The 57,671-nt window shown below is 71.8% G+C and carries 50 protein-coding genes and 1 pseudogene (2 of these 51 running past the window's edge); 11 read left to right on the top strand and 40 right to left on the bottom strand.

Annotated elements, in window-relative coordinates; translation table 11 throughout:
• The 5 genes from EPO13_01210 to hisI form a co-directional block, all read right to left on the bottom strand.
• Window positions 1-1,170: the 5' portion of a HAMP domain-containing histidine kinase gene (locus EPO13_01210; GenBank protein TAK71141.1), read on the bottom strand. The gene continues 183 nt to the left of window position 1, outside the view; only the first 1,170 of its 1,353 coding nucleotides appear in the window; it begins with the start codon at window positions 1,168-1,170; its stop codon lies beyond the left edge, outside the window.
• Between the two features lie 95 nt (window positions 1,171-1,265).
• Window positions 1,266-2,018, bottom strand: a complete 753-nt coding sequence (locus EPO13_01205) for a response regulator transcription factor (GenBank protein TAK71140.1) — start codon at window positions 2,016-2,018, stop codon at window positions 1,266-1,268.
• A 45-nt stretch (window positions 2,019-2,063) separates the two neighbouring features.
• The gene (locus tag EPO13_01200; protein TAK71139.1) at window positions 2,064-2,741 is read right to left on the bottom strand and encodes a hypothetical protein; all 678 of its coding nucleotides are present in this window, start codon (window positions 2,739-2,741) and stop codon (window positions 2,064-2,066) included.
• A complete protein-coding gene (locus EPO13_01195) occupies window positions 2,663-4,294 on the bottom strand; it encodes an anthranilate synthase component I (GenBank protein TAK71201.1) in 1,632 nt (543 codons plus the stop codon). The genes EPO13_01200 and EPO13_01195 overlap by 79 nt, the downstream gene beginning before the upstream one ends.
• A gap of 26 nt (window positions 4,295-4,320) precedes the next feature.
• Window positions 4,321-4,731 (bottom strand): phosphoribosyl-AMP cyclohydrolase, encoded by a 411-nt coding sequence (gene hisI / locus EPO13_01190; GenBank protein TAK71138.1) that lies wholly within the window; start codon window positions 4,729-4,731, stop codon window positions 4,321-4,323.
• Between the two features lie 138 nt (window positions 4,732-4,869).
• On the opposite strand from hisI, the gene EPO13_01185 reads away from it, so the two are divergent.
• The gene (locus EPO13_01185) at window positions 4,870-5,514 is read left to right on the top strand and encodes a TIGR03085 family protein (protein TAK71137.1); all 645 of its coding nucleotides are present in this window, start codon (window positions 4,870-4,872) and stop codon (window positions 5,512-5,514) included.
• Between the two features lie 25 nt (window positions 5,515-5,539).
• On the opposite strand, the gene hisF is transcribed toward EPO13_01185, so the two are convergent.
• From hisF to hisD, 6 genes are all read right to left on the bottom strand, one after another.
• A complete protein-coding gene (gene hisF / locus EPO13_01180; GenBank protein TAK71136.1) occupies window positions 5,540-6,310 on the bottom strand; it encodes an imidazole glycerol phosphate synthase subunit HisF in 771 nt (256 codons plus the stop codon).
• Entirely contained in the window at window positions 6,307-7,050 is a 744-nt protein-coding gene (priA, locus tag EPO13_01175) for a bifunctional 1-(5-phosphoribosyl)-5-((5-phosphoribosylamino)methylideneamino)imidazole-4-carboxamide isomerase/phosphoribosylanthranilate isomerase PriA (GenBank protein ID TAK71135.1), read from the bottom strand. Before priA ends, hisF begins: the two co-directional genes overlap by 4 nt.
• Before the next feature lie 11 nt (window positions 7,051-7,061).
• The gene (gene hisH / locus EPO13_01170) at window positions 7,062-7,715 is read right to left on the bottom strand and encodes an imidazole glycerol phosphate synthase subunit HisH (GenBank protein ID TAK71134.1); all 654 of its coding nucleotides are present in this window, start codon (window positions 7,713-7,715) and stop codon (window positions 7,062-7,064) included.
• Window positions 7,716-7,866: 151 nt separating this feature from the next.
• Window positions 7,867-8,454 (bottom strand): imidazoleglycerol-phosphate dehydratase HisB, encoded by a 588-nt coding sequence (gene hisB, locus EPO13_01165; GenBank protein TAK71133.1) that lies wholly within the window; start codon window positions 8,452-8,454, stop codon window positions 7,867-7,869.
• On the bottom strand, window positions 8,451-9,539 hold the full coding sequence (locus EPO13_01160) for a histidinol-phosphate transaminase (protein ID TAK71132.1): 1,089 nt from the start codon (window positions 9,537-9,539) through the stop codon (window positions 8,451-8,453). Before EPO13_01160 ends, hisB begins: the two co-directional genes overlap by 4 nt.
• Complete coding sequence (gene hisD / locus EPO13_01155; GenBank protein TAK71131.1) at window positions 9,536-10,861, bottom strand: histidinol dehydrogenase; 1,326 nt, start codon at window positions 10,859-10,861, stop codon at window positions 9,536-9,538. The genes EPO13_01160 and hisD overlap by 4 nt, the downstream gene beginning before the upstream one ends.
• An 84-nt stretch (window positions 10,862-10,945) precedes the next feature.
• Between hisD and EPO13_01150 the strand changes: the two genes are divergently transcribed.
• The 4 genes from EPO13_01150 (at window position 10,946) to EPO13_01135 (ending at window position 14,513) form a co-directional block, all read left to right on the top strand.
• Entirely contained in the window at window positions 10,946-11,629 is a 684-nt protein-coding gene (locus tag EPO13_01150; protein ID TAK71130.1) for a peptidase S16, read from the top strand.
• 396 nt (window positions 11,630-12,025) lie between these two features.
• Complete coding sequence (locus EPO13_01145) at window positions 12,026-12,661, top strand: hypothetical protein (protein ID TAK71129.1); 636 nt, start codon at window positions 12,026-12,028, stop codon at window positions 12,659-12,661.
• The gene (locus EPO13_01140) at window positions 12,658-13,758 is read left to right on the top strand and encodes an AAA family ATPase (protein ID TAK71128.1); all 1,101 of its coding nucleotides are present in this window, start codon (window positions 12,658-12,660) and stop codon (window positions 13,756-13,758) included. Before EPO13_01145 ends, EPO13_01140 begins: the two co-directional genes overlap by 4 nt.
• Complete coding sequence (locus EPO13_01135) at window positions 13,755-14,513, top strand: hypothetical protein (GenBank protein ID TAK71127.1); 759 nt, start codon at window positions 13,755-13,757, stop codon at window positions 14,511-14,513. Before EPO13_01140 ends, EPO13_01135 begins: the two co-directional genes overlap by 4 nt.
• 38 nt (window positions 14,514-14,551) lie before the next feature.
• Here EPO13_01135 and EPO13_01130 read toward each other — a convergent pair whose 3' ends face one another.
• The 6 genes from EPO13_01130 to EPO13_01105 form a co-directional block, all read right to left on the bottom strand.
• Entirely contained in the window at window positions 14,552-15,175 is a 624-nt protein-coding gene (locus EPO13_01130) for a hypothetical protein (protein TAK71126.1), read from the bottom strand.
• A gap of 9 nt (window positions 15,176-15,184) precedes the next feature.
• Window positions 15,185-18,679, bottom strand: coding sequence for a DNA polymerase III subunit alpha (locus EPO13_01125; GenBank protein ID TAK71200.1), 3,495 nt, complete (start codon window positions 18,677-18,679; stop codon window positions 15,185-15,187).
• A gap of 295 nt (window positions 18,680-18,974) precedes the next feature.
• Entirely contained in the window at window positions 18,975-19,847 is an 873-nt protein-coding gene (locus EPO13_01120) for an aldo/keto reductase (protein ID TAK71125.1), read from the bottom strand.
• 114 nt (window positions 19,848-19,961) lie between these two features.
• Window positions 19,962-20,885, bottom strand: a complete 924-nt coding sequence (locus EPO13_01115; GenBank protein TAK71124.1) for an RluA family pseudouridine synthase — start codon at window positions 20,883-20,885, stop codon at window positions 19,962-19,964.
• The gene (gene lspA, locus EPO13_01110; GenBank protein ID TAK71123.1) at window positions 20,878-21,468 is read right to left on the bottom strand and encodes a signal peptidase II; all 591 of its coding nucleotides are present in this window, start codon (window positions 21,466-21,468) and stop codon (window positions 20,878-20,880) included. Before lspA ends, EPO13_01115 begins: the two co-directional genes overlap by 8 nt.
• An 84-nt stretch (window positions 21,469-21,552) precedes the next feature.
• Window positions 21,553-22,548 carry a TraR/DksA family transcriptional regulator gene (locus EPO13_01105; GenBank protein TAK71122.1) on the bottom strand — a complete coding sequence of 332 codons (996 nt, stop codon included), beginning with the start codon at window positions 22,546-22,548 and terminating at the stop codon, window positions 21,553-21,555.
• Window positions 22,549-22,807: 259 nt separating this feature from the next.
• Between EPO13_01105 and EPO13_01100 the strand changes: the two genes are divergently transcribed.
• On the top strand, window positions 22,808-25,945 hold the full coding sequence (locus EPO13_01100; GenBank protein ID TAK71121.1) for an isoleucine--tRNA ligase: 3,138 nt from the start codon (window positions 22,808-22,810) through the stop codon (window positions 25,943-25,945).
• A gap of 110 nt (window positions 25,946-26,055) precedes the next feature.
• Here the strand turns inward: EPO13_01100 and EPO13_01095 are convergent, their stop codons facing one another.
• The 20 genes from EPO13_01095 to mraZ all read right to left on the bottom strand — a co-directional run bounded on the left by EPO13_01095 (window position 26,056) and on the right by mraZ (window position 48,456).
• Window positions 26,056-26,943 carry a DivIVA domain-containing protein gene (locus tag EPO13_01095; GenBank protein ID TAK71120.1) on the bottom strand — a complete coding sequence of 296 codons (888 nt, stop codon included), beginning with the start codon at window positions 26,941-26,943 and terminating at the stop codon, window positions 26,056-26,058.
• 85 nt (window positions 26,944-27,028) lie between these two features.
• Complete coding sequence (locus EPO13_01090; protein TAK71119.1) at window positions 27,029-27,394, bottom strand: YggT family protein; 366 nt, start codon at window positions 27,392-27,394, stop codon at window positions 27,029-27,031.
• 180 nt (window positions 27,395-27,574) lie between these two features.
• The gene (locus EPO13_01085; GenBank protein TAK71118.1) at window positions 27,575-28,618 is read right to left on the bottom strand and encodes an ABC transporter substrate-binding protein; all 1,044 of its coding nucleotides are present in this window, start codon (window positions 28,616-28,618) and stop codon (window positions 27,575-27,577) included.
• A gap of 295 nt (window positions 28,619-28,913) precedes the next feature.
• Entirely contained in the window at window positions 28,914-29,954 is a 1,041-nt protein-coding gene (locus EPO13_01080) for an ABC transporter substrate-binding protein (protein TAK71117.1), read from the bottom strand.
• 217 nt (window positions 29,955-30,171) lie between these two features.
• Window positions 30,172-30,711, bottom strand: a complete 540-nt coding sequence (locus EPO13_01075) for a cell division protein SepF (GenBank protein ID TAK71116.1) — start codon at window positions 30,709-30,711, stop codon at window positions 30,172-30,174.
• Window positions 30,712-30,771: 60 nt separating this feature from the next.
• Entirely contained in the window at window positions 30,772-31,497 is a 726-nt protein-coding gene (locus tag EPO13_01070; GenBank protein ID TAK71115.1) for a YggS family pyridoxal phosphate-dependent enzyme, read from the bottom strand.
• Window positions 31,498-31,563: 66 nt separating this feature from the next.
• The gene (locus tag EPO13_01065; GenBank protein TAK71199.1) at window positions 31,564-32,277 is read right to left on the bottom strand and encodes a laccase; all 714 of its coding nucleotides are present in this window, start codon (window positions 32,275-32,277) and stop codon (window positions 31,564-31,566) included.
• A 106-nt stretch (window positions 32,278-32,383) separates the two neighbouring features.
• Window positions 32,384-33,544, bottom strand: a complete 1,161-nt coding sequence (gene ftsZ / locus EPO13_01060; protein ID TAK71114.1) for a cell division protein FtsZ — start codon at window positions 33,542-33,544, stop codon at window positions 32,384-32,386.
• 331 nt (window positions 33,545-33,875) lie between these two features.
• Window positions 33,876-34,718, bottom strand: a complete 843-nt coding sequence (locus EPO13_01055; protein ID TAK71113.1) for an FtsQ-type POTRA domain-containing protein — start codon at window positions 34,716-34,718, stop codon at window positions 33,876-33,878.
• The gene (locus EPO13_01050) at window positions 34,715-36,151 is read right to left on the bottom strand and encodes a UDP-N-acetylmuramate--L-alanine ligase (GenBank protein ID TAK71112.1); all 1,437 of its coding nucleotides are present in this window, start codon (window positions 36,149-36,151) and stop codon (window positions 34,715-34,717) included. The genes EPO13_01055 and EPO13_01050 overlap by 4 nt, the downstream gene beginning before the upstream one ends.
• Entirely contained in the window at window positions 36,148-37,251 is a 1,104-nt protein-coding gene (gene murG / locus EPO13_01045) for an undecaprenyldiphospho-muramoylpentapeptide beta-N-acetylglucosaminyltransferase (protein ID TAK71198.1), read from the bottom strand. Before murG ends, EPO13_01050 begins: the two co-directional genes overlap by 4 nt.
• A gap of 8 nt (window positions 37,252-37,259) precedes the next feature.
• Window positions 37,260-38,483 carry a putative lipid II flippase FtsW gene (ftsW, locus tag EPO13_01040; GenBank protein ID TAK71111.1) on the bottom strand — a complete coding sequence of 408 codons (1,224 nt, stop codon included), beginning with the start codon at window positions 38,481-38,483 and terminating at the stop codon, window positions 37,260-37,262.
• Window positions 38,480-39,901 (bottom strand): UDP-N-acetylmuramoyl-L-alanine--D-glutamate ligase, encoded by a 1,422-nt coding sequence (locus EPO13_01035; GenBank protein TAK71197.1) that lies wholly within the window; start codon window positions 39,899-39,901, stop codon window positions 38,480-38,482. Before EPO13_01035 ends, ftsW begins: the two co-directional genes overlap by 4 nt.
• A 17-nt stretch (window positions 39,902-39,918) precedes the next feature.
• The gene (locus tag EPO13_01030) at window positions 39,919-40,983 is read right to left on the bottom strand and encodes a phospho-N-acetylmuramoyl-pentapeptide-transferase (protein TAK71110.1); all 1,065 of its coding nucleotides are present in this window, start codon (window positions 40,981-40,983) and stop codon (window positions 39,919-39,921) included.
• On the bottom strand, window positions 40,980-42,386 hold the full coding sequence (locus tag EPO13_01025) for a UDP-N-acetylmuramoyl-tripeptide--D-alanyl-D-alanine ligase (protein TAK71109.1): 1,407 nt from the start codon (window positions 42,384-42,386) through the stop codon (window positions 40,980-40,982). The genes EPO13_01030 and EPO13_01025 overlap by 4 nt, the downstream gene beginning before the upstream one ends.
• Window positions 42,383-43,894 (bottom strand): UDP-N-acetylmuramoyl-L-alanyl-D-glutamate--2,6-diaminopimelate ligase, encoded by a 1,512-nt coding sequence (locus EPO13_01020; GenBank protein TAK71108.1) that lies wholly within the window; start codon window positions 43,892-43,894, stop codon window positions 42,383-42,385. Before EPO13_01020 ends, EPO13_01025 begins: the two co-directional genes overlap by 4 nt.
• A 9-nt stretch (window positions 43,895-43,903) precedes the next feature.
• A complete protein-coding gene (locus EPO13_01015) occupies window positions 43,904-45,811 on the bottom strand; it encodes a penicillin-binding protein 2 (protein ID TAK71107.1) in 1,908 nt (635 codons plus the stop codon).
• Window positions 45,808-46,485 (bottom strand): hypothetical protein, encoded by a 678-nt coding sequence (locus tag EPO13_01010; GenBank protein TAK71106.1) that lies wholly within the window; start codon window positions 46,483-46,485, stop codon window positions 45,808-45,810. Before EPO13_01010 ends, EPO13_01015 begins: the two co-directional genes overlap by 4 nt.
• A 95-nt stretch (window positions 46,486-46,580) precedes the next feature.
• Window positions 46,581-47,528, bottom strand: a complete 948-nt coding sequence (gene rsmH, locus EPO13_01005) for a 16S rRNA (cytosine(1402)-N(4))-methyltransferase RsmH (GenBank protein TAK71105.1) — start codon at window positions 47,526-47,528, stop codon at window positions 46,581-46,583.
• Between the two features lie 496 nt (window positions 47,529-48,024).
• Complete coding sequence (mraZ, locus tag EPO13_01000) at window positions 48,025-48,456, bottom strand: transcriptional regulator MraZ (protein ID TAK71104.1); 432 nt, start codon at window positions 48,454-48,456, stop codon at window positions 48,025-48,027.
• 208 nt (window positions 48,457-48,664) lie between these two features.
• Between mraZ and EPO13_00995 the strand changes: the two genes are divergently transcribed.
• From EPO13_00995 to EPO13_00985, 3 genes are read left to right on the top strand one after another with little or no spacing between them, the layout of a single operon-like run.
• On the top strand, window positions 48,665-49,762 hold the full coding sequence (locus tag EPO13_00995; GenBank protein TAK71103.1) for a MoxR family ATPase: 1,098 nt from the start codon (window positions 48,665-48,667) through the stop codon (window positions 49,760-49,762).
• The gene (locus EPO13_00990) at window positions 49,762-51,108 is read left to right on the top strand and encodes a DUF58 domain-containing protein (GenBank protein ID TAK71102.1); all 1,347 of its coding nucleotides are present in this window, start codon (window positions 49,762-49,764) and stop codon (window positions 51,106-51,108) included. Before EPO13_00995 ends, EPO13_00990 begins: the two co-directional genes overlap by 1 nt.
• A 13-nt stretch (window positions 51,109-51,121) precedes the next feature.
• Window positions 51,122-53,479 (top strand): transglutaminase domain-containing protein, encoded by a 2,358-nt coding sequence (locus tag EPO13_00985; protein TAK71101.1) that lies wholly within the window; start codon window positions 51,122-51,124, stop codon window positions 53,477-53,479.
• Between the two features lie 163 nt (window positions 53,480-53,642).
• On the opposite strand, the gene EPO13_00980 is transcribed toward EPO13_00985, so the two are convergent.
• The 3 genes and pseudogenes from EPO13_00980 to EPO13_00970 form a co-directional block, all read right to left on the bottom strand.
• Window positions 53,643-54,056: a DUF3040 domain-containing protein gene (locus tag EPO13_00980; GenBank protein ID TAK71100.1), complete on the bottom strand. Its 414-nt coding sequence runs from the start codon at window positions 54,054-54,056 to the stop codon at window positions 53,643-53,645.
• Window positions 54,057-54,213: 157 nt separating this feature from the next.
• Window positions 54,214-55,485, bottom strand: a complete 1,272-nt coding sequence (locus EPO13_00975; protein TAK71196.1) for a DNA polymerase IV — start codon at window positions 55,483-55,485, stop codon at window positions 54,214-54,216.
• A gap of 283 nt (window positions 55,486-55,768) precedes the next feature.
• A pseudogene (locus EPO13_00970) lies at window positions 55,769-56,128 on the bottom strand (hypothetical protein).
• 294 nt (window positions 56,129-56,422) lie between these two features.
• On the opposite strand from EPO13_00970, the gene EPO13_00965 reads away from it, so the two are divergent.
• Together EPO13_00965 and EPO13_00960 are read left to right on the top strand one after the other, a co-directional pair.
• Window positions 56,423-57,169, top strand: a complete 747-nt coding sequence (locus EPO13_00965) for a monooxygenase (GenBank protein TAK71099.1) — start codon at window positions 56,423-56,425, stop codon at window positions 57,167-57,169.
• A gap of 114 nt (window positions 57,170-57,283) precedes the next feature.
• Window positions 57,284-57,671: the 5' portion of a carotenoid biosynthesis protein gene (locus EPO13_00960; protein TAK71195.1), read on the top strand. Its footprint extends 350 nt past the window's final position; 388 of the gene's 738 nt are visible here — the first part of the coding sequence; the start codon lies at window positions 57,284-57,286; its stop codon lies off the right edge, out of view.

The raw sequence follows: 57,671 nt of genomic DNA, 5'->3' as shown, positions 1-57,671 counted from the left end.
GTAGCGGGCGTACAACGCGGCGGGTTCGAAAGCGACGGCGAGGTCGTCCGCGGTGAGGCCCGGCCCGCCGTCACGCACCTCGACCACGAACCACCCGTCGCCGTCCGGGCGCAACGCCAGCACGACGGGCCGTCCGGCCGGGGTCACCCGCAGCGCGTTCTCGGCGAGGTTGTCCACGATCTGCCGCAACCGCACCGGATCGGTACGAACCAGCACGGGCGCAGGCAGTTCCGCGTGCCAGGTGATACCGGCCCGGGCGCACCGCACCCGCCAGACCTCCGCAGCGTCCGCACCGAAACTCGCCAGGTCCAGCTCGACCGGGTCGACCCGGAAGTCCGCGGCGCCCAGCCGCGCGAGGTCGAGCAGATCGGCCACCAGCCGGTCCAGCCGTTCGGCTTCGGCGCGCATGGTCGCCCCGGTCCGGGTGACGTCGTCCGGTGCGACGACCCCGTCCGACAGGGCCTCGGCGTAGCCGCGGACGGCGGTGAGCGGCGTCCGCAACTCGTGGGAGACGGACAGCAGGAACTCGCGCTGCCGCCCCTCGCTGGCCGCCAGGGCCGCCGACAGCCGGTTCAGTGACTCGGCGATCTCCGCGACCTCCGCGGGTCCCTCCGGAACCAGTTGGACGTCCCGCTCCCCTGCCGACATCCGGTTGGCCGCATCGGCCGCCGACCGCAGTGGCCGGGTGAGGCGGCGGGCCGCCAACACTCCGATCACCACGGCGATCGCCAGCCCGATCACCAGGGCCACGGCCAATCGTCGTACCGCGTCGTCGGCCGGTTGCGAGGCGATCGACGCCGGCTGCACCAACACGACGCTGAGGCCCGCCCCCAGCGGCCGGCCTTCGAGGAAGACCTCGCCCTGGTCGGTGGCGGCCGTCGTGGACACGTCCAGCCCTGCCGCGAGTTGGGCCGCCACCAGCGGGCTGACGACCTCCGGCCGGCCGAGCCCGGGCCCGACGACGTACGCCTCGCTGACGGACTGGGCGGCCAGCAGTTGCCGCAGCCGAGGATCCAACGTGTCCGGCGGCCGGGGGCCGTCCAAGGTCGCCGCGACGAGGTCGGCCAGGTCGCCCAGGGTGCTGCGCGCCTGGGCCACCGCAGCGTTGCGGACCAACGGGATCGACACCAGCCCGGCCACGACGACCGCGACAGCGGCGACGACGGCCATGGCCACGACGGTGCGCGACGTCAGGCTCGCCCGCCGGCGTCCCGGCCGCGAGCTGTCCGCCCCGGACGGTCGGCTGGCCGGATCCGGTCCCGACGTCAGGGCCACGGCTCGTCGTCCGGCGAGCCCGACGTCGACCCGGCCATCGACGCACCGTCGACGACGGCGTCCGCGGCGTACCCCACGCCGCGCACTGTGCGGATCGGGCTGGCCTCGCCGAGCTTCCCGCGTACCTGCGCGACGTGGACGTCGACGGTGCGCGTCCCGACGACCGAGGAGTAGCCCCATACCTCCGACAGCAGCTGCTCGCGGCTGAGCACCCGGCCGGGACGCGCCATCAGGTGGGCGAGGAGGTCGAATTCCGTTGCGGTCAGCGTGATTTCGCGGGTGTCGTCGACCACCACGCGATGCCGGCCACGGTCGAGGGTCACCCGGCCCACCGTCATGACCGCGCCGCCCTCCTCCGGCCGGGTCACCCGGCGGACCACGGCCTTGACCCGGGCGACCAGTTCGCGCGGGCTGAACGGCTTGGTGACGTAGTCGTCGCCGCCCAGCTCCAGACCCAGCACCCGGTCGACTTCGTCGTCGCGCGCGGTGCAGAAGATCACCGGCGTCCAGTCCCCGTCGGCCCGCAGTCGTCGGCAGACCTCGGTCCCGTCCAGCTCGGGGAGGCCGACGTCCAGGACGATCACCACGGGGTGCAGCGAACGGGCAGCGGCCAGGCCGCCGCGGCCGTCGTGCTCGACGTGCACCCCGAAACCCTCGCGGGTCAGGTACATGCGGATCAGGTCGGCGATGGGCCGCTCGTCTTCCACGACGAGGACCAGGCCGCGGACGTCAGTGGCTGGCACGCGGCTCAGCGTGTCAGACGCCGGCCACGCCGGTCGTCTCCGACATCACCGGGTCGGATCTTCGCCGCGGTCCAGCGCGTCCCACTGGCCCTGCGGCGTGGTGGTGTCGGCCGGAGCGGCGGCGCCGCGGCGCTCGTAGCGGCGGCTCATCACCGGCCACTGCGGACCGCACCAGCAGGTGACCGCCCCGGCGACCGCCAGCAGTCCCGCCGCCACGAGCAGCAGCACCCACCACGCACTTCCGCTCACCACGGCCGTGGCTCCCACCGCCGTCGCCGGGGCGCCGTCGGAAACCACTGTGACCGGGCCGTAGTCGCGGGTCAGCACCGCGACATCCGGACCGGACCGGCCGGTGGTGACGGCCAGGACCAGCAGCGGGATCGCCCCGGCCACCACGAGCAGGCCCAGCAGTCGCCGCGCGAAGCCGCGGGTGGCCACGACGGCCAGCGCCACCGCGAGGGCGGCCACCCCGAGCGCGGCGCCCCACGGGTGCAGCGCGCTGCCGGCGTACGTCGCCGTCGTCACCGGAGCCGACGGGCCCAGCCGCAACTGGACGAACAGCCAGGGCCGGCCGAGGGCCAGCAGGGTGAGTGCGCCACCGGCCAGCAGCCCTCCCAACGCGAGCAGGTAGCCGCGTCGACCGGTCACCCGCCACCGCCGGGCGAGCGAAGCGTCGCGGCGACCGCCACCGCGCGCAGCACGGCAGCGGCCTTGGCGCGGCACTCCTGGTCCTCGGTGGCCGGGTCGGAGTCCGCGACGATGCCGGCGCCTGCCTGCACGTAGGCGACGCCGTCGCGGATCACCGCGGTCCGGATCGCGATGGCGGTGTCGAGGTCGCCGGCGAAGTCGAGGTACCCGACGACCCCGCCGTACAGTCCGCGCCGCGCCGGTTCGAGCTCGTCGATGATCTGCATGGCGCGCACCTTGGGTGCGCCGGACAGCGTGCCGGCCGGGAAGGTTGCGGCCAGGGCGTCGTACGCCGTGCGGCCCGGCGCGAGCCGGCCGACCACCGTCGAGACGATGTGCATGATGTGGGAGTACCGCTCGATCTCCATGAACGCCGCGACCTCCACCGATCCGGCGGCACAGACCCGGCCCAAGTCGTTGCGGCCCAGGTCGACCAGCATCAGGTGCTCGGCGAGTTCCTTGGCGTCGGCGAGCAACTGGTCGGCCAGCGCCGCGTCCTCCGCCTCGGTCGCCCCGCGCGGCCGGCTCCCGGCGATCGGATGCATCACCGCCTGGCCGTCGGTGACCGTGACCAGCGCTTCGGGCGAGGACCCGACGACGTCGAAACCCACCTGCGCCGGCACGCCACCGTCGGCCGCGGTACCGGCGACCGGGATCCGCAACAGGTACATGTACGGACTCGGGTTGGTCACCCGCAGGATGCGGTACACGTCCAGGGCACTGGCCGGGCACGGGGCCTCGAACCGTTGGGACAGCACGATCTGGAAGGCGTCGCCGGCCCGGATGTACTCCCGGGACCGCTCGACGCCGGCCAGGTACGCCGCGCGCTCGGTCCGCGCGGTCACGTCGGCCGCGGCGTCCGGGTCGTAGGCCGCGACGGTGGACCCGGCGGGCTGAGCGAGATCCCGCTGCATCCGGTCCAGCCGGGCGACCGCGTCCCGCCACGCGGCGTCGACGGCCGCGGGGTCCGCCGTACCGCTGCCGTCGGAGTTGCGGTCGGCATTGCCGTCGGCGCCGCTGACGTTGGTATCGCTGACGTTGGCGTCGATGACGTTGGCGACCAGCAGGACCGAGCCGTCGGAGTGGTCGAGGACGGCCAGGTCGGCAGCCAGCAGCAGGGCCACCTCGGGGATGGCGAGTTCGTCCGGGTTGTTGTCCGGCAGACGTTCCCAACGCCGGACCGCGTCGTACGCCAGCAGCCCGACCATCCCCGACGTCAGCGGCGGCAGGCCCGCCAGGCGCTCGGTGTGCAGCAGCGAGACCGTGTCCCGCAACGCTTCCAGCGGATCGCCGCCGGTCGGGACGCCGGCCGGCGGGGTACCGATCCAGGTCGCCTGCCCGTCGACCGCAGTCAGCATCGCCGGGCACCGGACGCCGACGAAGGAGTAGCGCGACCAGGTGCGGCCGTTCTCGGCGGACTCCAGCAGGAACGTGCCGGCCCGCTCGCCGGCGAGCTTGCGGTACAGCCCCACCGGGGTTTCACCGTCGGCGAGGAGTCGCCGCACGACCGGGATCACCCGGCGGCGGCCGGCCAGCGCCCGGAAGGCCGGCAGGTCGGGCGTCGCGTCGCCGGTGAACGTGGCCGCGATGCTGTCCGCGGCGGCCCCGAGGACGCTCACGCGGGACCTCCGGCGGCGAGGTCGTGCTGGTCGATCGCCCCGCGCAGCAGCACGTCGGCGTCGAAACAGGTGCGGTCACCGGTGTGGCAGGCGGCGCCGGCCTGATCGACCTGGAGCAGCACGGTGTCGCCGTCGCAGTCCAGCCGGACCTCCTTCACCGACTGCACATGACCGGACGTCTCGCCCTTGACCCACAGCCGCTGCCGGCTCCGGCTGAAGTAGGTGGCCCGGCCGCTGGTGAGGGTGCGGTGCAGCGCCTCGTCGTTCATCCAGGCGACCATGAGTACCTCGCCGGTGTCCCACTGCTGGGCTACGGCGACCACCAGGCCGTTCGCGTCCCGCTTGAGCCGGGCCGCGACAGCGGGGTCGAGTGCGGGCTGCCCCGTCGTCGCGGCTACGTCGGTCACGCGGTCATTGTGCCGGTGCCGTCGCGGCCCACCGCCACCGACTTCTGGCCGTCCGGCCGGTGCGTCGCCACGTCCGGTTGGTCGGCGCGGCGCCCGGTCGTGCTGCGTGGATCGCGGGCGGCGCCCATGATCGTGACCATGGATGCACGCTGGGCTCGCTCGGAACGCCGTGGCTACGCGGACGCGCTGGCCGCGGCCGGTCCGCTGGCACCGACGCGATGCGCGGGCTGGAGCACCCGGGATCTGGCCGCGCACACCGTGATCCGCGATTCCCGGCCTGACGCGATGCCCGGAATCGTGGTGCCTGTCCTGGCCGGCTGGACGCAGCGCGTGCAACAGGACGTCGCGACGTGGCCGTGGCAGCAGCTGCTCGACCGGGTCCGGTCCGGGCCGCCCTGGTGGTCACCGGTCCGGCTGGCGCCGATCGACGCGGCAACCAACACCGTGGAGATGTTCGTCCATCACGAGGATGTGCGCCGGGCGCAGCCCGGCTGGACGCCCCGCAGCCTGCCCGCGGCCGAGGCAGACGCGTTGTGGCACACCGTCACGCGGTCGGCGCGGCTGGCGTTGCGCGGCTGTCCGGTCGGGGTGTGGCTGCAACGGGATCCGGGCCGGGCGCCCCGGCGCGGCCACGGCAGTGATCCGTCGGTCACGCTGTGGGGCCCCTCACCGGAGATCGTGCTGGCCGTCTACGGCCGCTCCCGCAACCAGGCCGAGGTGTTGGGCGAACCCGACGCGGTTGCGGCATTCCGGTCGTGGCGGTACGCCGACGCGCCGGACTGACGACGCTTCACCGGACCGGTCTGCCTCAGCGGACCTCGACGCCGCCCGACCGCAGCGCCGCCTTCACCTGCGCCAGCGTGAGTTCGCCGAAGTGGAAGACGCTCGCGGCCAGCACCGCGTCAGCGCCGGCTCGCACCGCGGGCAGGAAGTCGCCGACGGCGCCGGCACCCCCGCTGGCGATGACCGGGACGTCCACGACGGCCCGCACCGCCTCGATGAGGGGGAGGTCGAAACCGTCCCGGGTGCCGTCGGCGTCCATCGAGTTCAGCAGGATCTCGCCGGCACCGAGTTGGGCGGCGCGTCGCGCCCAGTCCACCGCGTCCACCCCGGTGCCGCGCCGCCCGCCGTGGGTGGTCACCTCGAAACCGCTGCCGGTCACGTGCTGCGGCCCGCAGCGGCGGGCGTCGATCGACAGCACCACGCACTGCGCGCCGAATCGCGCTGCCGCGTCGGTGAGCAACTGCGGCCGTTGCAACGCGGCCGTGTTGACTCCCACCTTGTCCGCGCCGGCCCGCAGCAGTCGGTCGAAATCGTCGACGGTGCGCACGCCGCCGCCCACGGTCAGCGGGATGAACACCTGCTCGGCGGTGCGGGACACCACGTCGTACGTGGTCTGCCGGCCACCGCTGGACGCGGTGATGTCGAGGAACACCAACTCGTCGGCACCGGCCGCGTCGTACGCCTTGGCCAGTTCCACCGGATCGCCGGCGTCCCGCAGCGCGACGAAGTTGACGCCCTTGACGACTCGACCGGCGTCGACGTCGAGACACGGGATGACCCGGACCGCGACGGTCACCGGACCGACGCCGCTCCGGCGACCTCGGCGAGCGCCTCCTGCAATGTGAAAGCCTTGGCATACAACGCCTTCCCGACGATGCACCCCTCCACCCCGAGGTCGACCAGCCCGGCCAGGGCCGACAGGTCGGCCAACGAGGAGACTCCCCCGCTGGCGACGACCGGTCGATCGGTGGCCGCGCACACCTGGCGGAGCAGGTCGAGGTTGGGGCCGGCCAGCGTGCCGTCCTTGGTCACGTCGGTCACGACGTACCGGGCGCAACCGTCGCGATCGAGGCGGGCCAGGGTGTCGAACAGCTCGCCGCCCTGCTGGGTCCAGCCACGCGCCGCCAGCGTCGTACCCCGCACGTCGAGGCCCACCGCGATCCGGTCGCCGAACTCGGCGATGGCCGCCGCGCACCACTGCGGGTTCTCCAGCGCCGCGGTGCCGATGTTGACCCGCCGGCATCCGGTGGCCAGCGCGGACCGAAGGGACTCGTCGTCGCGGATGCCGCCGGACAACTCCACGGCCACGTCCAGCCGGCCGACCACCGACGCCAGCAGCGCACGGTTGCTGCCGCGCCCGAACGCCGCGTCGAGGTCGACCAGGTGGATCCATTCGGCGCCGGCCTCCTGCCAGGCCAGGGCCGCCTGCCAGGGGTCGCCGTACGACGTCTCCGACCCGGCCTCGCCCTGCACCAGCCGGACGGCGGTGCCATCGGCAACATCGACAGCGGGCAACAACTGCAGGACGTCGGCCATGGTCGGCGACCCTATCGAGCCGGGCCCGACGGCACGGTTGCCAGCCAGTTGCGCAGGACGGCCGCTCCCGCGTCACCGCTCTTCTCGGGATGGAACTGGGTGGCCCACAGCGGCCCGTTCTCGACCGCGGCGACGAACGGCTCGTCGTGCCGCGACCAGCTCACCCGGGCCGGCGACAGGGCGGGAGCCGAATCGCCCAAGGTCCACCGCAGGACGCCGTAGGAGTGCACGAAATAGAACCGCTCGGCCGCGACGCCGGCGAACAGTTGCGAACCCTCGGCCACCTCCACGGTGTTCCACCCCATGTGGGGCAACACCTGGGCGTGCAGTCGTTCCACGACTCCGGGCCACTCCCCGAGTCCCTCGGTCCGGACGCCGTGCTCCACCCCGAGTTCGAACAACACCTGCATCCCGACGCAGATCCCGAGTACCGGCCGGCCGCCGGCGAGCCGGCGACCCACCACCTGGTCGCCTCGAACCGCCCGGATGCCGCGGATGCACGCCTCGTACGCCCCGACCCCCGGCACTACGAGGCCGTCCGCGGCCATCGCCGCGTCGAAGTCGGCGGTCACGCTGACCTGCGCACCGGCGCGTTCCAGCGCCCGCTGCGCGGACCGCAGGTTGCCCGAGCCGTAGTCGAGGACGACCACCTGGGGTCGGCTCACGGTTGCCACGCCCAGAGTCCGGCGCCGAGCAGGCTGAGGGCGGCCATGACGCCGACGACGGCGGCGCCGCCACGGTGACCCTGGCGAGCCAGGCTGTACACCCCACCGGCCAGGAAGGCCGTGAGGGCCAGCAGCAGGACCGCGGGCACCGCTACAGCGCGCCCTTGGTCGACGGCACGCCCACGACGCGCGCGTCCAGCGCGACCGCGTCACGCATCGCCCGGGCCACCGCCTTGAACTGGGACTCCACGATGTGGTGGGCGTTGCGGCCGGAGATCACTCGCACGTGCAGCGCGATCTGCGCCGACGCGCTGATGGACTCCCAGACATGGCGGGTGAGCGTGGTGTCGTAGGACCCGATGAGTTCCACCAGTTCCGGCTCGGTATGCACCACATACGGCCGGCCGGACAGGTCCACCGCGGCCTGCGTGAGAGCCTCGTCGAGCGGGACCAGGGCGTCACCGAACCGGCGGATACCGACCTTGTCCCCCAACGCTTCCCGCAGCGCGGCGCCGAAGGCGAGCGAGGTGTCCTCGACGGTGTGGTGAGCATCGATCTCGAGGTCGCCGGTGGTCCGGACCGTCAGGTCGAAGCCGCCGTGCTTGCCCAGCTGGGCCAGCATGTGGTCGTAGAACGGCACCCCGGTGGCGACGTCGGCCGTGCCGGTCCCGTCGAGGTCCAGTTCGACCAGGACGTCGCTCTCCTTGGTGGTGCGGTGCACCGTGGCCGTGCGACTCATCGCGTGCTCTCCTCCAACGCGACCCGGAAGGCCGCCATCTCCTCGGGCGTCCCGACCGTGACCCGCAACCGGTCCGCCGGGCCGGTCTCGCGGACCAGCACGCCGCGGTCCAGCAACCCCTGCCACACCGCGTGCCGATCGGCGAACGGCCCGAACAACACGAAGTTCGCGTCCGAGTCGGCAACCTCGTACCCCTTGCCGCGCAACCACTCCACGAGATCGTCGCGACCGGTACGGAGGGCGGCGACCTGCGCGAGCAACTCGTCGGCGTGGGCGAGCGCCGTGCGGGCGACGGCCTGGGTCACCGCCGACAGGTGGTAGGGCAATCGGACCAGCTGCACCGCGTCCACCACCGCCGCTGCCGCGGCGAGGTAGCCGACCCTGGCTCCGGCCAACGCGAAGGCCTTGCTCATCGTCCTGGTCACCACCAGCCGCGGGTGCCCGGCCAGCAACGACAGCGCGCTCGGCGTACCCGGACGGCGGAACTCGGCGTACGCCTCGTCGACCACGACGATCCCGCTACTGGCCTCGTGCAGCGCCACGATCGTGTCGGGTGGCAGCGCGGTACCGGTCGGATTGTTCGGCGAGGCCAGCAGGATCACGCTCGGCCGGTGTTCGGCGACCGCCGCGAGCGCCGTATCGAGGTCCACGGTGAAGTCGTCGCGGCGCGGCACCGTGCGGTACTCGGTGAACGTGTCCCGGCAGTAGTCCGGATACATCGAGTACGTCGGGGTGAAGCCCAGCGCGACCCGGCCCGGGCCGCCGAACGCCTGCAGCAGGTGCAGCATCACCTCGTTGGAGCCGTTGGCCGCCCACAACTGACCGGCCTGGACTGCGACGCCGCTCTCGCGGCCCAGGAAACTCGCGAGGTCCGTGCGCAGGGCGATCGCATCGCGGTCGGGGTAGCGGTTCAGGCCCCGTGTCGCGGCGGCCACCGCTGCGGCGACGTCGGCGACCAGGCCTTCTGACGGCGGATAGGGATTCTCGTTGACGTTGAGGCGCACCGCGACGTCGAGTTGGGGGGCGCCGTACGGCGTGCGTCCCCGCAGTTCGTCACGCAGCGGGAGATCGCCGAGCGTGGTCACCGAGCACCGTCGGGACGGTCGGTCAGCCGCACGCTGACCGCGGCGCCGTGGCCGGGCAGATCCTCGGCCTGCGCCAAGGTGATCACCGTCGCGGCGATATCGCGCAGCGCCGCGACGTCGTAGTCGACGACGTGGATGCCGCGCAGGAACGTCTGCACCGACAGTCCCGAGGAGTGACAGGCGCAACCCCCGGTGGGCAGCACGTGATTGGAACCGGCGGCGTAGTCGCCGAGGGAAACCGGGGACCAGGGCCCGACGAAGATCGCCCCGGCGTTGCGCACCTGCAGCGCGACCTGCCGGGCGTCGCGGGTGTGCACCTCGAGATGCTCTGCGGCGTAAGCGTCGACGACCGCCAGCCCGGCGGCCAGGTCGTCCACCAGCACGATGCCGCTCTGCGGTCCGGCCAACGCCGTAGCGATCCGCTCGGCGTGCTTGGTGGCCGGCACCTGGACGGCGAGTTCGGCGGCGACCGCGTCGGCCAGCTCGACCGAATCGGTCACCAGGATCGAGGCCGCCACGACGTCGTGCTCGGCCTGGCTGATCAGGTCCGCGGCAACGAAATCCGGCCGTGCACTGTCGTCGGCGAGGATCACGATCTCGGTGGGCCCCGCCTCGGAGTCGATCCCGATGCGTCCCTTGAGCAATCGCTTGGCGGCGGTGACCCAGATGTTGCCGGGGCCGGTGACCATCGCGACCGGCTCGCAGGCCGGACCGTCGCCGAGTTCCACGCCGTACGCGAACATGGCTACCGCCTGCGCCCCGCCGACGGCGTACACCTCGTCGATCCCGAGCAGGCCGCAGGCGGCGAGGATCGTCGGGTGCGGCAGTCCGCCGTAGTCACGTTGCGGCGGGCTGGCGACCGCGAGCGATCCGACGCCCGCGATCTGCGCCGGCACCACGTTCATGATCACGCTGCTGGGGTAGACCGCCCGCCCGCCCGGGACATACAGACCGACCCGGGACACCGGCAACCAGCGTTCGGTCACCGTGCCACCGGCGACCACGGTCGTCGTGGTCTCGGTACGGCGCTGGTCCTCACTGACCAGCCGGACCCGCCGGATCGCCTCGGTCAGCGCGTCGTACAACGCCGGGTCGAGGCCGTCGACGGCGGCGGAGATCGCCGCGGCGGGGACCCGCAGCTGCGGCGGCCGGACACCGTCGAGCCGTTCGGACCAGTCCAGCACCGCGGCTTCGCCACGCGCGGCGACGTCGTCGACGATGGGGCGCACCTGCTGCAGCGCCGCCTCGACGTCCAGGGCGGATCGCGGCAGGACGGTGCGCGCGTCGACGGTCGAGCCACGCAGGTCGAGGCGGCGGATCACGCCGCGATCCTACGGCGGCACGGCAGCCCTCTGCGGTCGCGCTTCGGGCGCCCGGCCGCCCGCGCGGCGCCCTACGCTGAGGCGGTGGCGCCCGACGAGCAGGTCGTCCTTCCGCTGTTCCCACTGCGGACCGTGCTCGTGCCTGGGCTGGTCCTGCCGCTGCACATCTTCGAACCCCGGTACCGGACGCTGGTCGCCGACCTGCTCGCCCGCCCGGAGGATCAGCAGCGGTTCGGGGTCGTGGCGATCCGGGAGGGTCGCGAGGTCGGCCCGGACGGGGCGAAGGCGCTGTACGAGGTAGGCACGGTCGCCGTGGTCGACCGCGTGGACCCGCATGCCGATGGCCGGTTCGACCTGATGGCCCACGGCGGTCCCCGATTCCGGCTGCACAGCGTCGAGAGTGGCCGGCCGTACCTGCAGGGAACCGTGAGTTTCCTCGACGAGACCGACGGGGACCGCGCCGACGAGCTGGCCGCCTGGGTCTCGCAGCGATTCTCCGACTACCGCGCCGCGGTGCTGGGCGCCGGTGACACCGGCGAGCAGGACGAGGGGCCCGGCCTGCCGGCCGAGCCGACGCTGGTGTCGTACCTGGTCGGCGCGGCCATGGTGCTGGATCTGACCGAGCGCCAGGCACTCCTGGAATGTCCCGACACCAGTGCCCGGCTGCGTGCCGAGTTGCGGCTGCTGCGCCGCGAGACCGGCCTGATCGCCGCGGTGCGGTCGCTCCCGGCGCCGGAACTCGCTCGCGCCCCGATCACCCTGAACTGACCCCCGCCACCGCAACCGCTTTGGGACGCACCGGCGTCCCGGCGTATCGGCGTTTCGGAACCGACGACCGACGTTCCCCAAACTGGGGCCGACAAACCCCCGGTGTTGCGGATGCGCCGACGTTGGATCAGTGGTCGGTGGCGACTGGCGCCGCTACGGTCCGGTGACGGCAACAGAGCGCGCAACCCCAGAAGAGCTCACCGGAACAGCACGCGCCACGGGAGGAAACTGTTCGACTCGTGTCGCGCATTTCACTCACACCTAGCACCTCAAGAGCTACCGGCAGATTGAGTCCGTCGACCGCCATGATCAACCCGCCTACCAGAGGCCGTGTCGCCTGTCGGTCGCGTGGGCTATGGTTCTGCTCTCGCTGATCGCTCCAGAGGAGGAAGCAGCATGCAAAACGTTTTGTGGGACGCTGGGTTGAGCGCGGCCAACACGGGGCTGCCAGACGCAGGCCAGCTTGTCCGTCGCTACCTGGGCCTAACCGAGCCGCGGGAGACTTGGGCGTTCCGCACGTATGACGCCTCCCGCCGTCGGTCGGACGGACGGGTCGATGACGACGACCTCCTGGCGGCGAGCAGCCTTGGGGCGCGACTCACGCGGCGCGATCTCGAGCATTTTGATCGATGTCGCGATCTGGTTGAGGCCCGCCTCGCCGCCATACCGACGAGTACCTCGCTTCGCGACGCGTCCAACAAGCAACTGACAGATGTATCCGACCTGCTCCTTGGGACCGATCTTGAGCCGACGCTTCTGGCAAAGATCGTGCATCGAGCCCGTCCTCGCCTCATTCCTCCATACGACAGAGCGACCTCGGACCTGTACGCAGGTGCCACAGGTCGGCGGGCCGCCGGTCGCCTTCCTGACCTGTTGTTCGCCATGCGCGCAGACCTACAGATCCCTGCAAATGTCCGCGCACTGACCGGTTTCCAACAACAAATCATCGCTGAAACTGACGGCGGCTTCGTGCCCTCTCAACTACGGATCTTCGATATAGCTGTTTGGATGTCGACGGTGGGCCGGCGGTGATCATGGACCTGACCTCACTCGACTACCAGGCAGCCAATCCCGCCTCGGAGTTGACCAATATAAGCGCGTGGGTCTTCCGGGCCGTTGCCGGACACCTGCCGGTGCTCCGCTCTCTACAAATCCCCGGGCAGGTCGATGCAGCGGATCTCGCAGAACTAGCCGGATCTGTCATTCACGAATTCTCCACCGTCGGATACTCGACAGCCGTCGCACAGTCTGGCGAATCAACGATCTATATTAGCGCGACAAGGACGTCGGCACAGGTCACCGTGGCGGCACCCACACGGGCCCTGGTCGAAACCGCCTTGACAAGTATCGAACGACTGGCTAAGGCACCGCGCCTGCCCGGCGTTGTGGATGTCACCTTCTGGACTCTTTCGCGCGGTTATCCTCGAGTACAGGTCAAGCGGTTGTCCACACCGGCCTGGGCGGAGATCGAGATGAATTACGCGGCAGCGGTCAGTTCAGCGCTCAGTCAGCTGGTCGCACTGGACGGAAAAGTCGGACAGGGTCAGCTGCTTATCTGGACGGGCCCGCCGGGCACCGGAAAAACAACAGCCTTACGAGCGCTCATGCGCGAATGGGCATCATGGTGTCAATTCCACGTGATCATCGACCCAGAACGACTCTTCGCTGAGCCGTCCTACCTCCTCGACCTTCTCAACGAGGCACAAAGAGGCAACTACCAAAGCGCCGATACGCAAGAGCCAGCCGCGCGACCGTGGCGCGCGATAGTCTGCGAGGACGCTGACGACTTCATCGCATCCAGCAACCGAAAGGCCACCGGTGCTGGAATGAGCCGCCTGTTGAACGTCGCCGACGGCGTGCTCGGCCAAGGCGAGCGGGTACTCATCCTTATGACCAGCAATGCTCCGGTGTCACGTATCGATCCGGCGCTTCTGCGGCCCGGGCGAAATCTCGGGCATCTTGAGTTCGAGGCTCTGAGCGAGGTTGAGGCACAGAGATGGTTAGGTAACTCCACGGCAGCGATTCCGGCAGGAGGTCTGACGCTCGCCGAGTTGTTCGAGCGTAGCGGCGCTGTTACTCGACTTGTAAGTAAGCCCACCTCGCAGATGACGCATGGAAACTACCTATGAATGTCAACCTGGAAACGCCAGAGGAGGACGACATGGCGAGCAAGGCCAGCGGATGGGACTTCTTAGACGCCGTCGTACGGCCAGGATCACCAATCTATGACCGTACATTCAGCCTCGTCGGACAGTACTTCGCCACCTACACGGGCAGAATGTTCGAGGTTGTCGGACGCGACACGGGCACCCTCGATCCTGACAGACTGCTCTGCGAGGACATCGTCGCCACCAGCATGCTTAGCGTTACGGTGCCTCCTCGCGCCGCCATCGAGATCCTGATAACACGAGAGCACGAAATCAGGTCGTTGCTGAGAGACGTACCGACCAACGTCCCCCTATCTGACGCCCCCGACGTGACCCTCGGTCGTGACTCGCCTCTGTGGCGCCTATGGGACCTGCTCGTTGGCCTCCCTGGTGTCGGGCCCACGACTGCGAGCAAGCTGCTTGCCCACAAGCGTTCCAGTCTGGTACCGATTCAGGACTCGTACGTCATGCTGCACCTGGCCGCAGACGTCGCAGCAAGACCCGTCCATACCGATGCTCGAGTCGCCGGATCCTTCTGGCACTACCTCCGCGCCTGGCTCCAGACCGAGGGCACTCTCGACGCACTCGAGCAATTGCGTGCCGATGCCCTGCGCAACGCAAACACGACAGCCTCCCGACTCCTGGCCGAGGTATCCGCCTTGCGACTGCTCGATGTCGCCATGTGGACCGCCGTCGAAGCCGAACGCCAGTCGGCGCCGACCATGGCCGTCGACTGAGGAAGACGCTGCGAGTCAAGCGACCGACCTGAATCAAGTCATGTCGTTCCTAGAGGATCCGGAACTTGGCGGTCGACGAACCACTCGGCCAGGGTGACCAGACCGACGAAGGCGACCGTGACGATCGGCCACGCCAGCAGTACCCCGGTGGCCCGTACCCGTAGTCCCGCGTCGAGCACGGTCCCCTGCCCCAGACCGGCGAGATCGACTGCGCCCCAACGCTCGCCCAGCCACGTGGCCAGGATCGAACCGACGACGCCGCCGATCGCTCCACCGACCAGCAGGCCGATCCGTGCGGTCCCGGCCAGCCGGAGGCCGATGACGCCGACCAGCACACCGGCCGCCGCTCCGATGCCGAGGAACCACAGGTCGGCGGCGAAGAAGGCACCGGGCTGCGCATCGACCGGATCGGCGCCGCCGGACACGACGACGACCATCTCTCGCGGCGCGCGCCACCACCACAGCAACGCCACAACGACACCCAGCAGCAGGCAACCGAGTACGGTCAGGGCGCCGCCGCGCAGGTCGGCGCGATCGACGATCACCTCTCGGGGCCGTACGTCGACGGTCTCGCCACCGGCTATGGCGGCGTCGCCCTCCGGCGGCCGGTCGTCGTCCGCTCCGGGCGGGTGAGTCGCTGCGGGGTCCGGCTCAGCAGCCACGGAACGCGCTCAACTCAGGCACGCCGGGCCGAGCAACGCCTTGAGATCCCCGTACAGGGCCGGCGTGGGCGTCACTCGTAGCCGGTCGTCGAGGCGAAGCACGGTCGTCCGCGGACCGTTCTGCAGCAGCAGATGCACCTCGGTGGTCCCGGGATGGGTGGCGAGGATCTCCTTGAGGCGCTCGACGACCGGCAGTGTGCAGCGGGTGCTCGCCAGGGTCAACGTCACCGGGCCGCCGCCGGCCTCGGCCAGTTCGGGGATGGTGATCTCCTGCGTCTTCAGGGTGACCGCGCCGTCGTCGCGCCGGTCGACTTCGCCGCGTACCAAGATCACGGTGTCAGTCGCCAGCGTGGTCCCCACCAGTTGGTACGTCGGCGGCCAGACCACCACCTCGATCGACCCTTCGAGGTCCTCCAGCGTCACCACCGCGTACGTCGAACCCTGTTTCGTCGTCTTGCGCACCACAGCGGTGATGAGGCCGCCGATCGTCACGAACTGCCGGTCGCCGCGCGGAGCGCGTTCCTCGGCCAGCAACGCCGCGATGGTGCAGTCGGTCGCCGCCGCCAGCACCCGCTCGAGTCCGTGCAGCGGGTGGTCGGACACATACAGCCCGAGCATTTCCCGCTCGTAGGCCAGCAGCGTCGGCTTCTCCCACTCCCCCGGCGAGATGGCGATCGACAGGGTCAGGTCGCCGGCGGAGTCGTCGAGCGCGCCGAACAGCGAATCCTGTCCCATCGCCTCGTTGCGCTTGATGTCGATGATGTCGTCGATGGCCGGCTCGTGGACGGCCAACAGGCCCTTGCGCGGCTCCCCCAGCGAGTCGAACGCGCCGGCCTTGATCAGCGACTCCACGACGCGCTTGTTGCACACCGAGATCGGCACCTTGCGCAGGAAGTCGACGAACCCGCCGAAACGTCCCTTCGACTGGCGGGCCGCCACGATGCCCTCGACCACACCGGTACCGACGTTGCGGATAGCCGACAGCCCGAACCGGATGTCACTGCCGCGCGGGGTGAAGTCCGAGTCCGAGTCGTTGACGTCCGGCGGCAGGACCTTGATCCCCATCCGGCGGCACTCGTTGAGATAGACCGCCGACTTGTCCTTGTCGTCCTTGACGCTGGTCAGCAGGGCAGCCATGTACTCGGTGGGGTAGTTCGCCTTCAGGTACGCCGTCCAGAACGACACCAGGCCGTATCCGGCGCTGTGCGCCCGGTTGAACGCGTACTCAGCGAACGGTTTGAGCGTGGTCCAGAGAGTCTCTATCGCCTCGGGACTGTAGCCAGCCGCTTTCATCCCCCCCGAGAACGGCACGAACTCCTTGTCGAGGATCTCCTTTTTCTTCTTGCCCATGGCGCGGCGCAGCAGGTCCGCGCTGCCCAGCGAGTAACCGGCGACCTTCTGCGCGATCGCCATGACCTGTTCCTGATAGACGATCAGACCGTAGGTGTCGCTGAGGATGTCGTGCAGCGGCTCGGCCAGCTCCGGATGCATCGGAACGATCGGTTGCCGGCCGTTCTTGCGATCGGCGTAGTCGGTGTGGGCGTTGACCCCCATCGGTCCCGGACGGTAGAGCGCGATGACCGCAGAGATGTCCTCGAAACTGTCCGGTGCCATCTGCCGCAGCAACGACCGCATCTGCACGCCGTCGAGCTGGAAGACCCCGAGGGTGTCGCCCCTGGACAACAGCTCGAAGGTCGGACCGTCGGACAACTCGAGTTCTTCCAGCACGAGCCGCTGGCCGCGATTGGCCTCGATGTGCCGGAGGCAGTCGTCGAGCACGGTCAGGTTGCGCAGGCCCAGGAAGTCCATCTTCAGCAGGCCGAGCGCCTCGCAGGCCCCCATGTCGAGCTGGGTGATGATCGCGCCGTCCTGTTCGCGCCGCATGATCGGGATGACGTCGATCAACGGCTCGGCCGACAGGATCACTCCGGCGGCGTGCACTCCCCACTGCCGGCGCATGCCTTCCAGACCGCGGGCCAGGTCGACGACCTCCTTGACCTGCTCGTCGGAGTCGTACAGCGCCCGGAAGTCCTTGGCCTCGTGGTACCGATCGTGGGCCGGGTCGAAGAGGCCGCGCAACGGCACGTCCTTGCCCATGATCGCCGGCGGCATCGCCTTGGTGATGCGCTCCCCCAACGAGAACGCGTGACCCAGGACGCGGGCCGAATCCTTGATCGCCGCCTTCGCCTTGATCGTCGAGTACGTGACGATCTGCGCCACCCGTTCCTCGCCGTACTTCTGCGTGGCATATCGGATCATGTCGCCGCGACGGCGCTCGTCGAAGTCCATGTCGATGTCCGGCATGGAGATCCGCTCGGGGTTGAGGAAGCGCTCGAACAGCAACCCGTGTTTGATCGGATCGAGTTCAGTGATCCCCAAGGCGTATGCCAGCAGCGAACCCGCGGCAGAACCACGGCCCGGGCCGACCCGGATTCCCTCGGCCTTGGCATAGCGGACGAGGTCGGCCACCACCAGAAAGTACCCGGGGAAACCCATCTGGATGACGACCGATACCTCGTACTCGGCCTGCTGACGATGCTCGTCGGACACCCCGAGCGGGAACCGTTCCTGCAGGCCACGTTCGACTTCCTTGACCAGCCACGATTCCTCGGTTTCGCCCGCAGGAACGCTGAACCGGGGCATGAGGTTGCGGCCCTCGGCGAACTCGACGTGGCAGCGCTCGGCGATCAGCAACGTGTTGTCGCAGGCCTCGGGCAACTCCGCCCACACCGAGCGCATCTCCGCCGGCGACTTGAGGTAGAAGTCGCGGGCGTCGAACCGGAAACGGCCGGGGTCGGACAGGTTCTTGCCGGTCTGGACGCACAGCAGCGCATCGTGCGCGTCGGCGTCCTCGGCGTAGGTGTAGTGCAGGTCGTTGGTTGCCAGCAGCGGCAGCTGCAGGGACCGGGCGATCCGCATCAGGTCCTGGCGGTGGCGGCTCTCGATCTGCAGGCCGTGATCCATGACCTCGCAGAAGAAGTTGCCCGCCCCGAGGATGTCGCGGTAGTCCGCCGCCGCTGCCAGCGCCTTGTCGTACTGCCCCGCCTGCAGCCAGCGGTTCACTTCGCCGGACGGACAGCCGGTCGTGGCGATCAGCCCTTCGCCGTACGTCTCCAGCAACTCTCGGTCCAACCGCGGGTACTTGCGGTACTGCCCCTCGAGGCTGGCCAACGAGGCGATGCGGAACAGGTTGTGCATGCCCGCTGTCGTCTCGGCCAGCAGGGTCATGTGGGTGTAGTTGACCTTGCCCTTGCCCGTCCCCTCGTCGCCGACGTCCTGCACGACGTCGCCGCCGAACGAGAACGGGCTGCGATCGTGCCGGGTGCCGATGGGGACGTAGTAGCCCTCGAGCCCGATGATCGGGTTGATGCCGTTGGCCTTGGCCGCCTTGTAGAAGTCGTAGGCGCCGAACAGGTTGCCGTGGTCGGTCATCGCCAGCGCCGGCATGCCCATGCGCGCCGCCTCGGCGGTCAGGTCCTTGACCCGGGCGGCGCCGTCGAGCATCGAGTACTCGGTGTGCACGTGGAGATGCGCGAAGGACGGGTCTGCGCTCACTGCACCGACTCCCTCCCGCCCGACCGCAGCCGGGCCCGCACCACATCACCATCACCGTCGCCGGCACCTCACGGCGCCGCGACCCGTCCGCCGGGGAAGGACGACGTCCGGGGCCGTGGCGAGCCTAGTCGCCAGCACCGACAGGAACCGGAAGACTCTCGACGGCTGCCCGGCCGAGCCGAGAGGGTCGCCGCGGTCCCGCCCACGCAACGCCCGGGGCCGGCCGAGCCGGGCGAACCGCCGCTCAGCCGGCCAGTGCGCTCAGCGCCGCGTTGGCCTCCTCGTCGAGCTCGATGGCCGCAGCCCGGCAGTTCTCCTCGAGGTGGGTGACCGATCTGGTCCCGGGGATCGGCACGACGACCGGCGACTGCCGCAACAGCCACGCCAACGCCACCTGCGACGGCGTGACACCCAGCCGGAGCGCGGTTGCTTGCAGCGGCCCCTCCGATTCGGCCAGGCGGCCGATCGCCATCGGCGAGTAGGAGATGAAGGCGATGCCGGTCGCGGTGCAGTGGTCGAGCAGCGCCTGGCTGCCCCGGTCGACGACGTTGTGGCGGTTCTGCACGCTCACGATGTCCGCCATGGTCTGCACGTGCTGCAGTTCCTCGACCGTGACCGCCGACAGGCCCAGCTGGCCGATCTTGCCCTCGGCCTGCAGTTGCGCAAGCTCACCGATCTGATCGGCGACGGGCACAAGTGGATCGATCCGATGGAGTTGGTAGAGCTCGATCCGCTCCACCCGCAGTCGCCGCAACGACATCTCCACGCATTGCCGCAGGTACTCGGGCCGGCCGACCGGAAGGGCGCGCCCCGGGCCCGGGCGGGTCAGCCCACCCTTGGTCGCCACGAGGACGCCGCCGTACGGATGCAACGCCTCGCAGAGGATCTCCTCGCTGACGAACGGGCCGTAGGCGTCCGCGGTGTCGATGAAGTTCACGCCGAGGTCGACCGCGCGACGCACCAGATCGATAGCCGCCTGCCGGTCCTCAGGAGGACCCCACACGCCCGGCCCGGTCAGATTCATCGCGCCGAAGCCGAGCCGGTTGACCGTCACGCTCGAGCCGATCCTCACGGTCCCGGCGGCCGCCACAGCGGCGTCGTCCGTGCTGCTGGACATCAGTGCCTCCTGGTGGCCGATCCGGTCCGGACGCGTCGCCGTGCGGATCGCCTGGCCGGTCGGCGGCGGGGCCCGGAGTTGGGTCGATCAGGGTCTGCTCGTTCAAGTGTTCCGTCAGGACGAGATGCGGTCGAGGGCGATACGGAGGTCGTCTGGGTACGGCGCGGACAGGCTCAGCCGCGCCCCACTGCTGGGGTGTTCGAACTGCAGTTGCGTCGCGTGCAGCCACTGCCGGGTGAGGCCCAGCCGAGCCGCGAGCACCGGATCCGCGCCGTACATCACGTCGCCGGCGCAGGGGTGTCGTAGTGCCGCCATGTGCACCCGGATCTGGTGAGTCCGACCGGTCTCCAGCCGGACCTGCAGCAGGCTCGCGTGGGGAAAAGCCTCCAGCGTGTCGTAGTGCGTGACAGACGGCTTGCCTCCGGAGACCACGGCCCATTTCCAGTCGTCGCGCGGATGCCGGTCGATGGGGGCGTCGACCGTGCCGCGCAGCGGGTCCGGGTGTCCCTGCACCAGAGCGTGGTAGATCTTCTCGACCGTCCGATCGCGAAACTGCTGTTTGAGTGAGCTGTAGGCGGTTTCGCTCTTGGCCACCACCATCAGCCCGCTGGTGCCCACGTCCAGCCGGTGCACGATCCCCTGGCGCTCGGCGGCCCCCGACGTCGATACCCGGAACCCCGCCGCTGCCAAGCCACCCACGACGGTCGGTCCGTGCCAGCCCGGACTGGGATGGGCCGCAACTCCGACGGGCTTGTCGACGACCACCAGGTCGTCGTCGTCGTACACCACCCGCATGCCCGGGACCGGTTCGTTGACCGGCGCTGCCGCGACGGCGGGGTCGGGCAGCTCGACCTCCAGCCAGTCGCCGGCCTGCACCCGCGTGCTCTTCGCACACTGCTGGCCGCCGAGCCTGACCCGTCCTGCCTCGACGAGGTCGGCGGCACGGGTACGGGAGAGCCCGAACAGCCGGGACAGCGCGGCATCGAGCCGCTCGCCGTCCAGCCCGTCGGGAACCGCGAGCGCGCGCTGCTCAGGCATCGGTCGCCGGGGGCCGAGGCAGCGCATCGGCATCGTCGGCGTCCGGCGGCGCGTCGTCCGCCCGTCGGCCGCCGAGTTCCACACCGGTCAGCGACAGGATCACCATGAGGATCGCCGAGCCCACCACGGCCATGTCGGCGACGTTGAAGATCGGCCACCGAGGCAGTTCGAGGAAATCCACGACGTAGCCGCGGCCCGGGCCGGGATACCGGAACGCGCGGTCGAGCAGGTTGCCGATGGCACCGCCCAACAGACCCCCCAGGGCGATGGCCCACCACAGACTGCCCAGCCGGCGCGCGGTCCGGGCGATGACGATGACCACGACGACGGCGATCGCGGTGAAGATCCACGTGAAGCCGGTCCCGATGCTGAAGGCGGCACCGGAGTTCAACGTATAGGTGAGCTTGAGAATAGGTCCGATGAGGTCCAGCGGACCTTCGCCGGCTTCGATACGAGGGCGCAGGTAGGCGACGGCCAGCGCCTTCGTCACCTGATCGATGACGACCACGCCCGCGACGACCGAACCCAGGATCACGAGGAGCCGGCGCCGCTGATCGGCATCGACAGCAGCGGCTCGGCTCACGGCACGCGAGCCTACGGCAGCGCGACGGTGCCCCGGCCGGGCGAGCGATCGTCGGGGATCAGCGCGACACGAACGCCGCCGGAGTCACCGACGCTCCTCGCGCTGCTTGCACGACAGGCACAGGCTGGCGCGCGGGAACGCCTGCAGCCGCGCCTTGCCGATCGGGTTGCCGCACGATTCGCAGCTACCGAACGTGCCGTCGTCGAGCCGACTGATCGCATGCAGGACCTGATCGACCATGTCTCTGGCGTAGTTGGCCAACGACATCTCGTGCTCGCGCTCGAAGGTCTTGGTCCCGGCGTCCGCCTGATCGTCGCCAGCACCCTCGCCGGAGTCCCGGATGAGGTCGGCGATGTCGGCCTCGGCGATCCGGACCTCCTCGCGTAGCCGGTGGAGGTCGACCGACAGCGCCGACCTGAGATCGGCCAGTTCGGCATCGGTCCAGGGCGCTTCGCCGGGGAGGACGGCAGGACCGGCTGGCGACGGGACGTCATGTCCGCCAGAGGTTCCCGGTTCCGTGCTGCCGGCGGAGGCGGTGTCCCGGACGGTTCGGGCGGCCGGCGTCTTGGTGGCGGCGGTCTTGGTCGCGGCGGTCTTGGTTGCGGCGGCCTTGGTCGCCGGCGTCTTGGTCCCGTTGGTCGGCGCGGCCGCCTGTCCCGCGGACTCGGCAGCAGCCTTGGGCGCGGCCGCCTTACGTGCTGTGGCCTGGGAAGCAGCCCTCGGCGCGGTCGGTTTCGCGGCGGGGGTCTTCGTCACAGGGGCCTTCTTCGCCGGCGCCGGCGCTGCCACCGACTTCTTCGCGGGTGTCGACTTCTTCGTCGTCGGCGTCTTCTTGGTCGACGTCGACGCTGCCTTCTTCGCCGGAACGCCGCCCGGGGCCTTCTTCGCCGACGACGTACCGTCCGACTTCGGCCGCTCCGACTTGGCTGGTGCCGACTTGGCTGGCGCCGACTTGGCCGGCGTTGCCTTCGCGGTCGCCCGCGCCGCTGTGGAGGTCCGGGCCCGACGCGCCTCCGGCACAGCCGACTCGGCCTGCTCGGCCGAGACGGCGGCAGGTCGACGACCCTGGGTGGCTGCCATGCCGCTCCGCTCCGGCGCCGCTGCGCCCCCGTCGGTGCGACGGAGGATAGGGACCCAGCCGGAAGCGATCAACCGGGCACGCCGCCTGTCTCGCGCCGACGGTATCCTCGCGGGGCCGCGCTCCACCGACGCGGCCGCCACACACTGACGCCGCGACACCACCCGCGGCGTCGCCCCTGGCACCCCACACCACGGTCTGGAGACCGCGGCCTGGACACCGAGGCCCGGACACCACGGCCCGCAACGGACGGAGGGACCGATGTACCGCCCGGTCCCCGCCGGAGTCGATCTGCCCGTGCTGGAACGCGAGGTCCTGGCGTTCTGGGCCGCCGAGAAGATCTTCGAGCGCAGCCTTGAGGCGTCGGCCGATCGGCCACGGTGGGTGTTCTACGAGGGGCCTCCGACGGCCAACGGAACTCCGGGCACGCATCACGTCGAGGCCCGGGCATTCAAGGACGTCTTCCCCCGCTACCGGACCATGAAGGGCTACCACGTCCCGCGCCGGGCCGGCTGGGACTGCCACGGGCTGCCGGTCGAGCTCGCGGTGGAGAAGGAACTCGGCTTCACCGGCAAGGGCGACATCGAGGCGTACGGCGTCGAGGCGTTCAACGCCCGCTGCCGGGAGTCCGTGCTGCGGCACGTCGACGAGTTCGCGGCGATGACCGAGCGGATGGGCTACTGGGTCGACCTCGACGAGGCCTACTGGACCATGAGCCCGTCGTACGTCGAATCGGTGTGGTGGTCGCTCAAGGTGATCTTCGACGCCGGTCTGCTGGTGTCCGACCACCGGGTGTCGCCGTACTGCCCCCGCTGCGGCACCGGGTTGTCCGACCACGAACTGGCCCAGGGCTACGAGACGGTGGTGGACCCGTCGGTATTCGTCCGGTTCCCGGTCGTCGGTGGCTCTCTTGCGGCGGAGTTTCCCGGCGTCGCGCTGCTGGTCTGGACCACGACCCCCTGGACGTTGGTGTCCAATACCGCGGTCGCGGTCAAGCCCACGGCCGGCTACGTCGTGGTCCGCACCGCGGCCGGCGAACTGCTGGTCGTCGCCGAGGACCTGGCGCCCGACGTCGTCGGGGACGACTACACCGTGCTGCGCCGGATGTCCGGGAGCGACCTGGAACGCACCCCCTACTCGCGGCCGTTCGATCTGGTCGACATCCCCGACGCGCATTTCGTCGTGCTGGGCGAGTACGTCACCACCGACGACGGCACCGGTCTGGTGCACCAGGCGCCCGCGTTCGGCGCGGACGACCTCGCCGTCTGCCGTGCCTACGGCCTGCCGGTGATCAATCCGCTGCGCCCCGACGGCACGTTCGAACCACAGCTGGCCCTGGTGGGCGGTGCGTTCTTCAAGAAGGCGGACGAGCGTCTGGTCGCCGACCTTGACGCCCGGGGGCTGCTGTTCGCCCACCTGCCGTACGAGCACCAGTACCCGCACTGCTGGCGCTGCCACACGCCGCTGCTCTACTACGCGCAGCCGTCGTGGTACATCCGCACCACGGCGATCAAGGACGCCCTGCTGCGCGAGAACTCCCGGACCACCTGGCACCCCGAGACGATCCAGTGGGGCCGGTACGGCGACTGGTTGCGCAACAACGTCGACTGGGCGTTGTCGCGCAACAGGTACTGGGGTACGCCGCTGCCCATCTGGCGCTGCGAGGCCGGCCACCTGACCTGCATCGGGTCGTTGGCCGACCTGGGCAACCGGGCCGGCCGGGACCTGTCGGCGCTCGACCCGCACCGGCCGTTCGTCGACGACATCAGTTTCCGTTGCGACGAATGCGGGCAACCGGCGACCCGGGTTCCCGAGGTCATCGACTGCTGGTACGACAGCGGCGCGATGCCCTTCGCGCAGTGGGGGTATCCGCACCACAACGTCGAGGAGCTCGAAGCCGGCTATCCGGCGGATTTCATCTGCGAGGCGATCGACCAGACCCGCGGCTGGTTCTACACGCTCATGGCGATCGGCACCCTGGTCTTCGACCGCTCGCCGTACCGCGACGTCGTCTGCCTGGGCCACATCCTCGACGAGGACGGCCGCAAGATGAGCAAGCACCTGGGCAACGTGCTGGAGCCGATCCCGCTGATGGACGAACACGGCGCGGATGCCCTGCGCTGGTTCATGTTGGCCGGCGGTTCACCGTGGCAGGCAAGGCGGATCGGCCACAGCGCCATCCAGGACGTGGTCCGCCGGGTGCTGCTGACGTACTGGAACACGGTGTCGTTCCAGAGCCTCTACGCGCGCACCGCGGGCTGGGACCCCGCGGCGCCGACGGTGCCGGTCGCCGAGCGTCCCGCGCTCGACCGGTGGGCGCTGTCGGCAGCCCATCGGCTGTCCGGTGAGGTCGACCGCGCGCTGGCCGAGTTCGACACGCAGCGGGCCGGCCGGCTGCTGACGACGTACGTCGACGACCTGTCGAACTGGTACGTGCGGCGCTCGCGCCGCCGGTTCTGGGACGGCGATCCCGCAGCCCTGGCGACGCTGCACGAGTGCCTGACGATCGTGACGCTGCTCATGGCCCCCTTCACACCCTTCATCACCGAGCGCGTCTGGCAGGACCTCGTCCTACCGGTGGATCCGGATGCCCCGGCCTCGGTGCACCTGGCCTCGTGGCCGCAACCGCGGCCCGACCTGGTCGACGACGAACTGACCGCGCAGATGGCCCTGGTACGACGGCTGGTCGAACTGGGCCGCGCCGCCCGCGGCGCCGGAGCGGTCCGGACCCGGCAGCCGCTCGGCCGGGCGCTGGTGTCCGCGCCGGGTTGGGACTCCCTTCCCATCGAACTGCGGGACCAGGTCGCCGAGGAACTCAACTGCCGGCGCATCGACGCGCTGTCGAGCGCCGAAGGCGATCTGGTCGACGTCTCGCTCAAGGCCAACTTCCGTTCGCTGGGAAGGCGTTTCGGCTCCCAGACCCCGGCGGTGGCCGCAGCTGTGGCCGCGGCCGACCCGCGGACGGTCACCACTGCACTGCGGGAAGCCGGGCGGGCCGACCTCGACGTCGCCGGGCTCGGTGTGGTGAGCCTCGAACCGGACGACCTCGTGGTCACCGAATCGCCCCGAGCGGGTTGGTCGGTCGCCGCCGACGCAGGGGAAACGCTCGCGCTGGACCTCACGATCACCCCGCAGTTGCGCCGGGCCGGGATCGCCCGCGAGGTGGTCCGGCTGGTGCAGGATGCCCGGAAGGCGACTGGCCTGCAGATCAGCGACCGGATCGCGCTGCAGTGGCAGGCGACCGGAGATACCGCCGCAGCGCTGCGCGAGCACGGCGCCGCGGTGGCCGGTGAGGTGCTCGCCACGACGTACGCCGAAGTCACCGGATCCGACGTCACCGATCCGCCGTCGGGCGCTGACGCCGCGCTCGACGTGCGGTTCTGGATCGCGCTGGCCTGAGCAACGGCGCTCGGCGGGCCGGCGACAGCCCGCACCGACTTCCACGACGGGGCGTCCGCGATGGCGGGGCCGCCGCGGCGATCCAGCCTGCCGGCCGGGCGCCTGCCGGCTCAGTCCTGAGCGGACGAGGGTTGCTGGCCGAACGGCGGCAGCACGGGGCGGGGAGCGTCCTGCGGCTCAGGCACCCGGGGCTCAGCCAACCGAGGCGCGGCCGGCGGCGGCGCGACCGGAGGCGCCAACGGTGGTGCCGGGCGGGGTGCAGCCTGGCCAGCGCCCCCGTCAGAGCCCGGCGCCGGACGCGGCGCGGTCTCGCCGGCCTCCCCGCTGTCCTCGTTGCCTGCCGCGTCTGCCGCCGCCTCGTCGCCGGCGGCCGCCGGCCGGTCGGTGGCCGGGCCACCGGAGGTGGCGGCGGCCGGTCGTGCTGTCGCGGTCACGACGTCGGCGGGCGGGCTCGCCGGGGCCTCCGGACCCCGGCTGTCCAGCTCGCGCAGCTGGGTCTCGAAGTACGCACGGAGCCGGCTGCGGTACTCCCGCTCGAAGGCCCGCAGTTCGTCGACGCGTCGCAGCAGACCTGTCCGCTGCGTCTCGGCCTCCTGCGACATCGCGGTCGCGCGGTCGCGAGCCTGCGAGACCAGCGTCTCGGCTTCGGCCTGCGCCTGCGACAGGTGCTCGTCCGCCGTCTTCTGCGCCAGCGCCAGGATCCGGGCCGCGGCCTCGCCGCTGGCCGAGGCCGACGCAGCCGATGCCGGTGCGGCAGGCGCCGGCGGCACGGGCACCGCAACGGGCGGCGGGGGTACCGCAGAGCCCGCCGTCGTCGATCCGGCACCAACGGGCGCGGCTGCCAGCTGTGCACGGAGGTCGTCGGACTCGCGAGCTAGCCGGGCCAGCTCCAGTTCCACCTCGTCGAGGAACTTGTCGACCTCGTCCATGTCGTAGCCGGTACGCATGCGGACTGTGGAGAACTGCTTGGTACGGACGTCTTCGGGCGTCAGCGGCATCGGGCACCTCGCGAGGGGTCGGGTGTCGTCATGGTCGGGAGTCGTCGTTCGGCTGGGGGCGGCACGGACGGGACCGGGGGCGGGACTACAGGCGCAGGGCCAGCGGGATCAGGAACTGGATCCCGATGACGAGGACGAGGAAGGACAGGTCCAGCATGACGGCCCCGAGCCGTAGCGGAGGGATGACACGGCGCAATGCTCGCAGCGGCGGGTCGGTCACGGTGTAGACGATCTCGACGAGCAACAGCAGCGGGCCGCGCGGCTCCCACGAGCGCGCGAAGGCCTGGACCAGGTCGAAGACGATCCGGGCGATGAGGATGATGAAGTAGAGCCACAGAACGGTGGCGAGCACCTGACCGACGCCCGTCACAGTCCTGGTCCTCCTGCCCGATGGTGGCCTCCAGACGGTGGGCCCGTCGTACCCGGGGCCAACCCTGCCGGCGACGGGCATGCGCGCTCCGCCGCGGTCACTGTACCCACCGCGACGGCCGGCTACCGACGGACGCGGTGGAACCGCTCAGCCCCGGCAGCTCGACCCGGTGCGCGCGACGGGGCCCACCACCGCGGCTCGGTCCGACCACCCATCGCGGCACGAGGGCCGCACGCGATGCTCAGCTGGTCTCTACCGCGGTCAGCTCGTCTTGGCTGCGTCGAAGTACGACATGTCGACGAGGGTCTGGTAGGACCACTTCGGCGAGGCAGGATCGACGTAGGCCAGGCCGCCGAGCTTCGCCACCTGGAGCGCCCCCTGCCAGTTCTTCTCGCTGATGTAGCCGGCCTCGGGGCCGCCGAGGAGCGGCTTGTTGGCTGCGGCCAGGGCGACCAGGTCCTCGCGGGGGAAGGTCTTCCAGTCGTTGTTCTGCAGCAGGGTGTCGGCGATCTGCTCCGGCGTCGCGGACTTGATGTAGGCCAGCGCCCGCTTGAAGCCGACCATGAAGCGCGTGACGGCCTCCCGCTTGGACTTCAGGGTGTCCGTGGCTCCCCACAGGCTCGCGTCCATGAAGTCGGTCGAGCGGATCTGCGCCGGCAACGACGCTTCGTCGCGGGGATCGACGATGAGGTGAAGCTTGCCGGCCTTGATGCCCGCATAGAACTGGTCGTACGACGTCAACGCGCAGTCGACGTTGCCGGACACCACGTTCGCGACCACCGTCGGCGGGTCGCCGAAGGTGACGTGCTGGTAGGTCGCACCGAAGGCCGACTTGTAGATCTCGCCCCACGCGTAGATCGACGTCCCCGGTGGCAGCGTCGCGAGGGTCTTGCAGTCGGTGATCGAGTTGATCCCGGGACGTCCGACCGTGAAGCCCGATCCGCGCTTGCCCAGCACCCAGCCGATGACCGAGGTAGCCCGGCCCTGGTTGGCCACGGCCAGCGCGCCCGGCAGTCCCAGCATCGCCACGTCGGCCTGCCCGGAGGCCACCGAAGTGGCGACCTGTCCCCCGGCGTTGCTGATCGTGACGTCGACCCCGGCGTCCTTGAAGTACCCGAGCTGCTGAGCGAGCCACACCGGCGAGAGCGTGACCGCTACCGCGCCGAGGGCCACAGTCAGCTTCTCCGGCGGGGCGGCGGAGCTACTCGACGACGAGCCGCCGCCACATGCCGCCAGTGCGGGCACCATCACCAGAGAGCCCGCCGCAGCAAGCACCAGTGACCGACGCAAGGCCATCCTGCCCATGAACAACTCCCTCGACCGACGCCTGTGCCGCCGACCGGCACGGGCCGAATCGACCCTACGGATCTCGATTGTCCAGATCAATATCGATTTAGTATGGCGGCCGGCGACGGCGACACGTCAAAGGGGGCGGATCGGGGACAGCCAGGGGCGTGAGGTAGCGGTCAGCGGGCGCTGGTGCGCCGGCGCGACGGGGCCCACAACCGCGAGGACCTCCCGCGGAGGGCGCCCGGTGCACGCCTTCCGGCAGGAGGTCCACGACGTCGACCCACCGCGTCAAGCGCAGCGGGTCAGGTGCCTAACCCTTGGCGGCGTCGAAGTACGACATGTCCACCATCGACTGGTACGACCACTTCGGCGCGGCCGGGTCGACGAACGACAGCCCGCCGAGCTTGGCCACCTCGAGGGCGGCGGTCCAGTCCTTCTCCGTGATCGCGCCGCCGTTCGGGCCCATCAGGGGCAAAGCGGCGGTGAGCAAGGCGACCAGGTCCTCGCGCGTGTAGGTCTTCCAGTCGTTGCTGGTCAGCAACAGGTCGGCGACCTGCTCCGGCGTCGCGGTCTTGATGTAGGCGAACGCCTTCTTCATACCGGCGACGAACCGGGTGACCGCCTCGCGCTTGTTCTTCAGGCTGTCGGTCATGCCCCAGAACGTGGCGTCGAGGAAGTCCGTCGACTTCACCTGCGCCGGAAGCGAAGCCTCGTCGCGCGGGTCGACGATCAGGTGGAGCTTGCCCGCCTTGATCGCCGAGTAGAACTGGTCGTACGTCGAGATCGCGCAATCGACGTTGCCGGCGGTGACGTTCGACGCGACCGTGGGCGGGTCGCCGAAAGTCACGTGCTGGTAGGTGGCGCCGAACGCGGTCTTGTACACCTCGCCCCAGGCGTAGACCCCGAAGCCGGGCGGCTGCGTGGCCAGCGTCTTGCAGTCGGTGATCGAGTTGATCCCGGGACGCGCGACGGCGAAACCGGAACCGCGCTTTCCCAACTCCCACAAGATAACTGACGTAGGACGGCCCTGGTTCGCCACCGTCAGCGCACCCGGCAGACCCAGGTTGCCGATGTCACTCTGCCCAGAGGTGACCGAGGTCGACACCTGGCCCCCGGCAACGGTGATGGTGGTGTCGACTCCGGCGTCCTTGAAGTAGCCGGCCTGCTGCGCGATCCACAACGGCGACAATGTGATCGCCACCGCGCCCGTGGCAACGGACACATGCTCGGTGGCTCCCCCGGATGCACTGTCCGACGACGCCCCACTCCCGCAGGCCGCCAACGCGGGGCCCAGCACCAGGGTGGCCGCCACGGCCAGCAAAGGTGGCTTTCGCCACAACATCCTTGTCATGAAACTGCACTACCTCTCTCACCACGCTAAGGCCGCCAACCGGCACAAAGCGGGCGAAAGGTATATCAATTCGTTATCGGGGGACAAATCGAGATTCCGCTTGGGGGACAACGCTGATCGCCGACAGAAACCTGGGCGCGGACGACGTCACCAAAGACCAAGCGGCCCCGACATGCCGACCACACGGGCCACTGAAAACCGGCGGTCGCCGGCAAACTCAACTCTGGTTGTAGAAACCGTCCTCGGCAAGCTGCGCGGCGGCCTCGGCGCGGACATCCACATTCGCCGGCGACAACAGGAACACCTTGTTCGTCACTCGCTCGATGCTGCCGTGCAGGCCGAACACCAGACCCGCCGCGAAGTCGACGATGCGCTTGGCGTCGACGTCGTCCATCTCGGTCAGGTTCATGATCACCGGGATATTCGTCCGGTACTCCTCACCGATCCGGCGAGCATCGTTGTAGCTGCGCGGATGAATGGTGTGGATCCGGTAGTCGCCGGTCACCGGTGCTGCCGGCGCGGGAGCCGGGCGTCGATCGGTCGACGCCTCGTCGCGAAAGGTCCGGACCGACCGCGGCTCGGCCACGCTGACCGAGCGCTGCTCGCGGGTGTCGGCCCGTTCCGGGGTGGACCGGACGCGCACGTCGCTGCTGTTGCTGCGGCGGCGATCGTCGAGGTCATCGTCGTACCCGTCGTAGTCCGGATCGTCTTCGACCAGACCGAGGTAGACCGCCATCTTGCGCATCGCGCCGGCCATGATCGCTCCTCGGGTGGGGCTTGCGGACGGCCCGGGTGGCGCTCGTCTCGCGGCCCGAGGTTACCCGAGGGCGGCACGCCCACCGAGCACTGCCGCGCCGATGCGAACGTGTGTCGCCCCGTGCGCCACCGCCGCTTCGAAGTCGCCGCTCATGCCGGCGGACAGCCACGTCGCGGCCGGATGGCGCTGCCGCACGCCGGCCGCGATCTCCGCCAGCCTGCCGAAGGCAACGTCCGGATCGCTGCCGCGCGGTGCCACCGCCATGACGCCGGCCAGCCGCAACCCCGCGCAACCGGCGACCGCGTCGGCCAAGGACACCGCGGTCTGCGGCGCGGCCCCGCCCCGCCCCGGGTCGACCGGCCGGCCGGACCACCAGCCGGGATCCAGCGAGACCTGGATCGTCACCTCGACCCGGCGGCCCGCGGCAACGGCCGCCGCATCGAGCGCGGTGGCCAGTTCCGGCCGGTCCACGGAGTGCACCGCGGCGACGTAGCGCAGCAGCGACCGGCACTTGTTGCGCTGCAGGCGACCGACGAAGTGCCAGCGGAGGCGCAGCTCACCGCACGCCGCCGCCTTGACCGCTGCTTCCTGGTCCCGGCTCTCCCCGACATCGACGATCCCGAGGCTCGCCAGCCGGCGTACGTCGGCCGCCGGCCAGGTCTTGGTGACCGCGATCACCGTCACCTCGGCGGGGTCGCGGCCCACCCGATTGCAGGTCCGGGCGATGCGCGACCGGACCGCGGTAAGGGCGGCGGCGAGCTCCGCCGTGCGACCGTCGGCAGTCACCGCGTCCCCGTGCACGGCGCCTCGTTCACGGCGTCTCGCTTACGGCGGCTCGTTCACGCGTCTGGCTCACGGCGTCCCGTCGAGTACGACGGCGACCCCGTGACGGCCGGTGCGACCGTCGCGTCGGTAGGAGTACAGCGTCGGGTCCTCCGCGGTGCAGCCCGCGTCGATCCGGACGGCAACGCCGTGGGCGCGCAACACCGACACGGCCCCGGCGCGCAGGTCCACCGACGGCAGCCCGGCCGACGACTGCGACGACGCGGCCGGCAGCCGGGCGGCGACCTGGTCCCGGCGCGACGAGGGCACGGGGTAGCAGCGGGCGCAGATCGACGGGCCGACGACTGCGGCGAGCTGACCGGCCCGGGCCCCCCGACCGCGCAACACCTCCAGCGTGGCCTCGATCACCCCGGCGGCAAGCCCACGCCAGCCGGCGTGGACCACCGCGGCCAGCCCGACCACCGGATCGACCAGGACCAACGGGACGCAGTCGGCGGCAAGTGCGACCAGGGCCAGTCCGGCCGTGGCGGTCACCAGCGCGTCGACGCCGGCCAGGTCGCCGCCGGGGACCGGGCCTTCGACCCAGCCGATCTCTCGACCGTGCACCGCGCCGGTGACGACCAGCCGGTCGACCGGTACGGCGAGCGAGCGGGCCAGCGCGGCCCGGTTGGCGGCCACTGCAACCGGGTCGTCGCCGACGTGGCCGGCGAGGTCCAGGCCGTCGTACGGCGGTCGCGAGACGCCGCCGCTCCGGTCGGTCACCACCCACCGGGCAGCGCCGATGCGCCCGCGGAGCCGCCAGCCCGCCGCGCCGGGCGACCCGGCGGGCGGCGACAGGGCTGCAGAACCGGTCACCGCTGCGGCAGTGGTCACCGCGACCGGTGGGGTGTCACTTCAGGAAGTCCGGGACGTCGAGGTCGTCGGCGTCGTCGAAGACGATCTTCCGTGGCTGCGGCTTGGGGACGGCGCGCGGCTCGATAGGAGCCGGGACCGGGTTGGCCGGTGCCGCGGCACTGTCGGCGGTGCCCGTGGCCGGGTCGGCTGCGACAGGGGCCTCGGCGGCGGTACGACGGGTGACCGGCCGGCTGGAGCGCGGCGGCGGCGCGCCGCCGTCGAAGCCGGCGGCGATCACGGTGACGCGTACCTCGTCGCCGAGGGTGTCGTCGATCACGGCACCGAAGATGATGTTGGCGTCCGGGTGGGCGGCGTCGGCCACCATCCTGGCCGCCTCGTCGATCTCGAAGAGCCCGAGGTCGCTGCCGCCGGCGATGGACAACAGGACGCCGTGGGCGCCGTCGATGCTCGCTTCCAGCAGCGGACTGGAGATAGCGCCCTGCGCAGCCTGCACCGCCCGCTCCTCGCCGCGGGCTGAACCGATGCCCATCAACGCGGAACCGGCGCCCTGCATGACGCTCTTGACATCGGCGAAGTCCAGGTTGATCAGGCCGGGAGTGGTGATCAGATCGGTGATCCCGGACACCCCTTGGAAGAGCACCTGGTCGGCCTGCCCGAAGGCGTTGACCATGCTGATGTTGCGATCGGTCAGCTGCAGCAGCCGGTCGTTCGGGATCACGATCAGGGTGTCGACCTCGGCTCGCAGTGCCTCGACGCCCTCGTCGGCCTGGGTCTGCCGGCGACGCCCCTCGAAGCCGAACGGCCGGGTCACCACCCCGATGGTCAGGGCGCCGAGCGAGCGGGCGATCTTGGCGACGGCCGGCGCACCGCCGGTGCCGGTCCCGCCACCCTCGCCGGCGGTGACGAAGACCATGTCCGCGCCCTTGATGACCTCTTCGATGTCCTCGGCGTGGTCCTCGGCGGCCCGGCGGCCGACATCGGGATCCGCACCGGCGCCCAGGCCGCGGGTCAACTCCCGGCCGATGTCGAGCTTGACGTCCGCGTCGCTCATGAGCAGGGCCTGCGCGTCGGTGTTGATGGCGATGAACTCGACGCCCTTCAGACCGACCTCGATCATGCGGTTGACGGCGTTGACGCCGCCGCCGCCGATCCCGACCACCTTGATCACGGCGAGGTAGTTCTGCGGTGCCGCCACGGCAGACCGCCCTTCTCTCTGCTGGACATGGTTCGACGCAGGGTGCGCTGACACGTCGGCGGCCCGTGCCCGGACCAATGGTGCAAGCCCAGCGCACGGGTCGACCTCAGGCGCGGATTGAGTCCTGCTCAGACCTCCACCTCAAGCAGAGGTTTAGCATTATGTCAACCTGCGGCTGCTCGTGAGGTTAGGTGCTGCGCGCGCTACGGCGCAAGCAGTCGGCCGAGCTGGCACCGGGGCATGTGCCCCGCGTCACGCCAGCTGGCACCCAGGTGGCGTGCGAGACGTCCTCGGCCGGCCTGAGCCGCTCGCCGAGCCGAACGCCGCCGGGTCAGCCGCCTGAGGTCGTGGGGAGTTCGGGCGCCGAGACGTCGTAGGTCGTCGCGTGGCGGGGCAGCAAGGCGGCGAGGACGGCCGCCTTCAGTTCAGGCCGTTCGGCACTGCCCCAGCGCACGACGGCACCGCCGGACAGCTTGAGCGACACCGCGTCGGGTGACGTGGCGGAGATCGCGATCACCTGGCCGGCCAGGTCGGCCGGCAGCGTCGCCGCGACGGCGACGGCCGCCGCCAGCGCGGCGGGCTCCGTGACGTCCTTGACGAACAGCAGGTCGCTGGGCCGACTCGCCGTGGTCCGCAGCGTCACACCGGTCGCGTCGACGACGCGGAAGCCGCCCGTGGCATCTCCGACGACGGCCACGGCGATCCGTTCGGTGACCACCACGATGACCGAGTCCGGCCAGCTGCGGGTCACCGTCGCGGTCGCCACCAGCGGGATCGCCGCGATCCGGGACTGCACCGCGGCCGTGTCGACCCGCAGCAGCGGCCGGCCGACCTCGTCGGCCACGGCGTCGCGGACGGCGGTCATCGTCGCCTCGGATGCGCCCTGCACCGTCACCGTCCGCAGCGCCAGGACGCCGGAGAACCCCACCAGCCAGCCGCCGATCAGCAGCAGCGCCGCCAGCACGACGCCGGCCACGACAGCGGTCCGCCGACGCCGCCGCCCGCCGCCGGACCCGCCGAGCCGCAGCCGCAGCCGCAGCCGCGACAGCACCCGACGCCCGCGCCGCGACGGGCCCGACACCGAACCGCTCGGCGAACCGCCGGCTGCCGTGTCCTGACGGTGCGGCGCCGTACCGACAGCCACGGCCCGAGCGGGGCCGGCGGGGGCGTTCATCGGCCGGCCCGCGGACCGGCCGCCGCCGACGCGCGCCGACGCAGCAACTCCAGCACCTCGGGCCCGATCATGGAGATGTCGCCGGCGCCCAAGGTCATCACGAGGTCGCCGGGGCGCGCCCGGTCGGCCAATCGGGAGGCGACCGCGGACCAACTCGGCTCGAACACGACGTTGGCCTCCGGCAGCGGCACGGCGGCAGCCATCAGTTGCCCACTGGCCCCCGGAATCGGCGCCTCGCCGGGCGCGAACACCTCGAGGACCACGACCTCGTCGGCCAGCCCGAGGGCCGCCCCGAACTCCTTCACGAACAGCGCCGTCCGGTAGTAGTGGTGCGCTTGGAACGCCACCACCAGCCGGCCACCGCCCGCGACATCGCGTGCGGCAGTGAGCGTGGCGGCGATCTCGGTGGGGTGGTGGGCATAGTCGTCGAAGACCCGGACGCCGTCGGCCTGCCCCCGGAACTCGAAACGCCGCCGGGTACCGCTGAACGACTCCAGCCCGACCCGCAGGTCTCCCGCGGAGTACCCGAGTCCGATTCCGGTGGCCCAGGCCGCTGTGGCGTTCAGGACGTTGTGGGCACCAGGAACGGCCAGGGTCGTCGTGCCCAGTCGCACCCCCCGATGGCTGACGTCGAACCGCGGCGTACCGGACTCGGCCGGCAGCGGGTGCACCACGAAATCCGCCGCCGGCGACCGGCCGTACGTTCGTACGTCGATGCCCTGGACACGCGCCGCCGCAGCGAGTTTCGCGGCCCCGATGTCGTCGGCACAACACACCAGGAAGCCGTCCCGGCCACCGATCCGTGCCGCGAACGACTCGAAGGCCGCCTCGATCGCGGTCAGCGTGCCCCAGTGATCGAGGTGGTCGGCCTCCACGTTGGTCACGATGCCGGCCACACAGTCCAGGTGCAGGAACGACCCGTCGCTCTCGTCGGCCTCCACGACGAACAACTCGCCGGTGCCGAGGTGCGCGTTCGAACCGGACTCGTTCAGTTCGCTGCCGATGGCGAAGGACGGATCCGCACCGCAGTGCTGCAACGCGACGGTGAGCATCGAGGTGGTGGTCGTCTTGCCGTGGGTGCCCGCGACGGCCACGCCCCGCTGCCCCGCCATGATCGCCGCGAGCGCCGCGGCCCGCGACAGGACCGGTACGCCGCGGCGGCGCGCCTCGAGAAGTTCGACGTTGGACTCCTTGATCGCCGTGGACACGACCACGACCGCCGCGCCGGCGACGTGGCCGGCGGCGTGGCCGACGTGCACAGTGGCGCCGAGCGCGCGCAGCGCGGACAGCCGGCGGGAGTCCTTGGCGTCGCTGCCGGACACCGTGACGCCGCGGGCCAGCAGAATCCGGGCGATACCGGACATCCCGGCCCCGCCGATGCCGACCACGTGGACCGGGCCGGCAAGCGGCTGTGCCGCAGAAGCAGTGCTCATCGGTGTCCTTCCGCGGGGCTGCGCGAGGCGGCAGCCTCACCGATCAGGTCGACGAGCCGCACATCGGCGTCCCGCACGCCGCACGACGCGGCAGCGGCGGCCATCGACCGCAGCCGTGCCGGGTCGCCGATGAGCCCGACGACGTGGTCGCGGACCCAGTCGCCGGTCAGGTCGGCGTCGTCGACCAGCAGTCCGCCGCCGGCCTGCACGACCGGCATCGCGTTGCGACGCTGCTCGCCGTTGCCGATCGGGAAGGGGACGTAGACCGCGGGCAACCCGACGGCGGCGACCTCGGCGCAGGTCATCGCGCCGGCCCGGCACAAGGCCAGGTCGGCAGCGGCGTACGCCAGATCCATCCGGTCGAGGTACGGCACCGCGACGTACGGCGGCGATCCGGCGGCGGCGTGCGCCACGGGCAGCTCGTTGCGCGCGCCGACCGCGTGCAGCACCTGGATCCCGGCTGCCGCGAAGGCGTCGGCGGCAGCCGTCGCTGCGGTGTTGAGCCGCACGGCGCCCTGCGAGCCCCCCATCACCAGCAGCGTGGGACGCTCCGGCTGCAGGCCGAAGAACTGCCGGGCCGCAGCCTGCTCGGCCTGCCGGTCCAGGCCACTGATGGCCGGGCGCAGCGGCAGGCCCACCAGCCGGGCGCCGCGCAGGCTGCCGCGCACGGTCTCCGCGACGTACGGCGTCAGCCGGGCACCCAGGCGGTTCGCCAGGCCGGGACGGGCATTGGCTTCGTGCACCACGATCGGTACGGCGGCCCGGCGCGCGGCCAGGTAGCCGGGCAGCGCGACGTACCCGCCGAACCCGACGAGCACGTCCGCGCCGACGTCGTCCAGGATCCGGCGTACCGCGGCGACGGCCTGGCGCAACCGGGCCGGCAGCGAGAACAGGTCGGCCGTCAGCTTGCGGGGCAACGGGACGGGCGGGATCACCGTCAGCTCGTAGCCGCGGGCGGGCACCAGCGTGGTCTCCAGCCCGCGCTCGGTGCCGAGCACGGTGACCGACGTGTCCGGGTCGTTGCGGCGCAAGGCATCGGCGAGGTTGAGCGCCGGTTCGATGTGCCCGGCCGTCCCACCGCCGGCCACGACCACCCGCAGTGCGCCCACTACCGCTCCGCGGGAGCGCCCGGCCGCGCCGCGCGGCCGGCCCGGCGGGCGAACGCCATGAGCATGCCGAGGGCGAGCAGGACCGGGATCAACGACGAGCCGCCGTACGAGACCAGCGGCAGCGGGACGCCGGTGATCGGCAGCAGGCCGAGCACCCCGCCGATGTTGACCACCGCCTGGGCGAGGATCCAGCTGCCCACACCGGCTGCGGCCAGCTGCGTGAACCGGTCGGCCGATCCCCGAGCGAGCCGGAACGCGGCGATCCCGAGCACGGCGAACAGCGCGAGGACCAGCAACGTCCCGACCAGGCCCAGTTCCTCGCCGATCACCGGCAGGATGAAGTCGGTGTGGGCCTCCGGCAGGCTGCCCCACTTCTCCCGGCTCGCGCCGAGTCCCACCCCCCACCAGCCGCCCGTGCCGAGCGCGTAGGTGCCCTGCATGAGCTGCCAGCCGCCGTCCAGCCGGTCAGCGGCCGGGTCCAGCCACGCGCTGAAACGCTCGAGCCGATAAGGCGCTGCCAGCGAGAGCGCCACGACGCCGAGCCCGGCGAGCGCCGCGAGTCCGGCGAACAGTCGCAGCGGCGCACCGGCGACGAACAGCACGCCGGCCGCGATGAGACCGAGCACCAGGGCGTTGCCGAAGTCGCCCTCGGCCAGCACCAGCACCATCAGCAGCCCGGTCACCGGCAGCAACGGCAGCAGCAGATGCGACCACCGGTCCAGCAGCATGTCCTTGCGTGCCAACAGGTTCGCCGACCACACGACCAGCGCGAGCTTGGCCACCTCCGACGGCTGGAAGCGGAACGGGCCGAACAGCTCGATCCAGTTGCGCTGCCCGGCGACCGAGCGCCCCACCAGCAGGACCAGGACCAGCAGGACGACGGCGATGATCAGGGCAAGCCAGGCGGTCCGGGCGAACCAGGTCGGCGGCAACCGCGATGCGACGAGCATGCCGACGACGCCGATGCCGGCGAACAGCAACTGCCGGCCGGCCAGTTCGTACGGCGACCCGAAGATCTTGATGCTCTCGATCGCCGACGCCGACCAGACCATGACCAGACCGAGAGCCAGCAGCAGCAGCGTCGCGCCGGCCAGCAGGTAGTACAGCGACAGCGGATGATCCAGCAGCCGCGCCCGCAACGAGTCCGCGGCGCGGCCGTCCTCGACGGTCACCGCCGGCCCGAGCGACCCCGGCTGCTCGCGCCACTCGACCGGTGCCGTCACGACGGCGCGCCGCTCAACCGGCGGACGGCTGCGGCGAACTCGTCACCTCGGTGGGCGTAATCGCGGAACATGTCCCAGGACGCGCACCCGGGGGCCAGCAGCACCGTGTCACCGGGCTGCGCCAGTGCGGCGGCCGCTCGTACGACGTCGTCCATGGCATCAGTGTCGGTGCGGCTCACCTCGACCACGGGGACCTCGGGCGCGTGTCGGGCCAGCGCCGCGGCCAGCACCTCGCGATCGACCCCGAGCAGGACCGCACCGCGCAGACCGGCGGCAGCGGCTGCCACCAGCTCGTCGAAGGCTTGGCCCTTCGCCATCCCGCCGGCGATCCAGACCACCGGACGGTATGCGGCCAACGAGGTCTGCGCGGCGTGGGCGTTGGTGGCCTTCGAGTCGTCGACGTAGCGCACGCCGCCGACCACGGCGACCTCGGCGATGCGATGACCGGCCGGGGTGAAGCTGCGCAACCCGTCGCGCACCGCTGCCGCCGGTACGCCGTAGGCGCGGGCCAGCGCAGCCGCGGCCAGCGCATTGGCCACGTTGTGGGCCGCCGCCGGGACGACGTCGCCGACCTCGGCCAGCTGCTGCGCGGCGCGGTGGCGGTCCGGCCCGAACGCGCGGTCGACCAGCAGGCCGTCGACGACGCCGAGCATGCCGACGTCCGGCACCCCCAGCGTGAATCCGACGGCCCGGGCGCCGTCGACGACGTCGGCAGCGCGGACCAGTTCCTCGGTCAACGGCTCGTCGGCGTTGTAGACGCAGGCCAGTTGGGTGCGGGCGTACACCTGGCCCTTGGCCGCGACGTACGCCTGCCACGAACCGAAATGGTCCACGTGGTCGGCGGCGACGTTCAGGCAGGCGGCGCCCAGCGGGGACACGGTGTGCAGGAACGGCAGTTGGGGCGCGCCGACCTCGACCGCGATGACCTCGACGTCGTCGTGCATCACGGTGTCGACCAGGGATCGCCCGATGTTGCCCGCCGCGACGGTACGCCGCCCCGCCGCCCGCAGCATCGACTCGAGCATGAGCGTCGTCGTCGTCTTCCCGTTGGTCCCGGTGACCAGCAGCCAGGGCGCCGGGTCGACCGCCGGGCGCAGCCGCCAGGCCAGTTCGAGCTCACCCCAGACCGGGACCTGCCGCCGTTGCGCAGCAACGACGAGCGGGGCGTCGGGCCGCAGACCGGGCGACACCACGAGCAGGTCGGCACCGGCCGGCAGCTCGTCGCCGGCGCCGAGGATCACCGTGGCGCCGATCAGCTCCAGGATCTCCGCGCGGCGCTGCTGCGCCTCGCCGGAGGCGCTGTCGGTCACCGTCACCCGGGCGCCGAGCTGGCACAGCGCATCGGCGCAGGCGAAACCGGCGACGCCGATCCCGGCTACGACGACGTGGACCGCGGACCAGTCCGAGTCCCGGTGCAACGCGCCGACCGCCAGGCTCACGCGACCCACTCGGCATAGAACAGGGTGAGGCCCGCTCCGATACACAGCCCCTGGATGATCCAGAACCGCACCACGATCTGGATCTCCGGCCAGCCCAGCATCTCGAAGTGGTGATGCAGCGGCGCCATCCGGAACATCCGGCGGCCGGTCAGCTTGTACGACCCGACCTGCCCGATGACCGACAGCACGATGAGCAGGAACAGGCCGGCCATCAACGGCAACAGCAACTCGGTACGCGTGAAGATCGCCAGCGCGGCGATGGCACCGCCGAGCGCCAGCGAGCCGGTGTCACCCATGAAGATCTTCGCCGGCGCTGTGTTGTGCCAGAGGAAACCGAACGTCGCCCCGGCGCAGGCGGCGGCGAACACCGCCAGGTCCAGCGGATCACGCACGTCGTAGCAGCGGGCGACGTGTGCAGCGGTACACGCCTGGTTGTACTGCCAGACGCCCAGCAGGATGTAGCCGGCGAACGTCATGAGGCTCGCCCCGGTCGCCAGGCCGTCGAGCCCGTCGGTGAGGTTCACCCCGTTGGTGGTCGCGGTGACCAGGAACCAGACCCAGACGACGAACACCGCCAACGGCAGCACGATCGAGCTGTCGCGGACGTACGACACCGCCATCGACGCCGGAGTGTTTCCGCTGGCGTCCTCGAATTGCACGGACAGCAGGGCGAAGGCGACGGCGACCGCCGCCTGCCCGGCGAGTTTCGTGCTGGCGCGAATACCGGTGCTGCGCTGTTTGAAGATCTTCAGGTAGTCGTCGGCCATGCCGACCAGCCCGAGCCCGATCATGAGGAACAGGCACAGCAGGCCGGAGGCCGACGGCGGCCGCCACAGCAGCAGGTGGACGCCGAGGTAGCCGGCGAGCACGGCCACGAGAATGGCCAGCCCGCCCATCGACGGGGTGCCCCGCTTGCCCTCGTGCTGCGGATATGGCTCGTCCGGAGTGGAGACCCGGATCGCCTGGGCGTAGCCGTGGCGGCGCAGGAAGCGGATGAGCAACGGCGTTCCGAACAGCGACACCAGGATCGACAGCCCGCCGCCGACGACGATGAGCCTCATGGCCGCTCTCCCGTTGCGGCGCCTGCCAGCAGCGCCTCGGCGACGCGCTCCAGGCCCACCGCCCGGGATGCCTTGACCAGCACCACGTCGCCGGGACGCAGCTCCGCCAGCAGCACCGCGATGGCGGCGTCGGGATCCTCGACGTACTGCGATTCCTGTCCCCAGGACCCTTCGTGACTGGCGCCCAGGTGGATCGGGCGGGCGCCGGCGCCCACGGCGACCAGCCGGGACACGTCGAGCCGGACCGCCAGCCGCCCGATCGCGTCGTGCTCGGCCGTGGCGTCCTGGCCGAGCTCGCGCATCTCGCCGAGGACCGCCCAGGACCGGTGCCCGGCGGACATCGCCACCAGCGCCTTCAACGCGGCGCGCATCGAGTCCGGGTTGGCGTTGTAGGCGTCGTTGATGACCGTCACCCCGGCCGCCGTCCGGCTGACCTCCATCCGCCAGCGACTGGCCGGCACCACCGCCGACAGCCCGGCGGCAACCGCCGGCAACGGCAGGCCGCACTCCAGCGCGACCGTGGCCGCAGCCAGCGCATTGCTGACCTGGTGCGCGCCGTGCAACGGCAGCGACACGGGCTCCGCCTGCCCGTCGCTGACCAGGCGGAACGACGGCCGGCCCAGTTCGTCGAGGCGCACGGAGTCCGCCCGCACGTCGGCCGCCGCGGATTCGCCGAAGGTCCGGACCCGGCCCGGCGTCCGGTCCCGCATCGCCGCCACGAGCGGATCGTCGGCGTTGAGCACCGCGAGGCCTTCCGGTGCAACGGATTCGACCAGCTCGCCTTTGGCGGCGGCGATCGTGGCCCGGTCGCCGAACGTCGCCAGGTGCGCCGATCCCACGTTGAGCACGACCGCGATGTCCGGTGGCGCGATCCGGGTCAGGTACGCGATGTGGCCGACCCCGCGGGCGCCCATCTCCAGCACCAGCGTCGCTGTCGAGTCGTCGCTGCGCAGGATCGTCAGCGGGACGCCGACCTCGGTGTTGAACGAGCCGACCGGTGCCACCACGGGCCCGGCCGCACCCAGCACCGACGCGAGCAGGTCCTTGGTGGTCGTCTTGCCGCTGCTGCCGGTGACGGCCACGACCCGCGGTCCGCCGCGCACCCGCAGCCGCGCGAGTGTCGCCGCCGCGAGGCGGCCCAGGGCGGCCACCGGATCGGGTACGACGACGGCCGGGACCCCAACCGGTCGGGCGGCCAGCACCGCCGCCGCACCGGCGGCCACCGCGCCCGCGGCGAAGTCGTGCCCGTCCACCCGCTCCCCCGCGATGGCGACGTAGAGGTCGCCCTCGCTGACCTGCCGCGAGTCGGCGACGGCACCGCAGACAGTCGCCTCGGGATCGGGCACGTCGACCAGGTCCCCGTCGACGTCGGCCGCGAGGTCACGCAGTCGCAGCGGGTTCACCGGCGTACCGCCGCGAACGCCTCCGCCGCGACCACCCGGTCGTCGAACGGGTACCGCTGACCGGCGATCTCCTGGCCGTCCTCGTGACCCTTGCCCAGGATCAGCACGGCGTCCCCGGGCCGGGCGGCATCGGCCACCGCCCGGATCGCCGCCTGCCGCGAGCCGAGCTCGACAACCTCGGCCCGCTCCGCCTCGGGGACGTCGGCTGCTCCGGCCAGCACCGCCGCCCGGATGGCCGCCGGGTCCTCGCTGCGCGGGTTGTCGTCGGTCACCACCAGCAGATCGGCCAGCCGGGCGGCCACGGCCCCGATCACCGGCCGCTTGCCGCGGTCACGGTCGCCGCCGCAACCCAGCACGACCAGGACGCGGCCGGGTGGGGCCGGTCGGGTCGCGCGCAGCACCCGGTCGACCGCGTCCGGGGTGTGGGCGTAGTCGACGAAGACCTCGACGCCGTCCGTGCCGGCCACGCGCTCCATCCGGCCCGGGACGACCAGCCGGCCGAGAGCGAGCGCGGCGGCGTCGTCCAGCTCCGCCCCACCCGCCCGTACCGCGAGATCGGCGGCGAGCACGTTGAGTGCGTTGAACGGGCCGGGCAGGTCGACGTGCAGCAGCCGGTGCCGGCCGGCGGGCCCGATGACCGACACGTCCTGTCCGGTCCCCGACGGCGTCGCTGCGCGCAGCTGCCAGTCCGCCGGCGTGTCCGGGCCGCCGTACGTGGTGACCGGCAGAGCCGTGGCCGCGGCCAGCCGCCGGCCCCAGTCGTCGTCGACGCACACCACCGCGGTCCGCGCGTGCGCGGGGGTGAACAGCCGGGACTTGGCCTGGAAGTACTCCTCGAGCCCGCCGTGGAAATCCAGGTGGTCCTGCGACAGGTTGGTGAACACCGCGACGTCGAACCGCAGGCCGTTGACCCGCCCCAGCGCCAGGGCGTGGCTGGACACCTCAAGGACGGCCGCGGTCACGCCGCGCTCCACCATGACCGCCAACAGGGCGTGGATGTCGGTCGCCTCCGGCGTCGTGCGGGCGGACGGGACCTGCTCGTCGCCGATCAGCGCGCCGGTGGTGCCGACGACCCCGGTGCGATGCCCGGCCAGCCGCAGGCCGCGCGCCGCCAGGTACGACACGGTCGTCTTGCCGTTGGTCCCGGTGATGCCGACCAGCAGCAACCGGTGTGCGGGGTAGCCGTACGCCCAGGCGGCCACGTCGCCCAGTGCCGCACGCGGATCGGGGACGACCAGGACGGGCAGCCCGGTCTGCCGTGCCGCGTCCTGCCCGGTCGGATCGGTCAGCACGGCAACCGCGCCGGCCGACCGGGCCTGGTCGACGTACCGCGCGCCGTGGGTCAGCGCGCCGGGCAGCGCGGCGTACAGGTCGCCGGGCTGCACGGCACGCGAATCGTGGCTGACACCCAGCACGGCGACGGGCGACTCAGGCGGGGACAGGTGCAACAGCGCGGCGGCCTCCGCGAGGGGCCTGGGCACCGGGGCGGGTCGGGGCGCGCTCGGCACGGCTCGAGGCTACCGGCCGTCCGGGGTGACCTTGAGCGGCGACGCGACGGTGCCGGTCGGCGGCAGATGCAGGGTCTGCAGCGCCGAGGTCATGATCTGGGCGAACACGGGTGCGGCCAAGGTGCCGCCGTAGTGACTGGTCTGCGGGTTGTTGATCGATACGGCGACCACCAGCTGCGGATCGTCCGCCGGCGCCATCCCGATGAACGAGGCGACGTAACCGTCGTAGCCGCGTCCGTTGGGGTTGACCCGCTGCGCGGTGCCGGTCTTGCCGGCCACCCGGTAGCCGTCGATCTTCGCCAGCGGCGCGGTCCCGTTGGTGATCACGGTCTCGAGCATCCGGCGCATCGTCGTCGCGGTCTGCGCGGACACCACCCGGGTCGAGGTCGGCGCGGCCACCGGCGTCGTGCTGCCGTCGGCGGCGACGTAGCTCCTGACCAGGCTCGGCTGCACCCGGACTCCGTCGTTGGCGATCGTCGCGTAGATGCTCGCGGCCTGGACGGCGTTGACCGACAGGCCCTGGCCGAAGGAGATCGTCGGGAACGAGGTCGCCGACCAGGCGGAGGTCGGCGGGACGTAACCGCGGGCCTCACCCGGGAACCGCAGCCCCGTCGGCTCGCCCACGCCGAACGCCTTGAGGTAGCGGTACAGCGTGTCCTGGCCGATCAGCCGGGTCGCTTCGATCGTGCCGATGTTGCTGGACTTGGCCAGGATCCCGTTGAGCGTCAGCTTGATGTCGCCGTGGTTGAAGTCGTCGCCGAACGTCGCTCCGCCGACCGCCAGCTTCGCCGGGATGTCGAATACGGTCCCGGCGTCGGCCTTCCCTTCCTCGATGACGGCGGCCAGGCTCATCACCTTGCTGGTGGAGCCGGGTTCGAAGACGTCGCTGAGGGCCCGGTTGCCGCGATCGGCGACGGCCGCCTCCGCAGGCTGGTTCGGGTCGAAGGTGGGCACCGTGGCCAGTGCCAGGATCTCCCCGGTCCGCGGGTTCATCACCACTGCCGTGCCGCTGTCGGCGTGCGACTGCTTGACCTTCTGCGCCAAGGCCTGCTGCGCCACCCACTGGATGTCGCCGTTGATCGTCAGGTTCACGTCCAGGCCGGGCTGCGCGGCGATCTCGCTGTCGTCGGCCGTGGGGATCTCGCCGCCCCCGGCGCTGCGTTCGTAGGTGCGACTGCCGTCCTTGCCGGCGAGCTCGGACTGCAGTCCGTACTCCAGGCCGCCCAGCCCCTTGCCGTCCGCGCCGACGAAGCCGATGAGATTGGCCGCGAGTTCCCCGGCGGGATAGGTGCGTTTCGTACTCGGTTCGCTGAAGATGCCCGGCTGGCCCAACGCCCGGACGTCGGCCCACTGCGCGGGCGTCGCTTCCTTCTTCAGGTAGACGAATCGCCGGGTGCCGGTCAGCCGGTCGGCGAGGATCGCCGCGTCGATGCCGAGGACGGGGGCGAGCGCGGCGGCTGCGGCCTGCGGGTCACGTACCTGCGTCTGGTCCGCGGTGATGTTCACCGCGTCGACGGTCACCGCGAGCGCCGTGCCGGCGGCGTCCCGGATGGTGCCGCGGCCGGCCGGCAGGTCGACGGTGCGGAGTCGTTGTCCCAGAGCGGCTCCCGCCAGCGCCTCGCCCCGCACGGCCTGCAGTTCCAGCAGCCGGCCGGCGAAGATGGTGAGGAACACCAGGATCACCACCAGCGCCATGGACGCCCGGCGGCGCGGGCTGCCCGTGCGCAATCGTCGCGGCGGACGGCGCAGCGTGCCGCCGGCGGTCGCCGGGCGCGGCGACGTACGGCGCGGCGGCGTACGGCGGGGCGGCGCGGCGCGGAGTTCGGTCGGCGCGACCCGACCGGTGGCTGCGGTGCGACGGCTGGGAGCCGGGCGGCGGGCGGGCGCGGGACGCCGTGGCGGCGTGGTCGTACTCACCGCTGCCTCGCGCCGGTGGCCGGGACCGGGTCGGGCTTGGCGCCGTCGTCGACCGCCGTCACGCCCGACGCAGCGGGGGCCGCCGCCGCGTCCGCACCCGGCGTAGGCGTTCCTCCTGTCGTGGCGGTGCCTGCCGCTGCGGTACCGCCCGTCGCCGCCGTACCGGTCGCCGCCGAGGCGCCACCGGCCTGCGTTCCGGCGGCCTGCGCTGTATCTGCCGGTGGCGCGGCGACCGGTGTGGCGGTGCCGGCGGCCGGATCCGCACCGCCGGTGGCGGGTTCCGTGCCCTGCCGTTTCGGCAGCGGGGCGGGTATCGGCGTACCCAGCACCTTGCGATCGGCGAGCCGCAGGAACACCGGGGCGGGGCTGCGCACCATGCCCAGCGCGCGGGCCCGCTGCTCCAGGTTCACCGGCGAGGACTGCCCGGCGACAGCTTGGGCGAGCGTCTGTTCGGTATCGGCCAGGCTGCTGGACCGGGCCCGCAGGTCGGCCATCGCGAACGCGCCTTGCGCCAGCAGCGTGTTGATGAACAGCAGGCCGAGCAGGCCGGCACCGAGCAGCAGGCACACCAGCAGGACGAACACCCCGCGGCCGGCGCGATGGGTGGCCGGCGGGACCGCGGCGCGGACCCCGGCCGCAGTGGCCGGGCGCCCCGTCGCCGGCCGGCGCGGCACGGCTCGTCGTGCCGGCCCTGCGGGACGGGTCGTCCGGTCGGGTCGGCGGGTGGCCGGACCCGACGATCGGCCGCGCCAGGCCGGTGCGGACAGGCTCATGCCACGTCCCGCAGCTTCTCCGCCGCACGGAGCCGGACGGACGCCGCTCGGGGGTTCGCCTCCTGCTCCGCGGCCGACGCCGTCTCGGCACCCCGGGTCAGTAGGCGCAACCACGGACGTGCCTGCTCCGGGATCACCGGCATCCCCGGCGGCGCCTGGACCGTCGCACCGTCCCGCAGGACGCCCTTGACCAGCCGGTCCTCCAGTGACTGGTACGACATCACCACGATCCGGCCGCCGACGGTGAGTGCTTGCAGCGCAGCGGGTATCGCGCGCCGTAGCGCGTCGAGTTCGCCGTTCACCTCGATCCGCAGCGCCTGGAAGGTGCGCTTGGCCGGGTTCCCGCCCGTTCGCCGTGCGGCGGCAGGTATGGCCTGCCGGATCACCTCCACCAGGCGTGCGCTGCTGGTGAACGGTGCCGCCTCGCGCTCGCGTACGACGAGACGGGCGATCTGCCGGGCGAAGCGCTCCTCGCCGTAGACCCGCAGCACCCGTGCCAGCTCGCCGGCCGGGTAGGTGTTCACCACGTCGGCCGCCGTGGCACCCGACGTGGCATCCATCCGCATGTCCAGCGGAGCGTCGTGCGCGTAGGAGAAGCCGCGCGACACCTCGTCGAGCTGCAGCGAGGACACCCCGAGGTCGAACAGCACGCCGTCGACGGCGGGCAACCCGAGCCCGGCCAGCACGTCGCCGATCTCGTCGTAGACGGCGTGGACCAGCGTCACCCGCTCCGTGTACGGCGCGAGCCGGTCAGCCGAGATCGCCAGCGCCTGCTGGTCGCGGTCGAGGCCGACCACCCGCAGGCGGGGGAAGCGAGCCAGCAGCGCCTCGCTGTGGCCGCCGAGGCCGCAGGTGGCGTCGACCAGCACCGGCCGGTCACCGGCGAGCGCCGGTCCGAGAAGCGCCACGCAACGATCCAGCAGGACGGGGACGTGAACTGCCATCGACCCGCTCAGCCCCACCGGTCGACCAGGGCACCGACGCCGAGCAGTGCGGCGGCCGTCAGGCTTGTCGCGAGCGCCAGGATGGCCAGCGCCCGCAACGCGGCGACGACGCCGGGAAGTGATCGCGCGGCGCCGGGATCCGTCGGGCCGATGCCGGTCGCCGCCATATCGGGCACCTCTCGTGTCGTCGTCCGACGATCGCGCCGCGAGCGGCCTCGCCCGTCGATGCGGTCGGGAATCGGTCCCTGCGTGCTGCGGACCCCCCGGATCCGTCGTTGTACCGTCGTCCTTGGATCCGGTCGTACCGGATCGGTTGGCTCCCAGCGACTTTCGGCGTTCGACGTGGGCGCCAGGTCCCCGCCCGCTCCCGCCTGGCACCGGGGAAGGTGCGCCAGGTGAGGTGCCCGAGAAGGGTGTTGCGAGCGGGTGGAGACCTCGCGCCACGTCGGTCTGGTTGTTGCTGCGGTGTGGTGTTGCGGCGGTTGTCGCTGACTTCTCAGAACAACCCGGGCATGACCTCCTCGGACTGTTCGGCGTACGTCGCTTCCTGCGCGGCCAGGTAGGCCTCCCAGGCGTTGGTGTCCCAGATCTCGAAGCTGTCGTTGTTGCCGGCCAGGACGACGTCGCGGCCGAGGCCGGCGTAGTCCCGCAGCGTCGACGGCACCGTGATGCGGCCGGTGCGGTCGGGAACCTGGTCGTAGGCGCTGGAGAACAACACGCGCAGGTACGACCGGACGGTGGCGTTGCCTCGCGACACCTCGCTGGCGCGGGCGGCCTTGTCACGGAAGACCGCGTCCGGCCAGAGCACGACACACCGGTCCTGACCCTTGGCCATCACGACGCCGCCGGCCAGCTCGTCGCGTGACCGGGGTGGCAGGAAGAGCCGGCCCTTGTCGTCGAGCCGCAGAGCGTGGGTGCCCAGCAGCATCGGCGCCCCACCACCTCTCCCGCTCGATCGGTCACCCGGACTGCCCCGAGACCGGTCTGGCTCCCCATGGCGCCCCACCGTACCCCACATCACCCCACCGTCAACCACCAACGCGACACGGCTGGTCCGCTCGGGTGGGTGTCGTTCATCCGGACCGGCCTGGCGGCATCCGCGGATGGGCGTCTGGCGCAACTGAACGAACTCAGCGATGGTGGGATCTGCACGCCGGAGGACGAGCGTCCGTGAGGGGGCCGGGCTTCCTGGCGCACGTGGCTGGCAGGAAGGAAGCGCGGTGACGACCTATCCCCCCGCCGTTCGATCCGTCGGAGACGGTGGGGCGGACAGCGACCTCGGCGACCTCGGCGACCTGCTGGAGGTTGCCGCGCGCATCAGAGCCAGCGTCGAGACGGTCATCTCCGGCAAGGCCGACGTCATACGGATTGCGCTGACCGCGATGCTGGCCGAGGGTCACCTGCTCATCGAGGACGTGCCCGGCGTGGGCAAGACGACTCTGGCCAAGGCCCTGGCGCGCACGCTGGACTGCTCGGTGGGCCGCATCCAGTTCACGCCGGACCTGTTGCCCGGTGACCTCACCGGCGTCAGCGTCTTCAATCAGGAAACCCGGGACTTCGAGTTCAAGCCGGGCGCCGTGTTCGCCAACCTGGTCCTCGGCGACGAGATCAATCGAGCCTCGCCGAAGACGCAGTCAGCCCTGCTGGAGTGCATGGAGGAGCGGCAGGTCACCGTCGACGGCGCGACGTACCTGCTCGCGGTTCCGTTCATGGTCATGGCCACACAGAACCCCGTGGAGATGGAAGGGACCTACCCGCTGCCGGAAGCCCAGCGGGACCGCTTCCTGGCGCGGATCTCGATGGGCTACCCCGACGAGTCCAGTGAGCTGGCCATGCTGGCCAGCCACGACGGTGGCTCGCGGCTGGACGAGGTCCGTCCCGTCGCCGACGGCACCACCATCGCGGCCCTGGTCAAGATCGTCCGGGACATCTACGTCGCGCCGGCCATCCGGCAGTACGTCGTCGACCTCGCCGTCGGCACCAGATCGTCCGGCGACCTGCGGCTGGGGGCCTCGCCCCGCGCGACGCTCCACCTGGTACGAGCGGCCAAGGCCGCAGCCGCGCTCGACGGCCGCGACCACGTGCTGCCCGACGACGTGCAACGGCTCGCCGTCCCGGTGCTCGCCCACCGACTGCTGCTGACGGCCGAAGCGCAGGTCGCCGGGCTCCGCCCGCAGGACGTCATCGTCGACCTGCTGCACCGGGTGCCGGTCGGCGGCCCGGGTCGGCGTTAGTGCGAGCGGCCCTGCGGGCGTTGACCGCGCGCGGCCGGGTGCTGCTGGCCGCCGGCGTCGGCCTGCTCGGCAGCGCGATGCTCATCGGCGAACGCGACCTGCTGCGCGTCGCGGTCCTCGTGCTGGCGCTGCCGATCGGCTGCGCAGTGGTCGTCAGCCGGTCACGACAGCGGCTGGCCTGTACCCGTGGCCTGGACCAGCCCCGGGTGGCGATGGGAAGCACCGCGACGGTACGGCTCACCATCGACAACGCCTCCCGGCTGCCGGCGCGGCTCGTGCTGTGCCAGGACGCCGTGCCCGCCGCGCTCGGCCCGGGCGAACGCTTCGTCCTGGACCAGGTGCCGGCGTACGGATCGGCTGCGCTGGACTACCGGCTGCGGCCGCAGCAACGCGGCCGCTTCGCCGTCGGCCCGCTGTCGGTCCGCCTGGTGGACCCGTTCGGGCTGACTCGGGTATCCCGCTCGTTCACCGCGACCGACACGTTGCTGGTGACGCCCCCGGTCCACCGGCTGCCGGACCTGCCGCTGGCCGGTCACCTGAGCGGGCAGGGCGACAGCCGCGCCGGCACCATGTCCAGCGCCGGTCACGACGACGTCATCCCCCGGCCGTACCACGTGGGCGACGAACTGCGGCGAGTCCACTGGCGGTCGACAGCCCGGGCGGGTGCGCTGATGGTGCGCCGGGAGGAACGGCCCTGGCGTAGCCGGGCGGCGATCCTGCTCGACACCCGATCGAGCGCGCACCGCGGCACCGGAGCGCAGTCCACCTTCGAATGGGCCTGTTCGGCGGTCGCCAGCGTCGGAGTCCACCTGATCCGGCGGGGCTGGGCCGTCGTGGTGATCGACGGCGACGGCGGGGTCCTGGTGACGGCCGACCGGCCAGGCACGGAAGCCGAGGCAGGACTCCTCGACGCGCTGGCGGTCCTGCAGCCCACACCGTCACGGGCGTGGCGGCCGTCGGCTGCAGCGACCCGGGGCGCGGGCCTGATCGTGGCGGTCCTGGGCGAACTCGACGCCGTCGAGGCTGAGCAGCTGAGCCGGTTGCGGGCCGGCAGCGTGGTCGGGCTGGCCGTCGCCCTGCGCACCGATCCGGCCGACGTCCGACACGCGCCGAACGGCGCTGACGATCGGGGCGCGGCGGGTACGGCGAGCCGGCTGCGGCGGGCCGGCTGGCAGGCGGTCCCGGCGTCGGCCACCGAGCCGGTACCGGACATCTGGCGCCGGCTGGTCCACCCATCGATAGCGGGCCCATCGGTTACGGGCCCATCGATCGCGGGCACGGCAGGCCCGTCGGGTGCCGGAGTACTGCGGCAGCCGCCGGCCCGTAGCGCCGGGGCGCCGGCGTGACCCGGTGGCGATCGTGAGTCGAGGCGGCCGCGTCAGTCGGTGGCGGGACCGGGCCAGGCCGGCCGCGACGGCTGCGGCGGCGGGCGCCACCCTGCTCACCAGCCTCGGGCTGTTGCCGGTGTTCCGGACCGCGCAGTGGCTGCCGGCGGCGGCGATCGCGGTGGTCGTGGTCGCGGGGGCAGGTCTGGTCGGCCGAGCGATCCGGGTGCCCGCCGCGGTGATGCCCTTGCTGCAGGCCGCTGCCGTCCTGACGTTCCTGACGGCGCTGTACGCCCCCGGCGCCGCTCTGCTGCGCTTCGTGCCGAGTCCAGCCGCGCTGGAGACGCTGCGCGCGTTGGTGCGTTCGGGGATGAACGACAGCGCGGCGCTCGTCATCCCGGTACCGGTCACCGCCGGCCTGCTGCCGCTGACCGTCGGAGCGCTCGCGTTGGTCGCGATCGCCGTCGACGCCCTCGCCGTCGGGTTCGGTCACCCGGCCCTGGCCGGCGTACCGCTGCTCGGGCTGTACATCGTCACCTCCGCAGTGCTGTGGACGACCGGCGTTCCGGCCTGGGCGTTCGTCGCCGGTGCCGCGGGCTGGCTGCTGCTGCTCGCGGTCGACCAGCGCGGGCACGTCCGACGGTGGGGTCGAGCCGCCACCGGCCGGCCACCGCGAACCACCCGGCCCGCACTGTCGTCGGGGACAGCACCGTCCTTCGGGCCAGTGCCGTCGTCACGGCCAGCACTGTCGTCCGGGCCCAGGGCGCATCCCCGGCGCCGCCGAGCAGCCTTGGCCGGCACCGACAGCCGGCGGCTCGCCGTCGCCGCGGTCCTGGCATTGGCCGCGGCGGTCGTCCTGCCGTCCGTTGTCCCGGGCTTCACCGCACCGCTGTTCGCCCGCCTGGGTAGCGCCTCCGGCGACGGTGCCACGGTCAACCTCGACCCGCTGGTGTCGCTACGACGTGACCTGGTCGACAACTCTGGCCGGCAGGTGGCGACGTACACCACCGACGACGGCCAGCCGCGGTATCTGCGGATGTATGCCCTGGAGAACTTCGACGGTCAGTCGTGGAGCGCCGACACCTACACCCCCTCGCCGCGGCGACGCGCCGACCGGCTGCCGGCCCTGACCGACTACACCCTGTCCGCGCAGCCAGCGGTCACCGCCATCACGCTGAAGATCGGCGAACTCGGCAATTCCGTCCTGCCGTTGCCGTATCCGGCGCGCGACCTCGCCGTCAGCGGTGCCTGGTACTTCGACGCCGACACCCAGGTCATCTTCTCCCCCACCGACACTGCCCGAGGCAAGACGATCACGGCCAACCTGTACGACCTGCCGACCTCCGCCCGGCAGCTACGCGCCGCCACCGCCGAACCGACCGAATCGCTGCGCAGCGTGCTGGCGGTGCCGGCCGACCTGCCCTCCGAGATCAGCCGGATCGCCAGCCAGGTCACCAGCGGCGCGACCAATCCGTACGACCGGGCGCGGGCGCTGCAGGACTGGTTCACCCGCGACGGCGGCTTCCGCTACAGCACCACCGTGTCCTCCGGCAGCGGCGAGGACCACCTGGTGCAGTTCCTGCGGGAACGGGTCGGCTACTGCGAACAGTTCGCGGCTGCCATGGCCATCATGGCCCGCACCCTGGGAATACCGGCCCGGGTCGACGTCGGCTTCACCGGCGGCAAGCGGCAACAGGACGGCAGCTTCGTGGTCGCCGCGGACGATGCGCACGCCTGGCCCGAGCTGTGGTTCGGGGGCGTCGGCTGGGTGCGATTCGAGCCGACGCCGCGCGCGGACGCCGCCGGTGTGACGACCCCGCCGTACGCGGCCCCCGAGACCAGCACGACCGAGGACCCGCCATCACTCCCGGAGCCGACTGCGGCGGCCGAGGTCGGCGAGGACCCTGCTACGACGGCGGCACCGGACCCCGAAGCCGAGGTGTCGGACGGAGCCGGGGCGGGACGTCGCTTCCTCGTCGTGGCGATCGTGGCGGCCGCCCTGCTGGCTGGTGCGGCCCCGGGTCTGGCCCGCGCGCTACGACGCCGGCGACGGCTCACCGCCACGGCACCGGCCGCGCTGGCCGAAGGGGCCTGGGCGGAGCTGCGGGACAGCGCGGTCGACTACGGCCTGCCGTGGCGGGACGCCGACACTCCCCGGCAGGCCGGCGCCCGCCTGGTCTCGACCGGAGCTGTCGGGACAGCGGAATCGGTTGCGCTCCAACGAATCGTGCAGGCGACAGAACACAGTCGCTATGCGCGCGCCGGCGCTGTGGAGGACGATCTGGGCACCGATGTCGCGGCCATCCGCCGCGGCTTCGACGCCTCGGTCACCCGATGGGCGCGGCTGCGGGCCCGGCTGATGCCGCGATCGCTGTACGGCGAGCGGCCGTAGTCCGCCCGGCACCCCGACGGCAGCACGTCGCGGACAGCAGCCACAACGGAACGCCTGAGGGTCGCAGCCGGACGACGACAGCCCATACGGACAGAGTCGTCACACGTCCTGAGGCGACGTCGGCCCGAACGAGGACCGCCGGGTGGGTGAGGTGGCGCCTTGGTCAGATGTCGCCGGAGTCCCGCCGGCGACGCCACCGCTCCTCGACCCGGTGCATGAACGTCGACGACCGCGGCTTCTTGGCCGCAGCAGGGGCCGGACCGGGGCCGGGGGCCTCTCGCGGGCCCTCGCCGGCGGCCGCCGGCTGCGCCCGAGGCCGCAGGGCTCCGTAGGCGAGCAGCGCACCGGCCAGCATCACGGCGAAGCCCAGCACGCCGAGCCAGATCCAGGTCGTCGCAACCCCCGACAGCAGCAGGGCGATACCGCCGAGGAAGGCGACGATGCCCAGGATCGCCCGGGTGCGGTGGGCGCGTCCGGACGCGCCGCTACGCAGCGTGGACGCGAACTTCGGGTCCTCCTGATAGAGGGCCCGTTCCATCTGCTCGAGCAGTCGCTGCTCGTGCTCGGAGAGCGGCATGGCCGTCCCCTCCTCCCGACCTGGTATGCACAGGATAGGCAGGCCCCGCCCGGGTGGAAACCCGAGTCGGGCGCGGATGTGCCAAACCGTGTCCTGACGTCCCGTACTGGGCGCATTCGGGCAACGCCGGCGCCGGTGAGGCCGTTCCCGAACAGCCTCACCGGTCCGGTCCGCGCCGGCGCGGCGGCGCCGGCACACCCTTCTTCTCCCGGCGGCGGACGCCGTCGTCCCCCGGCGGTCGGCGCGCGGACGGCTCGTCGCCGGTCGCTCGGCGTACGACGCTCCCATCCCCTCGCGCGGCGACCAGGCTCGCCGGCAGGACGGAGCCCTTGCCGAACCTGTCGGCCAAGCGGTCCACGGCCCGTTCGGCATCACGCCAGCCGTGGTCAGCAGCACCGAAGGTGAGCTGCCGCGAGGCGGTCGCGACGTCGGTCAGCCCTTCGACCCGGACCCCGACGAGCCGCGTCGGAGCCGCGCCGCGGCCAAGCCCGGCCAGCAGCGAGCACGCCGTCGCGTAGATCTCCTTAGCCACGTCGGTCGGATCGCGCAGGCTTCGGGACCGCGTCACCGTCGTGAAGTCAGGGTCTCGGACCTTCAACGCCACGGTCCGCCCCACCAGGTTGGCCGCCCGCAGTCGGCGCGCGACCCGTTCGGAGAGCCGGAGCAGTTCGCGGGCGAGCACGTCGACGTCCGTCACGTCACGGGGGAACGTCTCCTCCGCGCCGATGCTGCGTTCGCGCGCGGTGTGGTCGACCCGGCGCGGATCGCGACCCCACGCCAGCGCCGCCAGGTGGGCGCCGGCGGCGGGCCCGAGAGTTCGCTGCAGCGTCTCAACCGGCAGCTGCGCCACATCGCCCACTGTCAGCAGCCCGCGACGCACCAGCGCCTGCTCGGTCCGTTCGCCGACGCCCCACAGCGCGCCGATCGGCAACGGATGGAGGAAGGCGACCACCTCGGACGGTGCGACGACGAGCAACCCGTCCGGCTTGGCCTGCGTCGAGGCCAGCTTCGCGACGAACTTCGTGCTGGCTGCGCCGACCGAACAGGTGATGCCCTGCTCGTCGCGGATCCTGGCCCGGATCAGCGCGGCGATCGCGGCGGGACTGCCGAGCCGGCGGACCGCGCCGCTCACGTCGAGGAATGCCTCGTCCAGGCTGAGCGGCTCGACATACGGCGTGATGTCGCCGAAGACGGCCATGATCCCTTCGCTGACCCGGGTGTACCGCCGGTGGTCGGGTTCGATGACCACCGCCCGGGGCGCCAACCGGAGCGCCCGGCCCATCGGCATCGCCGAGTGCACGCCGAGAGCGCGCGCCTCGTACGTCGCTGACAGCACGACGGCGCGCGGACTGGCGCCGCCGACGATGACAGGGCGGCCGACCAGCTCCGGCCGGTCGATGAGTTCCACCGAGGCGTAGAAGGCGTCCATGTCGACGTGGAGGACCGTCGCCTCGGCGTCGTCAGCAGCAGGCCGCGGTCGGCTCGCCGTCCCACCGGACCGGCGAAGCTGGCTGCGACTCACCTCGTCCTCCTCAACTGGAGTATCCCGACCCCTACCCCGGCCGCCGCATCGACGCGCTCCGCCGACACGACGCAGCCGTACGGGAATTCCTGGGCGCTCAGCCGACCGGTCGGAGCTGCACCCCGGCGTCGACGCGCTCGACCGGCCAGTCGGGACGGGCCGGGTAGCGATCGACCCCGAGCGTCGTGTCCACCAGAGCGAGGAAGGTCTCGGCGGCGCGCAGCAGGTCGTCGGCCTCGCGGGCGGTCACCGCCCGCGAGAGACCTGCTTCGGCTGCGGCCCGCTTGCCGGCTCCGGCGGCGAAGTACGCCGACCACTCCGCGAGTTCGGGAGCGACATCGGGCAGCAGCGCCCAGACGCTGCGAACCCGTGATCGACCCATCGGAGCCTGGGCCCGGGCAGCCAGGACCGCTGCCGCGGCTCGCAGCGCCGCCAGATGCGCCAGGGCGTAGCGCTGCGGGATCTGCACGGCGTGACCCGCCTCCTGCAGACCATGGGCCGCCCCGTTGAGCAGGTCGCGAGCGGCCACCGGCACCGGCGGCCGCGGCACACCTCGTCGCCCCCGGGCGTGTTCGACCGCGGCCCGTCGGGCACGGGTCTCCCGAGTCGTGGCGGTCTGCAGTGATCCCATGTGCCCTCCTCTGTCGCGGTCGGTGGGGGTCGGTCGCGGTCAGCCGCGCCCGGCCACCCGGCCACTGCTCGATGCTGGTCCGACGGTCTGACAACCGCGTCGGTACGGGCCGAACCAGTCACGATCGAACGTGTGTTCGACTCCTAGCGTCGTGGATCCGCAGCTTGAGCGCAACCCCTTCGGCGGACGGGATCGGGCCGGTACGGTCCAGCCATGTCCGGCTCCGCCGCGAGGTCGCCGGACCCTCCCGAGCTGGTCACCTTCGACGTCTGGCGGATCTCGCGCGCCGCGGTCCCCCGCGCGCTGCTGCGGGTGGCGACCGGGCGCCGGCAACTGCGCCGGCTCCCCGGCGTCCGCTTCGCCAAACTCCTCGGGACCGGCCCGGGGACGAGTTTCGGTGCCGGTGGCGCCGACGTACGACGATGGGCGGCGCTGGTGGCCTGGGACCGGGCGCAGGACGCCGACCGGGCCGACCAGCAGCCCGCCCTGCGGGGGTGGAACGCGATGGCCACCGAGCGGCTGCGGCTACGGCTGCGGCCGCTGAGCAGCCGCGGCAGCTGGTCGGGCAGCGAACCGTTCGGCAGTCCGGCCGGTGCGGCCGGGGCACGGCGTCAGCCCTGGCAGGGACCGGTGGTGGCCGTCACGCGGGCGCGGGTCCGACCGGGCCGCTGGCGGGAGTTCGCCGCCGCGGTCCCCGCCGTCACCACCGACCTGTGGTCCGGCGGACCCCGTCCGTTGCTCGCCGTGGCCGTCGGCGAAGCTCCCGTCCTGCTGCAGGGGACCGTGAGCATCTGGGCCAGCGCCGAGGAACTCGTCGAGTTCGCCCATCGCCGCTCGGCGCATCGCTCCGTGATCTCGGCCACCCGCGATCGAGCCTGGTACGGCGAGGAACTGTTCGCCCGGTTCGCCCTGGACGACGTCGAGGGAACCTTCGACGGCCAGCCGGTCCGCCGTCCCTAGGATGCGCTGCGTGTCCCGCGCCGGCCGGCCGCTCCCGCCGCACTGGCAGGCGCCCCGGTGAGCGTGCGCGTCTACACCGGGCCGCACTCCAACCGGGCGTCGCCGGTGGGTGGACTGCGTCAGGTCGTGCCCTGGTGCCTCACCGTGGCGACCGTGGCATTGCAGATCGTCTGGGTGCTCGTCGACGGCGACCGCGACGCGCTCACCATCGCGGTGGTGTGCTGCTTCTTCCTCGCCTCGGCCAGCCATGCGCTGCTGCATCGCGGCCTGGCGTGGGCCAGCGGCTTCCTGGTCATCTCCGCCGGGCTCGGCCTCGCCGTCGAGATCCTGGGAACTCGTACCGGATTCCCCTTCGGGGAGTATGTGTATGGGGATTCGCTCGGTCCACGGATCGGCGACGTCCCGGTCGTGGTGGCCCTGGCCTGGTCGATGATGGCCTATCCCTGTCTGCTGGCCGGCCGGGCGCTGTCCGCCTCGCCCTTGCTGCGGCCCTTGCTGGCAG

It is taken from the genome of Actinomycetota bacterium (assembly GCA_004297305.1).
Taxonomy (GTDB): Bacteria; Actinomycetota; Actinomycetes; order S36-B12; family FW305-bin1; genus FW305-bin1.
Note: the sequence above shows the minus strand (reverse complement) of the source record. Positions and strands in the feature narration are given on the sequence as shown.

Coding starts and splice junctions, on each gene's coding strand:
- EPO13_01185 (TAK71137.1), top strand. CDS start 4,870: ATGGATGCACGCTGGGCTCGCTCGGAACGCCGTGGCTACGCGGACGCG.
- priA (TAK71135.1), bottom strand. CDS start 7,050: ATGGCCGACGTCCTGCAGTTGTTGCCCGCTGTCGATGTTGCCGATGGC.
- hisB (TAK71133.1), bottom strand. CDS start 8,454: ATGAGTCGCACGGCCACGGTGCACCGCACCACCAAGGAGAGCGACGTC.
- EPO13_01145 (TAK71129.1), top strand. CDS start 12,026: ATGCAAAACGTTTTGTGGGACGCTGGGTTGAGCGCGGCCAACACGGGG.
- EPO13_01135 (TAK71127.1), top strand. CDS start 13,755: ATGAATGTCAACCTGGAAACGCCAGAGGAGGACGACATGGCGAGCAAG.
- EPO13_01125 (TAK71200.1), bottom strand. CDS start 18,679: ATGCTCGACGGCGCCGCCCGGGTCAAGGACCTGACCGCCGAGGCGGCG.
- EPO13_01120 (TAK71125.1), bottom strand. CDS start 19,847: ATGTCCAGCAGCACGGACGACGCCGCTGTGGCGGCCGCCGGGACCGTG.
- EPO13_01115 (TAK71124.1), bottom strand. CDS start 20,885: ATGCCTGAGCAGCGCGCGCTCGCGGTTCCCGACGGGCTGGACGGCGAG.
- EPO13_01105 (TAK71122.1), bottom strand. CDS start 22,548: ATGGCAGCCACCCAGGGTCGTCGACCTGCCGCCGTCTCGGCCGAGCAG.
- EPO13_01100 (TAK71121.1), top strand. CDS start 22,808: ATGTACCGCCCGGTCCCCGCCGGAGTCGATCTGCCCGTGCTGGAACGC.
- EPO13_01095 (TAK71120.1), bottom strand. CDS start 26,943: ATGCCGCTGACGCCCGAAGACGTCCGTACCAAGCAGTTCTCCACAGTC.
- EPO13_01090 (TAK71119.1), bottom strand. CDS start 27,394: ATGCCCGTCGCCGGCAGGGTTGGCCCCGGGTACGACGGGCCCACCGTC.
- EPO13_01085 (TAK71118.1), bottom strand. CDS start 28,618: ATGGGCAGGATGGCCTTGCGTCGGTCACTGGTGCTTGCTGCGGCGGGC.
- EPO13_01080 (TAK71117.1), bottom strand. CDS start 29,954: ATGACAAGGATGTTGTGGCGAAAGCCACCTTTGCTGGCCGTGGCGGCC.
- EPO13_01075 (TAK71116.1), bottom strand. CDS start 30,711: ATGGCCGGCGCGATGCGCAAGATGGCGGTCTACCTCGGTCTGGTCGAA.
- EPO13_01055 (TAK71113.1), bottom strand. CDS start 34,718: ATGAACGCCCCCGCCGGCCCCGCTCGGGCCGTGGCTGTCGGTACGGCG.
- EPO13_01050 (TAK71112.1), bottom strand. CDS start 36,151: ATGAGCACTGCTTCTGCGGCACAGCCGCTTGCCGGCCCGGTCCACGTG.
- EPO13_01030 (TAK71110.1), bottom strand. CDS start 40,983: ATGAGGCTCATCGTCGTCGGCGGCGGGCTGTCGATCCTGGTGTCGCTG.
- rsmH (TAK71105.1), bottom strand. CDS start 47,528: ATGGCAGTTCACGTCCCCGTCCTGCTGGATCGTTGCGTGGCGCTTCTC.
- mraZ (TAK71104.1), bottom strand. CDS start 48,456: ATGCTGCTGGGCACCCACGCTCTGCGGCTCGACGACAAGGGCCGGCTC.
- EPO13_00995 (TAK71103.1), top strand. CDS start 48,665: ATGGTGGGATCTGCACGCCGGAGGACGAGCGTCCGTGAGGGGGCCGGG.
- EPO13_00980 (TAK71100.1), bottom strand. CDS start 54,056: ATGCCGCTCTCCGAGCACGAGCAGCGACTGCTCGAGCAGATGGAACGG.
- EPO13_00975 (TAK71196.1), bottom strand. CDS start 55,485: ATGGACGCCTTCTACGCCTCGGTGGAACTCATCGACCGGCCGGAGCTG.
- EPO13_00965 (TAK71099.1), top strand. CDS start 56,423: ATGTCCGGCTCCGCCGCGAGGTCGCCGGACCCTCCCGAGCTGGTCACC.